This window comes from Marinobacter sp., assembly GCF_965229985.1.
GTDB lineage: Bacteria > Pseudomonadota > Gammaproteobacteria > Pseudomonadales > Oleiphilaceae > Marinobacter.
The window spans coordinates 455,816-513,486 of the sequence record NZ_OZ245935.1; the positions used below are offsets into that span (position 1 = coordinate 455,816).

Consider the following 57,671-nt stretch of genomic DNA (forward strand, 5'->3'; position numbering starts at 1 on the left):
CTGATCTGGCGCCCGCAGTCCAAGCGTGCGAAAGAGCACAAAGCCCTGATGTCCGGCCTGAACAAGGGTGATGAAGTTGTGACCTCCGGTGGCGTTGCCGGCAAAATCACCAAGGTAACCGACGACTTCATCGTTGTGGAAGTTGCCGATAACGTAGAGATCAAGGTCCAGAAAGTAGCCGTTGCTGCGGCTCTGCCGAAGGGCACGCTCAAAGACATCTGAGCGGGGCCATTTAGCCGGCCATCCCTGGTGGCCGGTCTGAATCTTCCTGGCTGAAACACCAAGGCCGGCCACCAGGCCGGCTACAAGGGATCCCATGCTGAACAAGTATCCGCTTTGGAAAAACCTGGTTATCCTGGTCGCGCTCGTGATCGGGTTTATCTACGCTTTGCCCAACCTCTTCCCCGACGATTACGCCATCCAGATCACAGGCGCCCGTAGCAGCACCGAGGTCAATGCCGGTGTGCTCGACAGGGCAGTTGATGTTCTGGAAAACCAGGGTATCGAGGTGAAAAGCAGTACTCTTCAGGATCGGGATGCTCTGATCCGTCTCACCAACTCTGAAGACCAGTTGCAGGCTCGTCCGCTGGTGCAGGCCGCTCTTGGCAATGAATACCTTGTCGCGCTGAACATGGCTGCCTCCACGCCGGGATGGCTGAAAAGCCTGGGTGCCGGCCCCATGAAGTTGGGGCTGGATCTTCGCGGCGGTGTCCACTTCCTGCTGGAAGTCGACATGGAAACCGCGGTAAGCCAGCGACTGGAGGCCATGTCCGGCCAGATCAAGCGGGAGCTGCGGGAAGAGCGGGTCCGGTATCGTGGTGGGGATGTGCAGGACAATCGGGAGATTGTTCTCAGCTTCCGGGACGAGGCCTCCCGGACTGAAGCCTTCAATATGGTCCGTGACCAGTACAACGAATTCCTTCTGGATGAGCAGACCCAGGGCGATGAGTTCCTCCTGGTGTTGACCCTGTCTGAGGCGGAAGTCACGGCGATTCAGGATTATGCCCTGGAGCAGAACCTCACCACCATTCGCAACCGGGTTAATGAGCTGGGTGTTGCCGAGCCCCTGGTTCAACAGCAGGGCGCCGACCGGATCATTGTTGAGCTCCCGGGCGTGCAGGACACCGCACAGGCCAAGCGCGTACTTGGTGCCACCGCGAACCTTGAGTTCCGCATGGAGGCCCGCCAGGATGCGCCAAGCAGCGAAACCGAAGAGTTCGGTTTCCGGGATCAGCCCCAGCGCACCGCCCGCCTTGAGCAGGAGGTGATTGCTACTGGTAACAACGTGGCCAATGCCCAGCAGGCCTTTGATGAGAATGGTCAGCCCCAGGTCAATATCACCATGGATTCCGTTGGTGGGGATCTGATGAACCGCGCCACCCGCAATGCCATTGGCCGCAGGATGGCGGTGCTGTTCATTGAGTACCGCACGGAAACCGAAACCCGCATGGTTGACGGTGAGCCTCAGGAAGTGGAAAACCGCGTTGTGGAAAAGGGCATTATCAGCCTGGCCACCGTGCAATCCGCCCTGGGTAGCAGCTTCCGGATTACCGGGCTTGATTCCATCCCGGAGGCCGCGGAATTGGCATTGCTTCTGCGTGCGGGTGCGCTGGCAGCGCCAATGTACTTCGTTCAGGAAAGGACCATCGGTCCCAGCCTCGGTCAGAAGAACATTGATGCCGGCATGATGTCGGTGGCGCTTGGCTTCGGCCTGGTACTGTTGTACATGCTTGTCTACTACCGTGGATTCGGCATTGTTGCGAACATTGCCCTGACTCTGAACCTGATGCTGCTGGTAGCATGCATGTCGATCCTGTCCGCAACACTGACCTTGCCGGGCATTGCCGGTATCGTTCTGACAGTGGGTATGGCGGTCGATGCCAACGTGCTTATTTTCGAGAGGATAAAGGAAGAGCTGAAATCCGGTGTGCCGCCTCAGACGGCGATCAACTCCGGCTATTCCCGGGCCTTTGTATCCATCTTTGACGCAAACATCACCACCTTGCTGGTTGCCGTTATTCTTTTCGCGATGGGTTCCGGCCCGGTGAAAGGGTTTGCGGTGACACTGTGCATCGGGATCCTGACGTCGATGTTCTCTGGCCTGATGGTCAGCCGCAGCATCGTTAACCTTATTTACGGCGGCCGCAGGGTCGAGAAGCTGTCGATCGGAGGAAAGCTCGCCAATGTCTGAAGATCAGAAGCAACCGTTTGATTTCATGGGGTTGCGGAAAATTGCATCCGTAATCTCTATCTCGCTGATCGTTGTGTCCATTGCGCTGCTGGCCATCCGTGGCCTGAACCTGGGTATGGACTTCACCGGCGGTACCTCTGTTGAATTTGAGTATGCAGAGGCGCCGCAACTTGACGAAATCCGGTCCAGGCTCGATGCCGCCGGCTATGAGCAGTTCTCCGTCCAGAACTTTGGCGCCGACACCACGGTGCTGGTGCGGATGGCCGAGGCTGACAACGATCAGCTCGCCCCCGAGGTAACCCGAACCCTGAAAGAGGGTGGTGCAGAGCTTGAGCTGGTAAGTTCCGAGTTCGTTGGTTCGCAGGTTGGTGAGGAGCTCAAGGAAGACAGCGGCCTGGGTTTGTTGATTGCCCTGGCGGTTGTGCTCATCTACGTGGGTATGCGCTTCCAGTTCAAGTTCGGTATTGCCTCGGTGGTGCCGCTGGCTCACGATGTGATTATCGTTCTGGGTGTTTTCGCCCTGTTTCAGTGGACTTTCGATCTCACCGTGCTGGCGGCCCTGCTCGCAGTTATCGGCTACTCGTTGAACGACACCATTGTCGTTGCTGACCGCATCCGGGAAAATTTCCGCAAGATGCGCGTGGGTGAGCCCTGGGACATTATCAACGAGTCGATTCACCAGACCATCGCGCGGACAATCAATACATCCGGCACAACTCTTGTGGTTCTGTTCGCCCTGTATTTTCTGGGTGGTGAGGCGATCAACAACTTCGCCCTGGCTTTGATTATTGGTGTGATCGTCGGTACCTACTCATCGATCTACGTGTCTGCGAACCTTCTGATGGTTATGGGCGTGTCCCGTGACGATCTGATCGTGCCGCCCAAAGAAGGCGCTGAAAATGCGGATGAGGAAGAGCAGCCACCGGAATGGCTGAACAGGATGTAATCCCATCTGTTCCGGCAATGCCGGACACAAAAAAAACCGCCAACATCTTGTGGCGGTTTTTTTGTGTCCGGAAGAACCGGAGGCCTCAGCGAGGCAGGCGGCCCCGGAACGGGTGCAGTACTTTCAGGACTTCACGGAACAGTTTCGGGTTTGCCACTACCAGCTGGCGGGCATTACCGGTCGACGGGTTACCGGAGAAGTCACCGGTCAGTGCGCCGGATTCCATGGCCAGTGTGACGCCCAGATCCAGGTCGGAGGCTTCCGGGCGGAAAATGATCGCCGCGTCCATCAGGCCCGCGGAAACCCGGGCAATGTCCAGTACCACACAGCCAGACGTGCGGAACATGCCGGAATCTCTTGCCAGTACAGCGGCCATTTCGCCCCAGAGCATCGGATCCTCGCTCTTGCGGGCCTGGTCCAGCAGGTTGGTGGCGATGGCTGCTTTCTCGGGCAGTTTGATTTCCGAAGCGCGTACCCGGCGGCTGTTCAGAGCGGCACCGTGACCACGGCTGGCGGAGTATTCTTCGCCGGTAACGGGATTCACCAGAAGCAGGTTTTCGGTGCGGTTATTCTTCTTCTGGGACAGCGCCAGAGCAAACTCCGGAATGCCCCGAAGGAAATTCTCACGGCCCAGGACTGGAAAGATATGCCAGCTTTTCTCGCTGGTTCCGGCATTCGCTTCGTTCAATGGCGCGATGCTGTGGTCCTTGTAGGCCTTTTCGAGCTGTTCGGCAAAGTTATCGTAAATAGACTGCTCAACCCGCTCCAGCTGACGACGGCGTTCTGAGTCGTCTTTGCCGGTGGGTTCCTGGCGCTCGAAATGGGCTTTCAGATAATCGGACCCCTGACGCGCGACGCGCAGGGCCATTTTAATAGCTGGTTGCATCTGAGTGTTCATTATCCGGGTGTGTGAAGGCCGGGTATCATAGCAAAAGATCACCCCGCTTGTATGTTTTTTGACTCAGCAATAGCACGGATAACCAGAGGTTACGGGTTCTCCGGAGGGGCAGGGTGCGGGTGCTTTCTGCTATCATTGCCGCCCTGATCAATAACCTTGGGCCTGCTAACAATGCACAAAAGCGCACTTCCACAGGAAGGGACGGAAACATTTCAGGATCAGATCCGGATTGTTCTGGTAGAGACATCCCATTCAGGCAACATCGGCGCTGTCGCCCGAGCCATGAAAAACATGGGACTGGGTAATCTGTGGCTGGTCAATCCATGCTCCTTTCCGGATGAAGCTTCGTATGCGCGTGCGGCGGGTGCTTCGGATGTGCTTGATAATGCCCAGGTTGTTTCTTCGCTGGATGATGCCCTGGCCGATTGCGTTCTGGTTATGGGTACCAGTGCCCGCGGGAGGAAGGTGCCCTGGCCGGTCTGTGCGCCCCCTGAGGCGGCTGCAGCTGCCGCAGGGCACGCGGAAAGCGGCCCGGTTGCCATGGTATTCGGAAGAGAGAATCATGGTCTCAGCAACGACGAGCTGCAGCGCTGCCACTATCACATTCATATTCCGTCCAACCCGGATTACAGCTCTCTGAATCTGGCCATGGCGGTACAGGTGATGTGTTATGAATTGCGGATGTATTATCTGCGAAGCCTTGAAGGCGGTGAAGGGAGCCCATACCTAAAGTCGATGACCAGGCCCGGGGATGAAGGCTGGGATGTGCCGCCGGCCAAAGTTCACGATGTCGAGGGTTTTTTCGGGCACCTGGAGCAGGTGCTGATTGATGTGGATTTCCATCGACGGGAGAACCCCAGGCAATTGATGACGCGCTTGCGGCGTCTGTTCCAGCGGGCCAGACTGGATCAGATGGAGATCAACATTCTCAGGGGTATTCTCACTGCTGTTCAGAAGGCGGCAGGCACGCGGAATAACAGCAAATCAACCGAGGCCGGCACTGCGGCGACGGAACAGGATAATGGCCATGTTTGAGCGTTTGCGGGAAGACATTAATAGCGTGTTCCACCGGGATCCCGCCGCGAGGAACACCTTTGAAGTTCTGACCAACTACCCGGGCTTGCACGCGCTGCTTTTTCATCGGTTTTCCCATTGGTTGTGGAGTCTCGGTCTGAAATGGCTTGCTCGTACCATTTCCACCATTGCCCGTTGGCTGACCGGCATCGAGATTCATCCGGGGGCGACGATTGGCCGCCGGTTTTTCATTGACCACGGCATGGGCGTGGTCATTGGCGAAACCACGGTGATCGGCGATGACGTGACCCTCTATCAGGGTGTCACCCTGGGCGGAACCAGCTGGAACAAGGGCAAGCGCCACCCCACGATCGGTAACAGTGTCGTGGTTGGTGCCGGTGCAAAGATTCTGGGCCCGTTTGAAGTGGGCGAGGGCGCCAAGATCGGCTCAAATTCAGTGGTGACAAAGGAAGTGCCCGCGGGTGCAACGGTGGTTGGTATTCCTGGCCGCGTCATCGTCAAACGCAAAGGCGAGGATGACGCGCGCCGCAAGGAGATGGAAGAACGCATGGGCTTCGATGCCTATGGTGTAACAGAGGAAATGCCAGACCCGGTTGCCCGGGCCATGCGCTCGTTGCTTGATCACATGCATGCGGTGGATGACCGCATCGAGAACATGTGCAAGGCCCTCCGCAAGGTGAACAGTGAATACCAGAATGGCGAGTTGCCACCGTTACAGGAAGAGGACTTTGATTGCGTCCGGGATGACGATGAGGTGCGCCGCTGAATACTTGACTGAAATGGTTGGTCAATTCATACTCTCAGCTGCGTTTTTGAGATTCAATCCCGTCATGGGGCTGACACTATGAAGTTGACCACCAAAGGCCGCTATGCCGTAACGGCAATGCTTGATCTGGCTCTGCATGGAGACCAGGGGCCGGTGAGTCTCGCCGATATTTCGGCCCGTCAGGAAATCTCACTGTCCTACCTGGAACAGCTTTTCTCCCGTCTCCGCCGCCAGAAGCTGGTTGTCAGTATTCGTGGCCCAGGTGGAGGCTACAGGCTCAGTCGTCCTGCGGCTGAGCTATATATTGCCGAAGTTGTCGACGCCGTCAGCGAATCGCTGGACACCACCCGGTGCGGCAACAAGGGTGATTGCCAGAACGGCGAGAAGTGTCTGACCCACCACCTCTGGTCTGATCTCAGCGATCAGATTCATCAGTTTCTCAGCGAGATCAGCCTCGGAGATCTGATGAGAAAGCATGAAATTCGCCAGGTTGCTGACCGGCAGAATCGCCGTCAGTCTGACAACGGCTCTGAAACCATCAACACCGAACGCCTGTCTGATCAGGCGCCGGCCTGACACCAACAAGTTTCCGGAATCCATGAAAAAGCCCGTTTATATGGACTACGCGGCCACCACGCCCGTTGATCCTGCTGTCGCCGATGAATTGATGAAGTACCTCACACTGGATGGCGTGTTCGGTAATCCTGCATCCCGAACGCACGCCTACGGTTGGCAGGCGGAAGCTGCTGTGGAGGCCGCACGTAAGCAGGTTGCCGGGCTGATTCACGCCGACCCCCGTGAAATCGTCTGGACGTCAGGTGCTACAGAATCGGATAACCTGGCGATCAAGGGCGCCGTTGCGGGCCGCCAAGATGCTCATGTTGTCACTTCGAAGATTGAACATAAGGCTGTTGTGGATACCTGCAAGTGGCTTGAGCACCAGGGTACTGAAGTAACCTGGCTGGATCCCAACGCCGATGGAACGATCAGTTGTGATCAGGTCCTGGGTGCGCTGAAGGAAAATACCGTGCTCGTTAGCCTGATGTTGGTGAATAACGAGCTGGGAACCATCAACGACATTGCCGCCATTGGCGCCGAATTACGTCAGCGAGGCGTTCTTTTCCATGTGGACGCGGCCCAGGCTGGCGGCAAGATGGCCATTGATGTTGGCTCCATGCCAGTAGATCTCTTGGCACTGTCAGGGCACAAGGTCTATGGCCCGAAGGGTGTCGGCGCCCTTTACGTAAGGCGTTCGCCGGATGTTCGTATCGAGGCGCAGATTCACGGCGGTGGGCATGAACGGGGAATGCGTTCCGGAACCCTGCCGACCCACCAGATTGTGGGAATGGGAAAGGCGTTCGCGCTAGCCCAATCCGGGCTTGAGGAAGAAATCGTTAAACTGGAGGCGCTCCGGAAGTCCTTCCTGGCGGGGCTTCAGTCTCTTGAGGGTGTCAGTCTCAATGGCAGCGAAAGCAGTCGCGTTCCCGGTATCGTGAACTTATCCTTTGACGGGGTTGATGCAGAGTCCCTTATGCTGGGTCTGCGGGACCTGGCGGTCTCCTCCGGTTCGGCCTGCGCTTCGGCCACAGTCGAGCCCTCATACGTCCTCCGTGGCATCGGACTGAGTGATGAGCAGGCCCATCGGGCGCTGCGTTTTTCCTTCGGCCGATTCACCACCGAAGAGGAAGTGGCCTTTGCCAGTTCGCAAATAGTTGATGTTGTTAGCCGCCTCCGTGCAGTGCGGTAGGAAGTTTGCCCCGGACTGCGTATAATCGCAGGCCAGAATTTTTACCATCCACAAACTGGAGAAAGACCATGGCAACTGAGCGTACGCTCTCGATTATCAAGCCCGACGCGGTAGCAAAGAACGTGATCGGCGAAATTTACAGCCGCTTCGAGAAAGCTGGCCTGAACATTGTTGCTGCCAAAATGATGCACCTCACCCAAGAGCAGGCAGAAGGCTTCTACGCAGAGCACAAAGAGCGTCCGTTCTTTAACGATCTGGTTGCTTTCATGACCTCCGGCCCTGTGGTTGTTCAGGTTCTGGAAGGCGAGGGCGCCATCCTGAAGAACCGTGATCTGATGGGTGCGACCAATCCGAAGGAAGCCGACGCTGGCACCATCCGTGCGGATTTTGCTTCTTCCATCGATGCGAACGCCGTTCACGGCTCTGATTCCGCGGCTTCTGCCGAGCGCGAAATCGCTTATTTCTTCAATGACAACGAGATCTGCCCGCGGGGCTGATTGCGTTGATCGGAGGCGATCGTCCGATCGCCTCCGAATTGGTTATCTGATCGAGGTTATGAAATGACAGCGGCCGCTGAAAAAACCAATCTGCTGGGGATGCCGAAAGCAAAGCTAGAAGCTTTCTTTGAATCTCTGGGAGAGAAGCGTTTTCGTGCCACCCAGGTTTTGCAGTGGATCCATCAGCGTGGCGCTGATGACTTCGATCAAATGACCAATATGAGCAAGGCGCTGCGGGAAAAGCTGAAGCAGGTCGCCGAGATCCGTGGTCCTGAGGTGGTTTACGACGAAACGTCCAAAGACGGCACCCGTAAATGGGTGATGCGCATGGACAATGGCAACAGTGTTGAGACTGTGCTGATTCCGGACGGAGAGCGCGGCACGCTCTGCGTTTCCTCGCAGATCGGTTGCAGTCTGGACTGTACCTTTTGCTCTACGGGAAAACGCGGGTTCAATCGGAATCTCACCGCCGCGGAGGTCATCGGCCAGGTGTGGGTTGCACGCAAGGCCTTCATGCCTTTTGAGCCAGGCCCGGATCGGCCCATTACCAACGTGGTCATGATGGGTATGGGCGAGCCCCTGCTTAACTTCGACAATGTCGTGGATGCTATGAACCTCATGATGGAGGATCTGGCCTACGGGATCTCCAAGCGTCGGGTTACCCTCAGCACGTCAGGTGTTGTGCCGGCTTTGGATCGCCTGTCGGAAGTTACCGATGTTTCACTGGCCATTTCCCTGCACGCGCCGAATGATGAATTGCGTAACAAGCTGGTTCCGTTGAATAAAAAGTACCCGATTGCCGAGTTGCTGGCCGCGACCAAGCGTTACTTCGCCCGCTTGCCGGACAAGCGCAAGGCGACAATCGAGTACACCGTCATTGAGGGAATGAACGATCAGCCGGAACATGCCCGTGAGCTTGCGGTGTTGCTGCGGGATTTGCCATGCAAGATCAATCTGATTCCCTTTAACCCGTTTCCGGAGAGCGATTTCCGGAGGCCGAGCATGAACGCGACACGTCGCTTCCAGGCCGTCCTGAACGAAGCAGGATATATTGCCACTATCAGGACTACCCGGGGTGATGACATCGATGCCGCTTGTGGTCAGCTGGTGGGACGGGTTGAAGACAGAACCCGTCGGAGCCAGAGGTACATTCAGGTTCAGCAGGTGAATCCCTGAACCAGGAACGCCATACAGCCCAATCGAGGAAGGGGACACCCGTGATAACAGCACCAGCAAACCGACGCTTTTCAATGTTAGCCGCTATGCTGCTGACTCTGCTGGTTACAGGTTGCGTTACCACCACCGACAGTCGGTTCTCACGGGAAGCGGATCGCCAGGAAGCCCTCGATAACTATGTGAAACTCGCTACCGCCTATATCGGCCAGGGCAACCTTGAACGTGCGCGTCATCACCTCGAAAGGGCGTTGAAGCTGGATTCAGATGACCCGGGTGCCAGGGCCGCTATGGGACTTGTCTATAACGCCGAGGGCGAGCCAGAGCTGGCCGAGCGTAATTTCAAACAGGCCATCTCCGAGGATCCGGGTTACACCAGGGCGCGGGTCTACTACGGGGCCTTCCTTTTCGGCCAGAATCGGATGGAAGACGCCCGAGACCAGTTCCGTGCGGCGTCGCGGGATACCGGTTATCAGGACCGCGGCTCTGTTTTCTTTAACCTGGGTATGACCCAGGAACGACTCGGAGAACTGGAAGCTGCAGCCACATCCTATCGCCGGGCGGTGGAGCTGACACGGGGCGATGCCCGCTCTTTGCTGGCGCTTTCACGGGTGTCTGTTGAAGCCGGCAATTACGACGATGCGGCCCGCTACTATTCACGCCTGATTTCCCTGATGCAAAGGAATCAGCGCCTGGTTCACTCACCGGAGAGCCTCTTAACTGGCATTCGTATTGCCCGCTATTACAGTGATGAAAACCAGGAAGCGAGCCTTGCGCTTCAGCTCAGAAACAAATTTCCGGAGTCAGTCGAATACCAACAATATAAGGTGCTGATTTCTAATGGCAACTGAAGAAAACTCACAGCCAGCGATGAAGGAGCCCGTAGGGCAGCAGCTTCAGAAGGCACGGGAAAAAGCCGGTCTGAGTACCGGAGATGTCGCCGCAGCGCAGCATTTGCGCCCTTCAGTCATACAGGCGATAGAGTCGGGAGAATACAGCCAGATTGACAGTGAACTCTTTCTGAAAGGGTATGTCAGGGCTTATGCAAAACAGGTTGGGCTGGATGCGGATGCGGTGATTGCCGACCTGGACCAGGAGCTGGAGCCCATCCGGCAACAGCGGGAACAGGAGCATGAAGCCAATCCCCTGGTTGATATCGAGCGTCGCAGACGCCGTAAACGTCAGTTGGCCAAAGCCCTGTTTTTTCTGGTGGTCCTGGGCATTGCCGGTTATCTGGCCTTCACCTTCCTGGTGCCTGAGCAGGATTCAGCACCCTCCGAGGCGGTAACAGAGCCTGAGGCTGCGCCAGAAGATCAGGGCGAAACCGGGGAACCGGCGGCGTCCGAAGCTGAACGCTCTGAGCCCGAAGTGGTGGCAAGTGTTGAAGAGCCGGAGCCTGCGGTCATGGAATCTGCGCCGGTGGCAACAGAGCAGCGGGAACCGTTGGTGGAGCCGGTTGAACCAGATGCTGGCGAGACTCAGGCCCCAACTGAGACGGCAGCGGTTGAAGAGAGCCGGTCGGAGACCACCGAGACGGTAACAGAACAGATTCCGGCGATTATTCAGACTACCGAGCCGGTGCTCGAAAATCCAAACGGGCTGGCTGAAGTGGCGGACACCGGCCGGCTTCAGATTCGCTTCAGCGATGATTGTTGGGTCCAGATCAGTGATGCTGCGGGTAACCGGTTGGTGAATTCGCTTCAGCGTAACGGAGACCAGATCGATGTTGCCGGGCCAGCCCCGCTGCGGGTCGTCATTGGCGCGGTTGATGCGGTCGAATCCATCCGTTTCCAGGGTGAGCCTGTGGATATCGGTGGCTACCGGGTTGTCAACAACCGGTCAGAGTTTACCCTGACAATCTGAAACTTGATCAAATTTTCTATATCGGTCAGTAAGACATGAAACAGGATTCCCCGATTACCAGACGCAAATCCCGCCAGATAATGGTGGGCAATGTTCCTGTAGGTGGCGACGCGCCAATTGCGGTGCAGAGCATGACCAACACCAACACCTGCGACGTGGAGGCCACGGTTGGCCAGATCACGGCATTGCAGGAAGCGGGTGCCGATATCGTGCGGGTTTCTGTTCCTTCCATGGACGCTGCAGAGGCGTTCGGAAAGATTCGGGAGCAGGTATCCCTGCCGCTGGTCGCCGACATCCATTTCGATTACAAGATAGCCCTCAGGGTAGCTGAGCTGGGTGTGGACTGTCTTCGTATCAACCCGGGCAACATCGGCCGGGATGATCGTGTCAGTGCTGTTATCAGTGCTGCCCGGGACGGCAACATCCCGATTCGTATCGGTGTGAACGCCGGTTCCCTGGAGAAGTCTCTTCAGCGTAAATACGGTGAGCCCACGGCAGATGCGTTGGTGGAATCAGCCATGCGCCACATTGATATCCTGGACCGCCACGATTTCCAGGATTTCAAGGTCAGCCTGAAAGCGTCCGAGGTGTTCATGACTGTGGATGCCTACCGCAAGATCGCCCAGCAGATAGAGCAGCCGCTGCATCTGGGCATTACCGAAGCCGGTGGTCTGCGCTCGGGCACGGTCAAGTCTTCCATTGGTCTTGGCATGCTACTGATGGACGGCATCGGCGACACCATTCGGGTGTCTCTTGCGGCCGACCCGGTGCAGGAGATCAAGGTTGGTTTCGACATTCTCAAGAGCCTTCGTCTGCGAAGCCGTGGGATCAATTTCATCGCTTGTCCGAGCTGTTCCCGGCAGAATTTCGATGTCATCCAGACCATGAATGATCTGGAGGCGCGGTTGGAGGATGTGAATGACTCCCTCGACGTGGCAATTATCGGGTGCATCGTGAACGGCCCGGGTGAGGCCAAAGTTGCCGATCTCGGACTTACCGGTGGCAGCCCCAAGAATCTTTTCTACATGGCGGGCAAGCCAAACCAGAAGCTGGACAACGCCACACTGACCGACGATCTGGAACGCCTGATTCGCGAGGAAGTGGCACGGCGCAAGGAACAGGAAGAATCGATCATTGCCCGTTCTGACAACTGATCGTTACCATTCCCGGGCACAACCATCCAGACAGAGTTAAGGGTTAACATTGGCAAAGATTCAGGCAATTCGCGGGATGAACGATATCCTGCCGGAGCAGGCGCCCGTGTGGCAGTTTGTGGAATCCACGGTGCGCCGGGTACTGGCCCAGTACGGCTACCAGGAAATCCGCATGCCGATTGTGGAACAGACCGACCTGTTCAAGCGTTCGATCGGTGAAGTGACCGACATTGTCGAAAAGGAAATGTACACCTTTGAGGACCGCAACGGAGACAGCCTGACGCTGCGCCCTGAGGGTACTGCGGGCTGTGTTCGGGCGGCCGAGGAACATGGCCTGTTGTTCAACCAGACCCGTAGGCTCTGGTATACCGGCCCGATGTTCCGGCATGAGCGCCCGCAAAAAGGCCGCTATCGTCAATTCCACCAGATTGGCGTGGAATGTTTCGGGATGACTGGCCCTGATATCGATGCCGAGCTGCTGATACTGACCGCACGACTCTGGAAAGAGCTCGGGCTCGCTGAGCATACCCGTCTGGAAATCAATTCCATCGGAACGTCCGAATCCCGTCGGGTTTACCGCGCTGCCCTGGTGGAATACCTGAGTCAGTTCAAGTCAGACCTGGATGCCGACAGCCAGCGTCGCCTGGAGTCTAACCCTTTACGGATTCTGGACAGCAAGGATCCTTCCACCCGCAAGATCCTGGAAAACGCGCCCAACCTCGACGACTATCTTGATGATGAATCCCGAGAGCATTTCGAGCGTCTGAAAGCGTTGCTGGATGCCGCAGGCGTGGCGTATTCAGTCAATCCGGCGTTGGTTCGAGGCCTGGATTATTACGGCAAGACCGTATTTGAATGGATAACCGACAGTCTTGGTGCCCAGGGCACAGTGTGCGCTGGTGGTCGATACGATGGCCTGGTGGAACAGCTGGGCGGCAAACCGACATTCGCAGTGGGCTTTGCAATGGGCCTGGAGCGCCTTATCCTGCTGCTGGAGACGCTTGAGCTGGTCCCGGATTACGTGAACAGTAATGCCGATATCTATGTAACGGCGATGGGTGAGGTGGCGTTGGCTCCGGCTCTTATACTGGCTGAAAAGCTGCGTGCGGCTTTGCCGGATCGGGTGATCGTTTCTCACTGTGGCGGCGGCAGTTTCAAAAGCCAGATGAAGAAGGCTGATCGGAGTGGTGCCAGGTACGCGGTCATTCTGGGCGAGAACGAGGTTGCCAATGGAACCGCCGGTCTAAAGCCCTTACGTGCTGACGAACCGCAAACCGAGGTTGCCCAGGACGAGCTGGCTGCCACCCTGGCAGCGGCGCTGGCCAACTGAATTTGACCAAATTTACTGATACAAAAGCAAAAATTCGACAACAGGAGTCCTCATGGCAGAGTTGCGCACCGAAGAAGAACAGGTCCAGGCGATCAAGGACTGGTGGAAGAAAAACGGCAGTTCTCTGCTGATCGGCATTGGTGCGGCCCTGGCCATTGTCTTTGGCTGGCAGGCCTGGCAGAACCATCAGGCGCAGCAGCGCACCGAGGCAGCCAACCAGTTTGCCAATCTCCTCAATGCCTTCAGTGATCAGGCTGATGAAACCAGCGGCGAGACCGTCGCTTTCGTCGCGCAGACCCTGCGGGAGGACTACACGGATAGCGCCTATGCGGTTTACGGTAACCTGATCCTCGCCCGTCAGCAGTTGATTCAGGAGGGTAACGCCGAAGCCGCCATTGATTCCCTGAAGTGGGCATTGGAAAAAACCGGAGAGCATGAGGCGCTGGCGCTTGTGGTCCGAAATCGTCTGGCTCGTGCCCAGTTCTCCGCAGGCCAGTATGAAGATGCTCTGGCCACCATCGAGGGCGCCGGTGATGCCGATGCGTTTGATGCCATGTACTCCGAGCTCCGTGGCGATATCCTGTTGGCGCAGGGCGACCGCGAGGGCGCACGTGAGGCCTATCTTGCTGCCCGTGAGCAGAGCCAGCAAGGTCGCAGCGGTATTCTGGAGCTGAAACTGGCAGACCTCGGTGTCGGGGAGGATGCCTGATGCCGGTTCTCCGCGACAGCATGTCAAAACGCGGACTTCTCCTGGGGCTGGCTCTTCTGGCCGCACTTTCCGGCTGTAGCGCGACCGATACGTTCGAACAACCTGTTCCGGTTCCCGAGATTGAGGCGTCTGCCGAATTCAAGAGAGTCTGGAGCATGTCCGTGGGCGACGGTCATGATGGTGATTTTCTGTACCTGGCACCTCTGAATACCGGCGATCTGATCTACGCCGCATCGGCGGATGGTGAGATTTACGCCGTGGCCTCGGATTCCGGCAAGGTTATCTGGGAATCTGAATTTGAAGAGCGCATCTTCTCGGGCCTCGGTGGCGATGGGCAGAACCTCTACCTGACCACCGAGAACGCCGATCTGGTGGCGCTTTCCCGTGAGGACGGCTCCGAGCTGTGGCGCCAGTCGCTGCCCACGGAAGTACTGTCGTCGCCCCAGTCCAACGGCTCCCTTGTGGTAGCCCACACGACGGACGGCAAGGTGTTAGGTTTCAGTGCCACTGATGGTGAGAAACTCTGGCAGTACGACGGCACGGTTCCGGTTCTGTCCATGAGGGCTGCTGCGGCGCCGCTGGTCGGTGGAGACGTTGTCATTGCCTCCTTTGCCAGTGGCAAATTGATCGCTCTGGCGGCAGCCTCGGGGCAGCCCATGTGGCAGTATGAAGTGGGCCAGCCTCAGGGGCGCACCGAGCTTGAAAGGCTGGTTGACGTGACGGGGCAACCCCTGGTCATTGAGACCGCCGTCATGGTGGTTGGCTACCAGGGCAAACTTGCCCTCGTTGATATTCGTACCGGGCAGGAGATCTGGAGCCGGAAGGCATCCAGCCTCTATTCCCCGATGATTGGTGGCGGCGAGATCTATCTGGCCTCGGCCAATGGCGACATTGTTGCTCTGAGAGGCTCTGATCGTCGGGAAGTCTGGACCCAGGATCGTCTGGCCTGGCGGCAGCTAACCCAGCCAATGGTTTATGAAGACTATCTGGTGGTGGGCGATTTTGAAGGCTACCTGCATGTCATTGACCGTGAGGATGGCAAGCTGGTTGGCCAGCTGGAGTTCGACGATGAGGGTATCCGCGTACCGGCACAGCGCCTCGCCAATGGTAACCTGCTGGTTTTTGGCAACAGCGGAAAGATGGCCGTATTCCAGGTTAAGCCGCAGGATTGATCCCCCATTATGACCCCAGTTATTGCCCTTGTCGGACGCCCTAACGTCGGCAAATCGACATTATTTAATCAGATGACCCGTTCCAGGGATGCCCTGGTTGCGGACTTTCCGGGGCTTACCCGTGACCGCAAATACGGTGAGGGCAGCTACGAAGGGCAGCGCTTCATCGTCATAGACACCGGTGGTCTTACCGGCGACGAGCAGGGCCTTGATCTCGAAATGGCCCGCCAGTCCATGCAAGCGGTAGAAGAGGCTGACATCGTACTGTTCCTGGTGGACGGTCGTGCCGGCCTGACCGCAGGCGATGAACTTATTGCAGACAGTCTTCGTCGGTCCGGCAAGCAGGCCCATCTGGTAGTGAACAAGACTGATGGCCAGGACCCGGACATTGCGGCATCGGATTTCTACAGCCTTGGCTTTGAATCCACTTTCCTGATTGCGGCTTCCCACAACCGGGGTATCCGCTCGATGCTCGAGATCCTGCTGCCCTCCGAGGAGGAGAGGGAGGAAGAGGATAGGGCTGACCGTTACCCCGGCATCCGCATCGGAGTGGTTGGCCGGCCGAATGTGGGCAAGTCCACCCTGGTCAACCGGATGCTCGGTGAAGAGCGTGTGGTGGTTTACGACATGCCGGGCACTACCCGGGATAGCGTTTATATTCCCTACGAACGCCAGGGCAGTCAGTACACGCTGATTGATACCGCTGGTGTCCGTCGCCGCAAGAACGTCAGTGAAGTGGTGGAGAAGTTCTCCATTATCAAGACGCTTCAGGCGATTGACGACGCTCATGTGGTTATTCTGGTCATTGATGCCCGGGAAGGCCTCGTGGATCAGGACCTTCACCTGATCGGGTTTGTCCTTGATGCCGGCCGTTCGCTGGTGATCGCCGTCAATAAGTGGGACGGCATGGACCCGGAAGACCGTGTTCGGGTGAAAGAGCAGGTGCAGCGTCGTCTCGACTTCCTGGATTACGCCGATAAGCACTACATCTCGGCGCTCCACGGTTCTGGCGTGGGCGTGATGTATGAGTCGGTGCAAGCGTGTTACGAGTCTGCCATGGCGAAGTGGCCGACCAACCGACTGACTGCCATCCTGCAGGATGCCATTGCCCAGCATCAGCCTCCCATGGTGCACGGGCGTCGAATCAAACTGCGTTACGCTCATCAGGGTGGGTCTAATCCGCCGGTTATTGTGGTTCACGGTAACCAGGTGGATTCACTGCCGGGCGCCTACAAGCGCTACCTGGAGAACACCTTCCGCAAGGTGCTCAAGGTAACCGGGTCACCGATCCGTTTTGAATTCAAATCGGGCGAAAATCCGTTTGCTGGCAAAGTGGATCGTCTGACACCGCGTCAGAAGGTCAAGAAGGACAACGATGAGAAACAGGGTCGTCGTCCTAAGAAAAAACGCCAGAAGAGTCTTAAGCGCTGAGTCCTGGGCCGGGTGAGGGCAGACTGCCTCAGCCCGGCCCGGCACTTTCAACCTGCTTTGCCTGAACCGCGGTCAAAGCGACGGTAAACACAATATCCTCCACCAGTGCGCCCCGGGACAGATCGTTGACCGGCTTGCGCAGACCCTGCAGCATTGGCCCGATACTGACCACGTTGGCGCTGCGCTGAACGGCCTTGTAAGTGGTGTTGCCGGTATTCAGGTCCGGGAACACGAATACCGTGGCCTTGCCCGCTACCTTGCTGTCCGGCGCCTTGCTCCTGGCCACGCTCTCGATGGCCGCAGCATCGTACTGAAGCGGCCCGTCTATCAGCAGATCCGGCCTGCGCTCACGAGCTATTCTCGTGGCTTCCCTGACCTTGTCCACGTCCTGGCCGCTGCCTGACTCACCAGTGCTGTAGCTGATCATCGCAACCAGGGGTTCGATCCCGAAGGCTTCCGCCGATTCCGCGCTCTGGATCGCAATGTCTGCCAGTTCCTCGGCATTCGGATCCGGATTAATGGCACAGTCGCCGTAGACCACCACCTGTTGCGGAAGCAGCATGAAGAACACGGAAGAGACCACTTTCGCGTGGTCATGGGTCTTGATCAGCTGAAGGGCGGGTCGCACCGTATTGGCCGTTGTGTGGATGGCACCGGACACCAGGCCGTCGGCTTCATCCAGAGCCACCATCATGGTACCGAGAACGACGTTGTCTTCGAGCATGGCCTCTGCCATGTCCGGTGTCAGCCCCTTATGCTTGCGCAACTCTACCATTGGGCCGACATAGCGCTGGCGCACCTCTGTGGGATCAATAATCTCGATATCTTCGGGCAGTTCCAGATCCTGGGAATCCGCCACTCGCTTGATCTCCAGGGCATTCCCGATCAGTGCACACCGTGCCAGTTTGCGCTGATGACAGATAATAGCCGCCTGCACGGTTCTTGGCTCGCTGCCCTCGGGCAGTACAATGCGTTTGTTCGCTGCCCGAGCCCGTTCTGACAGCTGATACCGGAAAGCCGGAGGTGAAAGTCTGTTTTGTCGCGCGACTTTGAGGTGCTGCTGCAACCAGTCGGTGTCTATGCGAGTGGCAACCGCCTCCATCGCTTTTTCAATACGATTGGGGTCATCAATTGGAATGGCGGACGACAGATTCGCCAGCATGTGGGCCGTCTCATAGGTATTGGCATCCGAGCCCAGTACCGGCAAACCGGTTTCCAGCGCTCGGTGACAGAGCTCGATCACACGCTGGTCCGGCATCAGACCCCCGGTAAGCATCAGGCCGGCCAGTGGGACCCCATTCAGAGCAGCAACCGCTGTGGTCACCACTATGTCTTCCCGGTCGCCCGGTGTCACCAGCAAGGTGCCAGGTCTCAGGGTCTCGGTCATATTGCGGATGCTGCGGGCACACACCGACACCTTCTGGACTCGCCTGGCGTGCATCTGCCCCTCATTGAGAACCGGTAACCCGAGCTCTCTGGCTATGTCGGAGACCCGAGGTGCAAGCAGCTCCGGCTGCCAGGGAATCTCCGCAATCAACCGAAAACGGCCCTCGCTGAAGACCTTGCATTGGCTCTGGTAATCAATGGTGGTTGGGGCAGGGTGGTTGCTGTTGGATCGGGGCTCAAGCCCCGCCCGCTCGGGCTCGCCGACCTTATTCAGTATGACGCCAATGACATCCGGGTCGCTGGGGTTGGCAAACAGGCGCGAGGAGAAGTCCAGTTCGTCATCCATTTGCCGGGCGTCCAGGTTTTTTGGAGTACTGACCAGGATGACTTCGGAACCGAGATTGCGGGCGACCTCTACGTTCAACCGGGCAATATAGGCTTCGCTGCGGTCTGGAACCAGGCCTTCGATGATTACCACGTCCACGTCCCGGGCAACTTTCTGGTATTCGCCGACCACTGTCTCCAGCAGGTAATCCGATTTGCCTCTGTTGAGCAGCTGCTGGGCTTCCTTGAGGGCAATCGGATCCGGCGGATTCAGATGGCTGCTTGCCCGTACGAAAGCGACGGAGGAGTCCTCACCTGCGTTATGCATGGATTCGGCGCGGTGAACGGTCTGACAGAACGGCTTGTAAAAGCCGACACTCACGCCCACCCGTTCCAGGGCGCGCAGCAGACCGAGACAGACCGAAGTGAGGCCTGAATCCATGGATGTCGGTGCAAAAAAGAGACTCTTTGCCATGATGCTAGTCCTGATGATGCGTGTGGGTCAGCCGAAAGCAGCAGAGCCGGCGAGGCGGGATGCTTCCCGTGCAATAACCAGCTCCTCGTTGGTGGGGATCACCAAAACGGGAAACCTGGAGTCGGGGCTTTCCACCCGGCGGTGGCTGAATTCGCCATGATGCTTGTTTAGGTCCGGGCTGAGTTCAAATCCTATGAGCTTGAGGTGGTTGATGGTTTCGGCTCTGATCCGGGCACTGTTTTCTCCGATGCCACCTGTGAAAACCAGTGCGTCCAGTTGGCTGAGTGATGCCATCATGGCCCCAACGTAACGGGCAAGGCGGAAGCAGAACACATCAATGGCGGTTCGGGATGGCTCATGACCATGGTCCGCGAGCGCACAGAGCGAACGCATGTCGTTGGTCTGCCCGGACAGGCCGAGGAGGCCACTTTCCTGGTTCAGGACCCGGTGCACCTCGTCCGCGGCGATGCCCTTGCTGCGGAGAAAGTCGAACAGGCCAGGGTCGACATCGCCGCTGCGGGTTCCCATCACCAGGCCTTCCAATGGTGTAAGACCCATGCTGGTATCGACACTGATCCCGTTCCGGATGGCGGTTATACTGCATCCGTTTCCGAGGTGGGCCGAGATGATCGAGGTGGTTGCGGGTGTTTTTCCCAGCAGACGGGCAGCTTCGGCGGCCATGAAGGCATGACTGGTGCCGTGGAAACCATACCGGCGAATTCCCCAATCCCGGTACCAGGCCTCCGGCAGGGCATAGAGGAACGCCCTTTTGGGCAGGGTCTGGTGAAAGGCGGTGTCGAAAACGGCAGTCTGCGGCACCTCGGGAAACTGCGCCAGGGTTGCCCGAATGCCGGACAGATTGACCGGGTTGTGCAAGGGGGCAAGCCCCGCGCAGTCTTCAATGGCATCCATGACATCGTCATCAAGAAGCACGGCTTCACGGAAGGTCTCGCCGCCGTGAACGACCCGGTGGCCAATGGCAGTCGGGGCCGACGCCATCAGTCCCTGATCCCGGAACGCTGTGACCAGCGTATTCAGCGCCTGATCGTGGCTGGCACCGGGATCCAGCGGAATGATCTCTTCCCGGCCCTCAACGCGGGCAAATGCATCGTTTTGGCCGAGGCGCTCAGCGAGCGCGGATGCCAGCTTTCTGTGTTGGTCATCGAATAAGGCGAGTTTCAGGGATGAGCTGCCGCAGTTCACGACAAGTACGGTGTCTTCCATGGGAGTCAGGTTCCAACGATTTTCGATCTATACCCGATGATTGCTGGCCAGCCAGGCTTCAAAATCCGGTGCCGGCAGGGGGCGGCTGTAGAAGTAACCCTGAGAGAAGTCGCAACCTTCCTTTTTCAGGAAGTGGGTCTGAGCCTCTTCTTCCACCCCTTCTGCGATCACTCGCAGGCCCAGGCTGTGGGCCATGTTGATGATAGCCCGCACCAGTGAGGCATCCTCGGGCTCCTTCATGACATCCTGGACAAAGGACTTGTCAATTTTCAGGGTATCAAACGGGTAGCTCTTCAGGTAACTGAGGGCAGAGTAGCCTGTCCCAAAATCGTCCACTGACAATCGGATCCCGGCCTTGTCCAACTGGCGCAGGATTTCGGCGGTTTCAATGGAGTTGTCCAGAATCAGTCGTTCGGTAATTTCAAGTTCCAGCTGCTCCGGTGCCAGACCGCTGGTAGAGAGGGCGTGCATAACGGCCTCGGTAAAGCCCGGATCCCGGAACTGACGCGGCGACACGTTCACGGAAATACCAATGTCTTTGCCGGTGGCATGCTTCCATCCCATGGCGGCCCGACAGGCCTCCTCGAGGACCCACTCGCCGATGGGGGTAATCAGACCGGTTTCCTCGGCCAGCGGAATGAACCGGTCGGGCATCACCATGCCCATGGCCGGGTTGTTCCAGCGCAGCAGGGCCTCAACCGAGCAAAGCGTGCCGGAATCGGTATTCACGATCGGCTGGAAATACAGTTCGAATTCCTTGAGCTCCAGTGCCCTGCGCATGCTGGACTCCATCTTCAGGCGCTCGTGGGAGACCTCGGTCATTTCCGGGGCGAAATGGGCGAAGGAGCTCTTGCCTTTGTGTTTGGCCTGGTACATTGCGGCATCGGCGTGTTGCAGCAGCGTGCCGCTGTTGTCTGAGTCCGTCGGGAAAATAGCGATGCCGATGCTCGTGGTTACGAACACCTCCTGCCCATTGAGTATGTAGGGGGGTGAGAAGGTTTTCAGGATACGCTCTGCAACCTGCGACGAAGCCTCCGGGCCAGTCAGCCCCGGCAGGATCACCAGGAACTCATCGCCCCCCAGCCGTGCAACGGTGCTGGTGCCACGGAGGCAGCTGGAAATTCTTCGGGCTGCCTCAATCAGCAGGTTGTCGCCGGCATCGTGGCCGAGGGTGTCGTTTATGTGCTTGAAGTTGTCGAGATCGAGGAACATCACGCCCACGAGGGTGCTTTCGCGACGTGCCTGTGCCAGTGCCAGTTTCAGACGGTCTAGGGCCAGCATCCGGTTGGGCAGCCCGGTCAGGATGTCGTAGTTGGCCTGGCGCAAGAGCTGCTGTTCATAGCGTTTGCGGATACTGATGTCTTCACCCAGGATAAGGTAACCGGTGGTGCCGCCGGACTCGTCCTTGATTGGGGTGACAATCAGTTGCTCCCAGAAGCGTTCACCATTACGGCGCACGCTGTTGACTTCACCCTGCCAGACCCCGACGCGCTGCACCTGCAGACGGATGGATTGCCACAGGTGTCTGCTTTCACGGTTTTCAATATCGTTGTCCCCGAGTGCGCCAGGGTGCTTGCCAATGATCGACGCAGCCTCATAGCCGGTTAACTGGGTGAATTTCTGGTTGGCAAATTCGATACGCCACTGGCGATCGCAGATCAGGACCGAGGAGGGGCTTTATTCAATGGCTTTGGAAAACTTCCGGATTTCCGCCGCATCCTTTTGCTGGCGCTCCATGTCTGCGTTCAGTCGCTCGCGCATCTGGTTGATGGCGTCTGTGACCCGACCCAACTCGTCGTTACGGTTCGATGGGGTGTTGGGTCTGTCCAACGTCAGTGGCTTCGAAGTGGTTTTCAGCGAAAAGTCCCGAGCGTAATTCGCCATGGTAGTCAGATGGCGTGCCACGAAATGCTGGAAGATCCAGATAATGAGGATCGAAACAAAGAACGTCTTCAGGAACTGGGTCAGCAGAATGACCCCCACCTTCCGCTTGAGTTCATCGTAGACCCGGTCCAGGTCTGCGGTCACCGTCAGCTCACCCAGTTTGAACATTTCATCGCCCTGATGAACGAGATTGAAACTGTGGGAGGTGGTTTTTGCGTCCCGCGGGATTTCTCCCATAACCAGCTCGGAATCGGGTTCGATCCTCAGCCGCAAATGAACCACATCGGGCAAACTGAGTATGCCTTCCATCTGGGTTTGCAGCAGTTTCTGGTCCAGGGCCCACAGACTGCGGGCCAGACTGGATGCATAGCCGGCTTCAACCACTTGCATGCGGTTGTCGATCTGCGAGAGATCTTTTCGATAGTCGGAATAGATCTGAAGGGCGGAGGCCACCAGTGTAAAGGCGGAGCTGAACAGAAGAATCCAGGCCAGCAGCCTGAAAGACAGGGGCGAGCCTGTGCGAAAACGTTGAAGACGCGTCGACAGTTTTGGCATGTCTTGAACTTCAGCCACCCAGACCGGTTAGGAGATCGGACACTTCCTTTGTTTCCGACTATAGCAGCAGTTTCTTTCAAATGCCTTGCAAATGCAGGAAAAATCGAAGGAAATGTGTTGTGGTTCAGTATTTATGCGTACATCTGGTCTGACAAATACGTTGACCTGGATCAATACCTTGCGGGCATGCCGGGCGTAACCTGAGTTTAATCAAGTTAATTACCGGAAGGAGAAACAACATGTATATGGACGCCGTTGTGATCGCGGGTATTGCCACTGTACTGCTGATGGTTGGCTTTTTCGTGGGTGTTGGCATCTTCGTGATGAAAGATCAGAAGGAGCACGGACGCCAGGATCGAAAAGAAGGGAAGCACGGTCAGAAGCCGGTCTGACGAGGTCATCGGAAAACTTCGGTTTTCCGAAACATCAAGGCAGAAAAATTGGCGTCCCCTAGGGGGTTCGAACCCCTGTTGCCGCCGTGAAAGGGCGGAGTCCTAGGCCACTAGACGAAGGGGACGCAACGTTTTCAACACCTTGCCTCGTCGAGGTGGCGCGTATATTAAGAAAGCTCCGGAACGGTGTCAACGCCTTTTGTGAAAAAAATCACCGGGATGATCCGAGAGCAATGCATTGAGCCAATGCCGGCTCCAGATCGGGATACCGGAATTCAAACTTTTCCCTCGTAAGTTTCTCTGGAATAGCGTTCTGTCCGGTGAGCAGAAGGCGGGCCATTTCTCCCAGGGCAACCCTCAGCACCGGCGCTGGCGCCGGAAAAAGAGTGGGGCGGTGCAAAACCTTACCCAGGCTTCGGGTGAATTCTGCGTTGGTTGCCGGGTTAGGGCTCACCACATTGAACGGGCCGGAGGCGCTTGAGTTCTCCATCATCCAGATAAGAGCGCCAACGACGTCGTCGCGGTGTACCCAGGGCATGTACTGCGTACCGCTTCCCAGGCGCCCGCCAAGCCCAAGCTTGAAGGGTAGAATCATCCGTTCAAGGAAACCTCCGCCCGGGCCTGCCACTACACCCGTGCGGGAGAAGCACACCCTCACGCCATCGTCGGCCAGAGGTTTGGCGGCGTTTTCCCAGTCGCGGCAAAGTCGATGAGTAAATTCATCGTTGGGGCGGGTGTCTTCGGTTACCTTTGCAGCCCCCTGGTCCCCGTAGAAGCCAACAGCCGAGCCTGAGACCAGTACTTCCGGTGCCCGTTCCCAACTTCGGATGACCTCAACCAGCGTTTCGGTCACACCTATCCGGCTGTCCCGTAGTTCCTGCTTGCGGGCTTCAGACCACCGTTTGTCGGCGATACCTTCACCGGCGAGATTGATCACGGCATCATAACCCGGATGGGCGCGAAGCTGTTGCAGGTCGCGGATCGCTTGAACCCGACCGCAACAGGACTTGACGGTTTCCGCCGGTTGCCGGCTGAAAACCGTGAGTTCATACTCCCTTGCCAGCAATTCACGGCACAGAACATGGCCGATAAATCCGGTACCACCGGTAATCAGAATCCTTTTCGACATAATTGTTGCTCCTGTCGCGCACCGCCCGCCGAATCGGCTTTCAGAACGCCCGGCTCAGGCTGGCGTCTGTTCCAGTTGAAGCATAACAACATCCCGGATCGCCTGTCCCAGTAAAGGGTTTTCTCCAATCGGCGGCGCAAGTTGGATGGTTGCGCCATGTGCCTTCTCGAGTTCTTCAATCATGGCGGGAACGTCCTTGCGAAGGTGGCGTCCGGCTGCAAGGAACAAGGGGATGATCGTAAACTCGGTGGCGCCTTCCGAAACACCTTCCTTTATGACCGTGTCCATGGATGGTTCTGCGAGTTCCATGTAGGCAACCCGAGCGTTGTCGATAGACGCAAGGGTTGGCGCAGCAAGCTGTTCGAAGGTTTCACACCAGCGCTTGTCACTGCTTCCATGTGCCAACAGAATAATGCGGGGGCTGTTCATTGCCTCTCCTGGAGTAGTCAATTTAATAGAGCCTGTCGTAAGTCCGGAGTGCCGGCCGCGATATAAGGACCGACCATAACTAAAGTAACAGGGTGACGGTGAATGTTCGATTGGAAAGAGATTCTGGATTTCTGGTTTGGCGAATTGGACGAACATGGGCTGCCAGACAGTGATCATCGGAACAAGTGGTTCCGGTCCGATCGCAGGTTCGACCAGGAAATCCGTCGGCGTTTTTTGTCGATGGTTCTGTTTGCATCCGAGCAGGGGCTGGACCACTGGCGCCGTGAGGCCGGCGGGATACTCGCCGAGATCATCCTGCTTGACCAGTTTTCCCGGAATATATTCCGCGGCGGCGCCATGGCATTTGACCAGGACCGTCAGGCAAGAAAGCTCTGCCGGCAAGCGATGCAGAAAGGCCAGGATATGATGCTTGATCCGGTCCACAGGGCATTCCTGTATATGCCCCTTCAGCATTCCGAGCTCAAGGAGGATCAGGATACGTCCGTGGAATGTTATGAACAGCTTGCGCGGTCTACCCAGGGGATTCTGGCCGATTTTATGAGCAGCTTCCTGCAGTCCGCCCGGGATCACCGGTCCATCATCCAGCAGTATGGCCGTTTCCCCCACCGCAACAAGGCCCTGGGCAGAACTTCAACACAGGAAGAGCAGGAGTACCTCGAGGGTGGGCGCAGGTTTGGCCAGTAAGGTAATCGCTGTTTCCTTAAAGTTTTGTATGAAAAACGTACATTCTGACGGGGTTAGCAATTTTCCCTGATAAAATGCGCAACAATGAATTATGACGGGCTCGCGATACGACTCTCGCGGCCTTCAATTATTTTATCGGGGACGTGAAATGCAAAAAACGCGGCGTTTTTCGCCCGCAGGCCTGCTTTTGGCTGTGTGTGCTGCGCTACCTCTTTCATCGTTTGGCGCCTCTCTGGATGACCAGCTTCTTGATCGCCTCAGTGCAGCCGCGCCTAAAATTGACACGGCGGTTCTCAAGACAGCGATCAACGCCTCTCGTTGTGCTGTCTCCAATGGTGTTCAGATGCCCGAGCGGCTCGCGGTTATCGATTTCTCGTTGCCGTCCAGCCAGGAAAGACTGTGGATCTTTGACCTCGAAAGGGGTGAGTTGTTGCTGCGTGATCTGGTCGCACACGGCAAGAATTCAGGGAATTTCGAATCGACCGCCTTCTCCAATGTTGAGGGCAGTTACCAGTCCAGTATCGGGCTTTTTCAGGCCAGGGAATCCTATTACGGTAAGCACGGTTACTCGCTCAGGCTCGATGGTCTTGAGCCGGGCATCAACGATCTTGCCAGGCAGCGAGCCATCGTTATTCACGGCGCCGATTATGTGAATGAGGACTGGGTCAGCAAATACGGCCGCATAGGCCGGAGCCACGGCTGCCCGGCGGTGGATAACCAGATCGTCAAGCGTGTGGTGGACAACCTGAAGGGCGGCCAGTTGGTGTTCAAGTACTACCCCGACCAGGAGTGGCTGCACAGTTCCGGTTTCCTGAAATGCGACAACAAGACGCTGGCTGGAAAAAACCTGAAAAAAAGTGGTTGACGGCTTCGTCGGGATCCGTAGAATACGCGTCCGTTGTCGGTAACAGCCGAGCAGCATTGCGGGAATAGCTCAGTTGGTAGAGCACAACCTTGCCAAGGTTGGGGTCGCGAGTTCGAATCTCGTTTCCCGCTCCAGATTCAAAAAACCCGGTCCTGAAAAGGATCGGGTTTTTTCGTTTTCGGGCACCTCCAAACTCGGCGCCGGGGTGTGTGGTCAGGTATACTCAGCAGCCTGTTGCGTATCCTGATTCTTTGGGGAGGCTGCCCGCCATGAAGGTCCATTCGCTGTTCGTGTACCCCGTCAAATCCCTGTCTGGCATTGAAGTGACCTGTTTTAGTACCGATGACTTCGGGCCAGTTGGGGACCGTCGATGGATGATCGTGGATGATGACCGCCGGTTTGTTACCCAGAGGGAGCACCCGGAACTTGCCCGGGTCGGAACCCGTCTGGAAGGTGACCGGGTCGTGATCAGCATTCCCGATGAGGGCGAGTTTGTCCTGAGTGCCGCAGAGGAAGAGGTTCGGGTTCTGGTCTGGAGAGACTGGGTCAAGGCCCGGACGGGGTTGCCCGAGGCAAACGCTGCCCTGAGCCGTTTCTGCGGTAAGCCTGTTCGCCTGGTCTTTATGCCGGACAGCTCTTTCCGCCGAGTTGATGCGGGCCGGGTCACCGACTACCGCCGGGTGGGTTTCGCCGACGGGTTTCCCTTTCTGGTTACAAATACCGCCTCCCTGGCAGAGCTGAATAGCCGGCTCGAAGTGCCCGTGGAGATGCGCAGATTCCGCCCCAACATTGTGGTTGAGGGGGCAGGGGCCTGGGATGAAGATCTGTGGCAGAGCCTGAGCATTGGCGACAACCGCCTGAGCATCGTAAAGCCCTGTTCGCGCTGTGTCATGACCACCGTGGATCCTTCCACGGGCCAGAAGGATGCCGCCTTGCAGCCCCTGAGGACGCTCTCCGGCTATCGCAGAACCCAGGAGGGCGTCATCTTCGGCCAGAACGCCATTCATGAATCACCGGGCATTATTCGGGTGGGTGATCCCGTCACTGTCAACAAATCGGAGTAGAACCAAACGTGCCACTGTTAACGCTGGACTCAGTTTCCCTGGCTTATGGAATGCACCCGCTGCTTGATCAGGCCTCATTGGTTATCGATGCCGGCGAGCGCGTGTGTTTGCTGGGACGAAACGGCGAGGGGAAATCGACCCTGCTCAAGATTGTCAGCGGGGAAGTGATACCCGACGGTGGGTTGGTGCGTCTTGACGATGGCGCTGTACTGGCGGTACTTCCACAGAACCTGCCTTCGGAAGATACCCGTACCGCCTATGAAGTTGTCGCCGGGGCCTTTCCGGAAACAGGCCAGCTGCTCGCTGAATTTCATCAGCTGTCCCAGCAGGCCGATGAGGCGAGTCTCGACCGGCTGATGAAGGTTCAGGAGCGCCTGGAGGCTCTGGATGGTTGGCGCCTGGACCAGAGAGTCACCACCATTCTCGGACAGTACGGCGTTGATCCGGACCAGACGCTGGATACTCTGTCCGGCGGTTGGCAGCGCCGCGTTTTGCTGGCCAAGGCACTGGTTGCCGATCCGGACATACTGTTGCTGGACGAGCCCACAAACCACCTGGATGTACCGGCAATTGCCTGGCTGGAAGAGGCCCTTGGCCAGTTCCGCGGCGCTATGCTGTTTGTCAGCCACGATCGTGCGTTCATACGGCGCATGGCGACCCGAATTGTGGAGCTGGATCGGGGAAAGCTGGTGAGTTTTGCCGCCACCTATGATCGCTACCTGGATCTGAAAGAGAAAGCGCTGGAAGAGGAAGAGCGGCAGAATGCGTTGTTCGATAAGCGACTGAAGCAGGAAGAGGCCTGGATTCGTCAGGGCATCAAGGCTCGCAGGACTCGCAATATGGGGCGTGTTCGGGCCCTGAAAGCCATGCGCGAGGAGCACCGGCAACGCAGGGTGCGGGGTGGAACCGCCAGCTTTGCCGTGGAAGACGCGGCGCGGTCTGGCAAGCTGGTGGTTGAAACCAGGGACGCGGGTTTTGCCTATCCGGGTGGCGCGCCGGTAATAAGAGATATGAATCTTACCATCCTTCGCGGGGACAAGATCGGGCTTGTTGGCGAGAACGGCACGGGCAAGACGACCCTTGTTCGGCTTTTATTGGGAGATCTGGAACCAACCGAGGGTTCTATTCGTCTGGGTACCAATCTGCAGGTTGCTTACTTTGATCAGTTGCGAGGTGAGCTGGATCTGACACGGAACGCACTGGATAACCTGTCCGAGGGCCGGGAGTTCATCGACATTAATGGCCAGAGCAAACACGTGCTTGGCTATTTGCAGGAATTCCTGTTTACCCCGGAGCGCGCCAGATCACCGGTAAGCGTCTTTTCTGGTGGTGAGCGTGCCAGACTGTTGTTGGCGAAGCTGTTCAGCAAGCCCGCTAATATCCTGGTGCTTGATGAGCCAACCAACGATCTGGATGTGGAAACGCTGGAGTTGCTGGAAGAACAGCTGGCGGAATTTGCCGGCACCGTGATCGTGATCAGTCACGACCGTGAGTTTCTTGATAATGTGATCACCGAAACGGTTTTCCTGGATGGATCGGGCAAAGTGCGGGAGTTCGTTGGTGGCTACACCGATTGGCGTCGACAGGGCGGCTGTTTCCCGTCAGAAGCCACCGGTAATCGACCGGACAAGCAGGATAAATCCAGTAAAACCTCTGGTGATACTGGCAAGGCCGAATCACAGAAAGCCGCGGATAGCATAAAAGCGGGAACGCAGTCTGAGAAAAGCAAACCCGCTAAACTGAGCTACAAACTCAAACTCGAGCTGGAGCAGTTGCCAGGGCAGATTGAGGCACTCGAGCAGGAAGTCGCCGGCCTGCAGGAAAGAATTTCCCAGGCTGATTTTTATTCAGGCCCACCGGATGAAGTCTCGGCCACTCTGGAAGCATTGACGGAAAAGGAAAACCGTCTGGAGCAGGTCATCGAGCGGTGGATGGAGCTGGAAGAACAGGCAAACCAATGAACGTACACTACGATTTCAGATTTCAGGACGGTCGTACCGTCGAATTCAAAGTCACGGACAAGCCGTCCCGGCCGTCGGGTTCGCTCCCGTCATGGACAAAACTGGAGCATTGCCAGTGTAGTAACTGCCCGCTAAAAGCGGCGGAATCTCCCCACTGCCCGGCGGCAACGGAAATATTGCCGGTGGTGGAGGCTTTCCGGGATGAGGATGCCTATCAGAAGGTTGAAGTAAGAGTAACCGATGACCGCCGCAGCTATGTAAAACAGACGGCCCTCGAAGAGGCGCTCCGGTCGCTGCTCGGGTTGAAAATGGCAACCAGCGGTTGCCCGGTGCTTTCGGAGCTCAAGCCGATGGCGGTCCACCACCTTCCGTTCGCAAATACCGATGAATTTATTATGCGTAGTGTTTCCCACTACCTGTTGCAGCAATATTTTGCGAAACGGAATCATCAGACCCCGGACTGGGAACTGAAGGGACTGGTGGAGAGGAATCAGAGGTTGCAGTTGGTCAACCAGGCCCTGTGGCAGCGTATTCACTCGGTCTGCAAGGGCGACAGTAACCTGAAGGCGCTACTGAATTTCTTTTCAATGGCATCCAGTGTCAGCTTCTCACTGGAAAGTCAGCTGCGCAAACTGGAGGCGAAAATGGGCGGCGAGGGGGCCTGATAGCCGCTTCCGGTCAGTGCAGGCCCGGGTCCAGGCCCGGGCCTTCTGTTCAGCAGACGTTAATGAATTCGAACGGCCAGAACATCGCATTCGGTTCCATGCAGGACCCCGTTGGCGGTTGAGCCCAGCAATAGCTGGAAACCCTTTCGCCCGTGACTGCCGACGATCACCAGATCCACCTCCTGTTCCTTGGCGAGCCTGTGAATTTCAGACTCAGGACGTCCGACTGTCACCACCTGATTGTTTTTTGCCACACCGTACTGATCGCCGTAGGTTCCCAACTGTTCGCGGGCCGCTTTATCGAGCTGGTCCTGCAGTTCCGTCAGGTCCATCGGGATATCTCCCCCATAGGCATACCCAACAGGCTCAACCACGTGGACCAGCATCAGCTCGGCACCGTGGGCCTCGCTCACGGCTTTTGCCTTGTTCAGCACCTGCGGGGCCTCTTCAGTGAGGTCAATGGCAACAAGCATCTTTTTATAGGCAGACATCGTATCGCTCCTTCGCACACGGGGTATTGTAATGAGGATAGTACCTTAAAACAGGTCGGGAAAGTGTAGAGGGAAACTGACGGGTATCAAAAACGGAGACGTAAAACTGCTTTTCTGGCAGGCAATTACGCCTGCCAGAAAAGGACGGCAGGTGTTCAGGCGTTACCCTGGAGAAGCTCAATGGTTGTGGCCAGCCCTTTGAGGATGCCCTTGGAGTACCGGTCGATCACAAAGCCTACGTTGTTTTCATTGTAGTTGATGTAGGATCCCCGAATGAACTGCCATTTGGATGAGATATCGTTAAGTGCTGCTTTCAGTTCCGGTGTTCCCTGGCCCTTGATAACCGATGCCAGCAACTGATCCAGCTCCCGGGCCTGCTCGTCCAGCGGTGTTTCGGTAGAAGAGCCCTGGAAGGTCTGGGCCACCGAGGAGTTGGTCCTGACCGAGTACTTGGCCATCATCTGTGCCATCTTCACTGCAGCAGAACGAGCAGCTTCAACCCTCGGATTGGTATCGGTCTGGGAGCTCTCCTGGGCCACCCGGTAGAGCTCGGTGGCTTTCTCGTTCATGGTCAGTGCCTGGTTGGCCATATCGGAGACCAGGCGCAGGTCCGGATAACCCTGATTGCGCACATCGTTGATGTTGTCGCGCATCAGGTTCTTGAATTTATCAAACTCCTGATTGAGCCCTTCTACTTCCTCGGCAGACAATACGCCGGAATCACTGCCAGCAATGGAATTCATCGAGTCATTGGCCGAGTTGATGCCCTGTACAATCTCGTTCAGGGTATCGGTGTCCCCGGTTCCACTGAAACGGTAGTAGGCATCCAGTGCCATGTAGTTACTGACCCGGAAATTATGAAGGTCGGAGAGAAATCCGTCGGCGCTGTCTTGGGCGCGGACACCCATGGACGTTAGTGCAAGTAGAATAAGCGCGGCTACAAGGGAACGTACCCGCAGGTTAGCGTCTTTCATCGGATGGGTCTCCGTAATGCGGTTTTATTATTGTGGACCAAAGTCGTAGATCGAAGGTAAAGTAACTGCGTCAGCCAATCAAGCAGTTTTGGCGGCGTTGTCGCCCGTAAATGTAAATAACTTTGAAATTTGCGTGACGAAGTTCCGGTTTTCCCTGAGCAGTGGCTTCCAGTTCACTGAAACATAACAATTCCGCTCGAATTTTTTCGGTTGCCCCCGGCAATTTGGGGACTTTTGCAGCCCTCCTGAAAGAAACAAATTGACAAATGCGCCGTTTTTTTTCATCGTGTGCCCTCACGATTCAAACGACTGTATGAATTTTTGGATCGGATGATCGGGCAGTGACCGAAATCTCGCTGCACAAACAGCCGCGCCGGTGAATCAAAAAGTACCGCTCGGCTGGAAGCAGTTCCAAACACAGACTGGAGATCAGTTGATGATTTACGAAGGTAAAGCCATCACGGTTAAAGAGATCGAAGGCGGGATCGCTCAGTTGAACTTCGACTTGCAGGGCGAGTCAGTAAACAAGTTCAACCGTCTTACTATCGAAGAGCTCCGCGCCGCGACTGACGCACTTAAAGCGCAGAAGAACCTGAAGGGTCTGGTAGTGACCAGCTCCAAGGACAGCTTCATTGTTGGTGCCGATATTACCGAATTCACCGAGCTGTTTGCGGGCTCGGAAGAGGATCTGGTAGCCAACAACCTCAAGGCCAACGAAGTCTTTAACGCCGTTGAAGATCTGCCGTTCCCCACAGTTACCGCGATCAACGGTATGGCGCTGGGTGGCGGTTTCGAAATGTGCCTCGCGACCGACTACCGGGTGATGGACAAGAAGGCCAAAGTCGGTCTTCCGGAAGTGAAGCTGGGCATCTTCCCTGGTTTCGGCGGTACCGTGCGTCTGTCCCGTCTGGTGGGTGTCGATAATGCCGTTGAGTGGATCAGTGGCGGCACTGAGAACCGTGCAGATGTGGCACTGAAAGTCGGTGCTGTGGATGCCGTGCTCGAGTCCGACAAACTGGTTGACGCTGCTGTTGCCATTATTAACCAGTGCAACGAAGGCAAGCTGGACCACGAAGCTCGTCGCGAAGAGAAGAAGGGCAAGATCAAGCTCAATGCCATGGAAAGCATGATGGCATTCGAGATCTCCAAGGCATTTGTTGCCGGCAAGGCTGGCAAGAACTACCCGGCGCCCGTCGAGGCCATCAAGGTCATGCAGAAGCATGCCGGTATGACCCGTGACAAGGCAATCGAAGTGGAAGCCAAAGGCTTCGCCAAGATGGCCAAGACCAATGTGGCGGCTTGCCTGGTTGGCCTGTTCCTGAACGATCAGGAATTGAAGAAGAAGGCCAAGGCCTGGGAAAAAGAAGCCAACGACGTGAACCTGGCTGCCGTTCTGGGTGCCGGTATCATGGGTGGTGGTGTTGCATTCCAGTCTGCCCTGAAAGGCACGCCGATCATCATGAAGGACATCAACCAGGACGGTATCGCCCTGGGTCTGAAAGAAGCCAAGAAGCTTCTGGCCAAGCGTGTTGAAAAGGGCAAGATGAAGCCGGATCAGATGGCCGACGTGCTCAATAGCATCACGCCGACCCTGAACTATGGCGACTTCAAGAATGTAGATCTGGTAGTCGAAGCCGTTGTTGAGAACCCGAAGGTGAAAGACGCGGTTCTTCGTGAGACCGAAGACGCGGTTCGTGAGGACACCATCCTGACCTCCAACACCTCTACTATCTCCATCGATCTGCTTGCGAAGAACCTCAAGCGTCCGGAAAACTTCTGCGGCATGCACTTCTTCAACCCGGTACACATGATGCCGCTGGTTGAGGTTATCCGTGGCGAAAAGACCAGTGATCGTGCGATCGCCACCACCGTGGCTTACGCCAAGGCCATGGGCAAGACCCCGATCGTTGTTAACGATTGTCCGGGCTTCCTGGTAAACCGCGTTCTGTTCCCGTACTTCGGCGGGTTCATCGGCCTGGTGCGTGACGGTGCTGACTTCCAGCACGTTGACAAGGTCATGGAGAAGTTCGGCTGGCCGATGGGCCCCGCCTACCTGCTGGACGTTGTCGGCATGGATACTGGCAAGCACGCCGGTGAAGTAATGGCAGACGGCTTCCCTGATCGCATGAAGCACGAAGGTACAACGGCCATTGACGTGATGTTCGATAACAACCGTTACGGACAGAAGAACGACAAGGGCTTCTATAAATACGAACTGGACCGCAAGGGCAAGCAGAAGAAGGTGGTCGATGAAGAGACCTACAAGCTGCTCGAGCCGGTTGTTCAGGGTAAGAACGAGTTCAGCGAAGAAGACATCATCGCCCGCATGATGATTCCTCTGTGCCTGGAAACCGTTCGCTGCCTGGAAGACGGCATTGTCGAAGATCCGGCAGATGCTGACATGGGCCTGATTTTCGGTATCGGCTTCCCGCCGTTCCGGGGTGGTGCCCTGCGCTATATCGACGATATGGGTGTAGACAAGTTCGTCGAACTGGCAGACAAGTTTGCAGACCTTGGTCCTCTTTATCACCCGACCGAGAAGCTGCGTGAAATGGCCAAGACTGGCAAAAAGTTCTTTGGCTAACCCTGAACGAGATTTCCGAACGGAGAAAGATCTATGAGCCTTAATCCGAGAGACGTTGTCGTCGTCGATTGCGTGCGGACTCCGATGGGTCGTGCCAAAAACGGTTGTTTCCGGAACGTGCGTGCAGAGACCCTGTCCGCCAATCTGATCGAAGCACTGTTTGAGCGCAACCCGAAGCTCGACCCGAAAGAAGTTGAAGATGTTATCTGGGGCTGTGTAAACCAGACCAAGGAGCAGGGCTTCAACGTGGCGCGTCAGATTTCCCTGCTGACCCGCATTCCCCACGAGTCTGCCGCTCAGACCGTGAACCGCCTGTGTGGCTCTGCCATGAGCGCGATTCACACTGCAGCCCAGGCCATCATGACCGGCAACGGTGATGTGTTCTTCGTGGGCGGTGTCGAGCACATGGGGCATGTACCCATGACCGAAGGTTTCGACCACAACCCGGCTGCGTCCAAGTATTCCGCAAAGGCGTCCAACATGATGGGCCTGACCGCGGAAATGCTGGCAAAAATGCACGGGATTACCCGTGAGCAGCAGGACGAGTTTGGTGCTCGCTCCCACCGTCTGGCCCATGAAGCGACCGTAGAAGGCCGTTTCAAGAACGAAATCGTGCCCATTGAAGGTCACGACGAGAACGGCTTCAAGGTGCTGATCGAGGAAGACGAGACCATTCGTCCCGAGACCACTGCCGAGTCGCTGAGCCAGCTGAAGCCAGCGTTCGATCCGAAGAACGGTACCGTTACTGCTGGTACTTCTTCCCAGCTTACCGACGGTGCGGCTGCAATGGTGCTGATGTCCGCAGAGCGTGCTGAAGCGCTTGGCCTGAAGCCGATTGCCAAGATCCGCAGCATGGCCGTTGCCGGCTGTGATCCCGCGATCATGGGCTATGGCCCGGTGCCTGCCACGAAGAAAGCCCTGAAGCGTGCAGGCCTGAAAGTCGAAGACATCGACTTCTGGGAACTGAACGAGGCTTTTGCCGGCCAGTCCCTGCCTGTCCTCAAGGACCTGAAGCTACTGGGTGTTATGGAAGAGAAAGTGAACCTGAACGGCGGCGCGATTGCCTTGGGCCATCCGCTGGGTTGCTCCGGTGCACGTATCTCCACCACCCTGCTGAATGTAATGCAGGCCAAAGGCGGTAAGCTTGGTGTTTCCACCATGTGTATCGGTCTGGGCCAGGGCATTGCGACGGTCTGGGAGCGTCTGTAATCCGTTAAGCGGTTTTCAGTACGCGGTTTCAGAAGGCCCGGCAAATGCCGGGCCTTTCTGTTTCAATCGGCGGCCTGGACAGGCTTCCCGAATGTGAAAAAAAGCAGGATTGAAACCAAAGAATGGGTTGTCTTGCTATTCTTGACCCTGTAAAACAGTGAGCCTATACAGATTGGCGGCGTATGTGTGTTTTCTAGCCGACTGATTTTACAGCGAGTTTACGGTTTGCTGATTAATTGACCGATTTATCGCCAAGGATACAGAACTCCGATATGGGTAAAAGTCTCGTAATTGTCGAGTCACCAGCGAAAGCGAAGACCATCAACAAGTACCTGGGCTCTGACTTCATCGTCAAATCGAGCGTCGGGCATATTCGTGATCTTCCCGTCAGTGGCAGTGGATCCCAGTCCGATCCCAAAGAGCGTGCCAAGCAGGCAGCTCTGACCCGGAAGATGAGCCCCGAAGAGAAGGCGGTGCACAAAAAGCGCAAGGCCCGCGAACAGCTGGTCGCCCGGATGGGTGTCGACCCTGATCAGAACTGGAGTGCACGTTACGAGATCCTTCCCGGCAAGGAAAAGGTGGTCAGCGAACTCAAACGTCTGGCCAAATCAGCAGACCATATCTATCTGGCAACGGATTTGGACCGTGAAGGGGAGGCTATCGCCTGGCACCTTCAGCAAACCATTGGAGGCGAGCCAGAGAAGTACCGACGCGTGGTGTTCAACGAAATCACCAAGCGCGCCATCCAGGAAGCCTTCAAGGATCCCGGCAATCTTGACAACAACCGGGTGAATGCACAGCAGGCTCGTCGCTTCCTCGATCGGGTTGTCGGCTATATGGTATCGCCACTGCTTTGGGCCAAGATTGCCCGAGGCCTGTCGGCCGGCCGTGTGCAATCAGTTGCCGTGCGGCTGATCGTGGAGCGGGAGCGGGAGATCCGGAAGTTTGTTCCGGAAGAATTCTGGCAACTGCATGCCGATCTCGCGTCTGCCAAGGCTGATCAGCCGGTCCGCTTTGAGGTGACCCGGCATGATGACAAGCCTTACCGACCGGTTAATGAGCAGCAGAGCAGTGAGCACGTCAACCGTCTCAAGGCTGGCACCTTCGAGGTCTCCAAACGAGAAGACAAGCCGACACGCTCGCGTCCGTCGGCCCCGTTCATTACCTCCACTCTGCAGCAGGCGGCGAGCAACCGCATGGGATTCAGTGTCAAGAAAACCATGATGCTTGCCCAGCGTCTCTATGAGGCGGGCTTTATTACTTACATGCGTACTGACTCCACCAACCTGAGTCAGGATGCGGTTAGCAGCTGCCGAACCTACATTCAGAAGCAGTTTGGCGACAAATACCTGCCTGAGAAGCCACGTGTCTATGGAAGCAAAGAGGGCGCCCAGGAGGCCCACGAGGCCATTCGACCGACCGAAGTCAGTCGCCGTCCTGCCGATATCAGTGGCCTGGAGAAAGATGCCGAGAAGCTCTACGACCTGATCTGGCGCCAATTTATTGCCTGTCAGATGTCCGATGCGGAGTTCCTGAGCACCTCGATAGTCGTTGCTAACGGCGATTACGAGCTACGTACCCGGGGCCGGATCATCAAGTTCGATGGTTTCCTGAAGGCGGCGCCTCAGGCCGCCAAGAAAGATGAAGACATTGCTCTGCCTGATATCCAGGTAGACGAAGTTCTGGATCTGAAAAAGCTCGACCCGAGTCAGCATTTTACCAAGCCGGCACCCAGGTACACTGAGGCAAGCCTGGTCAAAGAGCTCGAAAAGCAGGGCATTGGCCGGCCCTCGACCTATGCCTCGATTATCTCCACGATTCAGGATCGGGGTTATGTGCGGCTGCAGAACCGCCGTTTCTATGCCGAGAAGATGGGCGAGATTGTTACCGAGCGTCTGTCGGAATCTTTCCCGAATCTGATGGACTTCGACTTTACTGCGAAGATGGAAGATGAGCTCGACGAGATTGCCGAAGGCGATGTCGAGTGGAAGAAAGTTCTGAACGATTTTTACGGCCGTTTCCGGCAGCAACTGGAAAAGGCCGAGAGTGCGGAAGACGGTGGCATGCGCGCCAATACGCCCACCGAAACCGATATCCCATGTCCGAGCTGCGGCCGGAATATGCAGATTCGCGTGGCCAGCACCGGTGTCTTCCTGGGCTGTTCCGGCTATTCATTGCCACCGAAGGAGCGTTGCAAGACCACCATTAACCTGGTTTCCGGCGACGAGGTGGTCAGCGCTGACGATGATGTGGAGGGTGAGGGTGAAACCCGTCTGCTGCGCAAGAAACGTCGTTGTCCCAAGTGTGGCACCGCCATGGACAGTTACCTGGTTGACGAGACCCGCAAGCTGCATGTCTGCGGTAACAATCCTGATTGCTCGGGTTACGAGGTTGAAAAGGGCACGTTCCGGATCAAGGGCTACGATGGCCCGACACTCGAGTGCGATAAGTGCGGTTCCGAGATGCAACTGAAAACGGGGCGCTTCGGAAAGTATTTTGGTTGCACCAATGCCGAGTGCAAGAATACCCGTAAGCTCTTGAAAAATGGCGAGCCAGCCCCGCCCAAGATGGACCCGGTGCCTATGCCGGAGCTCCAGTGCCAGAAGGTTGATGACACTTACGTTCTTCGGGATGGTGCGTCCGGCTTGTTCCTGGCTGCCAGCAAGTTTCCGAAAAACCGGGAAACGCGGCCGCCCCTGGTGATGGAGATCAAACCCCACCGGAAGGAAGTTGATCCGAAGTACGATTACCTGATGGACGCGCCCGAGCGTGACCCCGAGGGTAATCCGACGGTGATTCGCTACAGCCGCAAGAGTAAGGAGCAGTACGTCATGTCTGAAAAAGACGGCAAGGCGACGGGCTGGTCTGCGTGGTACGTGAACGGTAAGTGGCAGCCGCAGGACAAGAAAAAGTAATTGTCATGGACCCGGGGCCAGATGAAAGCTTTCATCTGGCCTCTACTTCAAAAACTTACCGGAACTTCCTCAGTCTCTGAATAAGAGAGGATGTATCCCAGCGTTTGCCGCCCATAGACTGTACATCCGCATAGAACTGATCCACGAGTGCGGTCACCGGCAGAGACGCGTTCACTTTTCTTGCTTCTTCCAGACAAATCCCCAGGTCCTTGCGCATCCAGTCGACGGCAAAGCCGTGTTCGAATTCCCCCGCAATCATGGTTCCCGAGCGGTTTTCCATCTGCCAGGATTGGGCTGCGCCCTTGGAAATAACGTCCACCACCTTTGCCACATCCAGTCCGGCCTGCTCGGCAAAGTGCAGTGCTTCTGAAAGACCCTGTACCAGACCGGCAATGGCAATCTGGTTGACCATTTTGGTTTTCTGGCCACTGCCCACAGGGCCCATCAGGTTGAGTGCACGAGCGTAGTGCTCCATTATAGGCTCGGCTTTTTCGAACGCCTGCTTCGGGCCGCCACACATAATGGTGAGTGCACCGTTTTCGGCGCCTTGCTGGCCGCCTGATACCGGGGCATCGATAAAAGCCTGTTTACGGGTGGTGGCAGATTTGGCCAGGCGTTCTGCGATGCCTGCGGATGCCGTGGTGTGGTCAACCAGGATGGCGCCCTCGGGGGCATTCGCGATAACTCCGTCTTTACCCTCAAATACCTCAATCAGATCTTTGTCAGCGCCAACGCAGGTCATGACGAAATCCGCGCTCTTGACGGCGGAAGCAATCGTGTCACAGGCGTTTCCTGCATGCTCTGATGCCCATTGTGTTGCTTTCTCGGAAGAGCGGTTCCAGACACGGACAGAGAGTCCTGCGTTCGCCAAATGTCCGGCCATGGGGTAGCCCATTACGCCCAGGCCAATAAACGCTACCGTTGTTGTCATTGATGTACTCCAGTCGCTGAGTGTCAGTGTGCTCTGATTATGAGATTGCGCCGGGCGGATTGAAACCCTTTTCGACCATGCGTGGGGGCATCCATTGGTCTCGGCTCTCGGAAAGGACGACTTGTTCATGACGCCAATCACAGACCGGTAAACTATTTGCCTATTTCCCTCACGCATGATAGCGGTTGCTTCAAGGCATTCTTATACTTAGCAGGCTTGCTGCATGGATGCGTACAGGCCGTCGGAAAACCCTTTGGAGGTCTCTCGGTACTTCTTGTCCTTGCTGTTGAGCAAATGGGGGAGGCTGTGATGCTGCCTGTAGTTTATTCATGAGGGACGTAAATGAATCTGGTATACAAAAATGAAAAACCGTTGTTGATGTTGACTGCGGTTCTCGCTGTGGTCATCTGGCTGGCATTGATATTGGGTACGCTAGGTGTCGTATTACTGTATCTGCTGGTGGGGTATGTGTTCTTTCTTTTTGCCCACTCAGCTTTCATATCCCACCTGAAAGGGGCTGGGGTTCGAATCAGTCGCGAGCAATATCCGGACCTGTATGACCGGCTTATTCGCTGCTGCGAAAAGGTTGGTGTAGAGGAAGTGCCGGAGGCCTACCTGCTGCGGACCGATTTCTTCAATGCGCTTGCGACTAAGTTTCTCGGCCGGCATTTTGTTGTGCTGTTCACGGATGTCGTTGATGCGTTGGAGGCACGCCCCGACGCCATTGATTTCTACATCGGTCACGAATTGGGTCATATTCACCGGCGCCATCTGACCTGGGGCCCGGTGCTGGCGCCCGCAGCCTGGTTACCTGTGATTGGGCCCGCGTTGCGGCGTGCCGAAGAATACACCTGTGATCGTTACGGAGTCGCCTGCTGTAAGTCACCGGACGACATCAAGGCAGCTTTGGCAGCGATCGCCGCAGGCGATACCCGTTGGCAAACCATCAATGTGGATGCCTTTGTGGGGCAGGTGGCTGTGACCAACGGCTTCTGGATGTCCTTCAATGAAATAACGGGAGACTATCCCTGGCTCACCAAGCGAATGGCAACGGCCATTGCACTGTCGGATGGGCGTGAGGTGTCACACCCGGGGCGGAGCAAGCTGGCCTGGTTTTTCGCTATGTTCGTACCGAGGCTCGGGGTTGGGGGTGGGGCTGCATCCCTGCTCGTGGTGGTGGCCATTGTCGGTATTCTGGCCGCTGTTGCGATTCCTCAGTATCAGGAATACGTCGAGAGGGTGCGGTACCAGAATGCGTATATGGAAGGGCTTGGGGTGACCGATTCTGTCGATACCTATGTCAGCGAACACCAGGTCTGGCCCACCTCGATGGCGGAGCTTGGTTATGGTGATGTTACCTTTGGGGGCACCGGTGACGATTATACAATCGATGTCTATGATGGTGGTTTGATCGGCATTGAGATGGGTGTTGATAAAACTGGAGAGTCTGAGTACATCGTGTTGGAGCCGGAGGTAACCGATTCCGGGCTGTCCTGGAGCTGCTATGGCCAGAACGCTGTTGAAAAGCTACTGCCGGCGGACTGCCGTTAGCCTGCTAAAAGGTCGGTCAGACGATAAAAAAGCCGCAGAATTCAGCGGCTTTTTTATCGTCCGGACAAGCGAAACGTTTATTTCGTCGGATAATCCCTGGAGTCCGAGCCAGTATAGAGCTGGCGCGGGCGGCCGATGCGGTAATCGCCGCTTACCATTTCGTTCCAGTGCGAGAACCAGCCAATGGTCCGCGACAGGGCGAAGATCACCGTGAACATCGAAGTTGGGATTCCGATGGCCTTGAGGATCAGGCCGGAATAGAAATCCACGTTGGGGTAGAGCTTGCGCTTGACGAAATACTCGTCTTCCAGCGCGATCTTCTCGAGACGCTGGGCGATCTTCAGCAGCGGATCGTTCTCCAGGCCCAGTTCGGTCAGAACCTCGTGAGCGGTTTCTGCCATCACCTTGGCGCGCGGGTCGAAATTCTTGTAAACCCGGTGGCCGAAGCCCATCAGGCGGAACGGATCGTCTTTATCCTTGGCCTTGGCGATGAATTTCTCGATGTTGGACTCGTCGCCAATCTCGGCCAGCATATCCAGAACCGCTTCGTTAGCGCCACCGTGTGCGGGCCCCCACAGAGCGGCAATGCCCGAGGCGATACAGGCGTACGGGTTGGCACCGGTGGAGCCAGCCAGGCGCACGGTGGAGGTTGAAGCGTTCTGCTCATGATCCGCGTGCAGGATGAAGATCTTGTCCATGGCCTTGGCCAGGATCGGGTTTGGCTTGTACTCCTCGCAGGGTACGCCAAACATCATCTGCAGGAAGTTCTCGGAGTACGAGAGGTCATTGCGCGGGTAAATGAAGGGCTGGCCGATGGCATATTTGTAGCACCAAGCGGCAATGGTCGGCATTTTTGCAATCAGGCGATGAGCGGTAATTTCCCGCTGCTCCTGGCTGGCAACGTCCATTTCACCGTGGTAGAAGGCAGACAGAGCGCCCACCACCCCACACATGATGGCCATCGGGTGTGCGTCACGACGGAAACCCTGGAAGAAGTTCCGCATCTGGTCGTGCAGCATCGTGTGGTTTTTGATGGTGTCGTGGAACTTCTGGTTCTCCTCGGCGCTCGGAAGCTCGCCGTGAAGGAGGAGGTAACAGACTTCAAGGTAGTCGGAATGTTCGGCAAGCTGCTCAATCGGGTAGCCGCGGTGCAGGAGAACGCCATTTGCACCGTCGATGTAGGTAATGGCCGATTCGCAGGCTGCTGTGGATACGAATCCGGGATCGTATGTGAAAACGCCTTCCTGGACTAGGCCTCGTACGTCGATAACGTCAGGGCCGACGGTGCCTGAATAAACCGGTAGCTCAATGGACTTGTCCCCCACCGAGAGCGTGGCTTTCCTGTCGGTCATGGTGCTCTCCTATTTATCAGCTTTGACAGCTTTATCTACAGTTATAGATGCGCTAGAAGGCGCGTATTATCGCAAAACTGGCGGCAAAATATAGGGCGTTGGCTTTTTTTGTCAATGGAAGAGTCGGGAAAAGCCGGAATTTGACATTCGTTGTAAATGAGGGATATCCCGAATAACAATGGATTGGGGAAAGAAAAGGATTTGTCAATCATCCTTATAGCTTGCTTAACCCCCTGAAATACGCGGCCTGAGCGATGTTGCAGGTTTGTAATTGGTTAGGGTACTCCTTATAATCCCTAGCCCGGAATCGGGGATAAACCTTTTCTCGCGGCCTGTAAATAGCGGGTTGCCGGTAAGGTTTTTCTTCCTTCTAAGCCAATCGTGTGCCGGTTTCGTATCAGCACGCCGATCCTTACATACCAACCATCCGCACCCGGTTTTCCGGTCCCGCGGAACCAAGAGAGAGTGTGAGAGCGCTGTGAATAGCAAACGACCAGTAAATCTCGATCTCGGCAAGTTTCATTTTCCGCTGCCAGCCATTACGTCCATATTGCACCGTATCAGCGGCATCATCATTTTTGTTGGTGTTGCGTTCCTGCTTTACGGACTTCAGCTTTCCCTGTCCGGGGAAGAAGGCTTCAGCCGTGTGAATGAACTGCTGGACAGCTTCCTTGCCAAGCTGATTATCTGGGGCATCTTGTCTGCTCTGTTGTACCACCTGGTTGCGGGTATCAAGCACCTGTTCATGGATATGGGCATTGGTGAAGAGCTCGAGAGCGGCCGCCTCGCCTCGAAGATCACGATTGTGGTTTCCGTCATTCTCATCGTTCTGGCAGGAGTCTGGGTATGGTAAACAGCGTCACGAACCTGGGTCGCAGTGGTGTCTATGACTGGCTGATCCAGAGGGTAACCGCCTACGTACTTGCTTTGTATACAATTTTCCTGCTCGGTTTCCTGTTGACTTCTGATGTCAACTACGAGACTTGGAGTGCGCTTTTTGACCAGACCTGGTTCCGTATCTTTACCCTGATGGCGCTGCTGTCAATTGGTGCCCACGCATGGGTAGGGCTTTGGACGGTGACCACGGACTACATCAAGGCCATGGGTCCCAGGTTTATCGTGCAGGCAGCTTGTGGGCTGACCATGTTCGTCTATGTGGTTTGGGGCATTCAGATTCTTTGGGGGCTTTAATCGATGGCTAATATCAAGACCATGTCCTTTGACGCGATTGTTATCGGCGGTGGCGGATCCGGCATGCGCGCCGCGCTTCAGCTGACCGAGTCCGGCGTCAATACCGCGTGTATCACCAAAGTATTTCCTACGCGGTCTCATACGGTCTCTGCCCAGGGTGGCATCACCTGTGCGATCGCCAGTGCTGATCCGAATGATGACTGGCGCTGGCACATGTATGACACGGTAAAAGGCTCAGACTACATCGCCGACCAGGACGCCGTTGAGTATATGTGTTCCGTAGGCCCTCAGGCGGTGTTTGAGCTGGAGCACATGGGGCTTCCTTTCTCCCGTACCGAGCAGGGTCGTATCTATCAGCGTCCTTTCGGTGGCCAGTCCAAGGGTCCGGACAATCCGACCCAGGCCGCACGTACCTGTGCCGCGGCTGACCGTACCGGTCACGCGCTTCTTCACACTCTTTATCAGGCCAACATCAAGGGCGGTACCACCTTCCTGAATGAGTGGTACGCGGTAGACCTCGTCAAGAACAGCAAGGACGAAGTTGTTGGTGTAGTTGCCATCGAGGTAGAGACTGGCGAAGTTGCCTATATCAAGTCCAAGGCGACAGTTCTGGCTACCGGTGGTGCAGGCCGTATTTACGCCTCAACAACCAACGCCCTGATCAACACTGGCGACGGTATCGGCATGGCGCTGCGCGCCGGATTCCCGATGCAGGACATGGAAATGTGGCAGTTCCACCCGACCGGGATTTACGGTGCCGGTACACTGGTCACCGAAGGGTGTCGGGGTGAGGGTGGTTACCTGATCAACGCAGAAGGCGAGCGTTTCATGGAGCGCTATGCTCCGAACGCGAAAGACCTGGCGGGCCGGGACGTTGTTGCCCGGGCCATGGTTATCGAGATTCTGGAAGGTCGTGGCTGCGGTCCCGACAAGGATCACGTTCTGCTGAAGCTTGATCATCTGGGTGAAGAAACCCTGAACCTGCGTCTGCCGGGCATCTGTGAGCTGTCCCGTACCTTTGCGCACGTCGATCCGGTTAAAGAGCCGATCCCTGTAGTGCCGACCTGTCACTACATGATGGGTGGTATTCCGACCAACGTTGGTGGCCAGGCTTTGACCCAGGACGAGAATGGCAAAGACAAGCCGATCCCCGGGCTGTTCGCCTGTGGTGAGGCGGCCTGCGTATCTGTGCACGGTGCTAACCGCCTGGGTGGCAACTCGCTGCTGGATCTGGTTGTCTTCGGTCGTGCGGCTGGTCTGCACATTGAAGAGCAGCTGCGTGGCGGCTTTGAAGTTGATGGCGCCAGCGAGGATGACATCAAGCGCGCCATGGCGCGGCTCGATCGCCTGAATAATGCGTCCGAGGGCGAAAGTGTTGCAGAGGTTCGCAAGGACCTTCAGAACTGCATGCAGCTTTACTTTGGTGTTTTCCGTGACGGCAAGAGCATGGAAGAGGGCCTCAAGAAACTGGAAGCCATTGGTGAGCGTGTTCGCAACACCAAGCTGGCTGATACCAGCAACGCCTTCAACACTGCTCGAATTGAAGCGCTTGAGCTGGACAACCTTTATGAGGTGGCTCTGTCTACTGCGATCTCTGCGTTTGAGCGTAAGGAAAGCCGTGGCGCACACGCCAGGAACGACTTCACCGAGCGTGACGATGAGAACTGGCTCAAGCACTCCATGTACTTCCCGCTGGAAAAGCGCGTGGGCAAGCGTGATGTGAACTTTGCGCCGAAAACGGTGGACAAGTTCGAGCCGAAGGTCCGGACTTACTAAGGGGGACTCCGAAAATGTTAGTAAGCCTTTATCGTTATAACCCGGAGACCGACAACGCGCCCTACATGCAGGACGTGGATGTCGAGATTCCGGAAGGCAAGGATCTCATGGTTCTTGATGTGCTGAACCTGATCAAGGAACGGGATCCTTCAATGGCCTACCGTCGCTCCTGCCGCGAGGGCGTTTGTGGCTCTGACGGCATGAACATGAACGGCAAGAACGGCCTGGCTTGTATCACGCCTGTCTCCCAGGTAGTGAAAGGCGACAAGCTGGTCCTGCGCCCGCTGCCGGGTCTGCCGGTTATCCGCGATCTGGTCGTGGATATGAGCCTTTTCTACAAGCAGTACGAAAAGGTCATGCCTTATCTGATCAACGACAAGCCTGCTCCGGCGATCGAGCGGCTGCAGTCTCCGGAAGACCGCGAGAAGCTGGATGGCCTGTACGAGTGTATTCTCTGTGCCTGCTGTTCCACTTCCTGCCCGTCATTCTGGTGGAATCCGGACAAGTTTATTGGTCCGGCCGGCCTGCTGCAGGCCTACCGTTTCCTGGCGGACAGCCGGGATACAGCCCAGGACGAGCGGCTTGCCAGCCTTGATGACCCGTTCAGTGTATTCCGCTGTCGGGGTATCATGAACTGTGTCAGTGTCTGCCCGAAAGGTCTGAACCCCACAAGGGCTATCGGCCATATTCGGAATCTTCTGCTGCAGCGGGCTACTTAAGCAGCAGGATTTCACTCAGACGCTATACTGTTCTGATCAGGTTAGTACCCGGAAGGCCTCGCAAGTTTGCGGGGCCTTCAACCAAAGGCTTATAGTCAAAAGTCTTACCCGGGTGCACACTACGCAAGCCGTGGCGGGAACTTATAAAGTTTTCTCCCTGTTTTGCTGAGTATAAAAACCACCGGGGAATGGAAAACATCCATGTCGGGTGTGGTGGCCAAAGTCGATCCCGTAAAAACCCGTATTGACTGAGAAATACCCCTGGCCGACCATATCGGGCTCCCCGCACCAGCCCAAGGTGAGCTATTCAAGATGCACGAAAGCATAATGGAGCAGTTATGGCAGACTTCCCACCTGCAGGGTGGAAATCTCGCCTATGTTGAACAGCTTTTTGAAACCTACCTGACAGACCCCAATGCCGTTCCCGAAGAGTGGCGCAGCTATTTCGACAAGCTTCCCAGTGTCGATGGCTACAAGGGCCGTGACATTGTCCACTCTTCCATCCGCGAACAGTTCGAACACATCTCCCGTAATCAGCGCTTTCTTGCCAGCGGTGGCGTTCCCGCCAGTGCAACGTCTGATGCGGATAAAAAGCAGATTCGTGTTCTCCAGCTGATTAACGCCTACCGCTTCCGCGGTCATCAGGAAGCGAAGCTGGACCCACTCGGCGTATGGCAGCGTCCCAAGGTTGAAGACCTGGATCCCGAATTTCATGAGCTATCCGACTCTGATCGCGATCTGGAATTCCAGACCGGCTCCCTGAACCTCGGCTCCGAGACCATGAAGCTCGGAGATATTGTCGATGGCCTGCGCCAGACCTATTGCGAAAGCATCGGCGCTGAATACATGCATGTGGTGGATACCCGCATCAAGCGTTGGTTCCAGCAGCGCATGGAGCCGGTTCGTTCACGTCCGGCGTACGAGGCTAACACCCGCAAGCACATCCTTGAGCGCCTGACGGCCGCCGAAGGCCTCGAAAAGTACCTGGGATCCCGGTATCCGGGCGTGAAGCGGTTCGGTCTTGAGGGCGGCGAGAGTCTGATCCCGTGTCTGGACGAGCTGATCCAGCGTGCCGGCTCTTATGGCGCCAAGGAAATTGTTCTGGGCATGGCTCACCGTGGTCGCCTGAACGTTCTGGTCAACACCCTGGGCAAAAATCCGCGGGAGCTCTTTGACGAGTTCGAAGGCAAGAAGCTCGCCGATTCCGGCTCCGGTGACGTGAAATACCATCAGGGCTTCTCATCCAACGTGATGACCCCGGGTGGCGAAGTTCACCTGGCGATGGCGTTTAACCCGTCGCACCTGGAAATCGTTTCACCGGTTGTTGAGGGCTCTGTCCGGGCTCGTCAAACCCGCCGTAACGATGACGAGGGCACCAAGGTTGTTCCGATTATCATGCACGGCGACGCGGCGTTTGCCGGCCAGGGCGTGGTGATGGAAACCTTCCAGATGTCCCAGACCCGTGGTTTCGGCGTTGGTGGCACCATTCATATCGTCATTAACAACCAGGTTGGTTTCACCACCAGCAAACAGGAAGATGCACGGTCCACGGAATACTGCACCGACGTGGCCAAGATGATCCAGGCGCCGATTCTGCATGTGAATGCGGACGACCCGGAAGCGGTCATGTTCGTGACGCAGATGGCCATGGATTACCGCAACGAATTCAAGAACGACGTGGTGATCGATCTGGTCTGCTACCGTCGTCGCGGTCACAACGAGGCGGATGAGCCGGCCGCAACCCAGCCGGTCATGTACGAAAAGATCCGCAAACTGAAGACCACCCGCAACCTGTACGTGGATCAACTGGTGGAAGCCGGTGTTATCACCGAGGACGAAGCCAAGCAGATGGAGAACGACTACCGTGACGCCCTGGACAATGGCGAGCACGTGGTCAAATCCCTGGTCAAGGAGCCCAACAAAGAACTCTACGTTGACTGGACTCCGTACCTCGGTCACGAGTGGACTGCCAAGTGCAAGTCCAGTGTTGCCCTGAAGACCATCCAGAAGCTGGGCAAGAAACTGACCTCGGTCCCTGAGGGCTTTAGTATCCAGCGTCAGGTCTCCAAGATTGTTTCCGACCGCGAAAAAATGACCGCCGGGGCCCTGCCTATCAACTGGGGCTACGGTGAAGTCATGGCCTATGCGACGCTGCTCGATGAGGGGCATCCGATCCGCATTACCGGCCAGGATGTTGGTCGCGGCACCTTCTCGCACCGCCACGCCGTTTTGCACAACCAGAAGGACGGCTCGACTCATATTGCCCTCGAGCAACTGTCGGAAGATCAGCCGAAATTCGAAATCTACGACTCGCTGCTGTCGGAAGAGGCCGTAATGGCATTCGAGTACGGCTACGCCACGACCGCGCCGGATGGCCTTGTGGTCTGGGAGGCGCAGTTCGGCGATTTTGCCAACGGTGCCCAGGTCGTAATCGATCAGTTCCTGACCAGTGGCGAGCACAAATGGGGACGCTTGTGCGGTCTGACCCTGCTGCTGCCCCATGGTTACGAAGGGCAGGGGCCAGAGCACAGCTCAGCGCGCCTCGAGCGTTTTCTGCAACTCAGTGCAGAGCATAATATCCAGGTTTGCGTGCCGACCACGCCTTCCCAGGTATTCCACATGCTGCGTCGCCAGGTAAAACGCCCGTTGCGCAAACCGTTGGTTGCGATTACGCCCAAGAGCTTGCTGCGGCACAAGGAAGCGACGTCCGATCTTGATGATCTGACCAGCGGCACCTTCAAGACGGTGCTGCCCGAGAAAGAGCCGTCCGATCCGAAGAAAGTCACTCGTCTGATCCTTTGCTCAGGCAAGGTGTATTTCGATCTGCTTGAGAAGAAGAAGTCGGACGAGCGTGATGACGTGGCCATTGTCCGGATCGAACAGCTGTATCCTTTCCCCGGAGACGATCTTGACGAGCTCTTGAGCGAGTACACCAAGCTCAAGCACGTTGTCTGGTGTCAGGAAGAGCCGATGAACCAGGGGGCGTGGTACTGCAGCCAGCATCACATGCGTAATGCGCTGCATCGCAAGAACCCCAAGCTGTACCTTCAGTATGCCGGTCGTGACGCTTCGGCTGCTCCTGCCTGTGGCCATATGTCGGTCCACATTGAAGAGCAGAAGAAACTTGTTAACGACGCGTTTGAAATTTGACGAGCTACCGAACTAAGGATCTGTAATGTCAACTGAGATTAAAGCCCCCGTTTTCCCGGAGTCGGTCGCGGAAGGTACTGTCGCGACCTGGCACAAACAGCCGGGTGAAGCCTGCTCCCGTGACGAGCTGATTGTCGATATCGAGACCGACAAGGTTGTTCTTGAGGTTGTTGCGCCTGCGGACGGCGTGATTGAAGAAATCATCAAGAACGAAGGCGATACCGTTGAAAGTGGTGAGGTAGTCGGCAAGTTCAAGGAAGGCGCCAAGGGCGAATCCAAGCCTGCCGAGGGCAAGAAAGAAGAAAGCAAGGAAGAGGCTCCGCAGGAAGAAGCCAAGAGCGAGGCGTCTTCTGGCGAAGCGATCCTGAGCCCGGCGGCCCGCAAGCTGGCTGAGGAAAATAACGTTGATCCGAACAGCATCAAGGGTACCGGCAAAGATGGCCGCGTAACCAAGGAAGACGTTCAGAACCACGTGGACAGTGCCAAGTCCTCCGGTGGTGCTTCTGCACCCCAGCCTGCGGCTGGTATGCCGGAAGTCAACGTCAGCCAGGGCGAGCGTCCCGAGAAGCGTGTGCCGATGACTCGCCTGCGTGCGAGCATCGCCAAGCGCCTGGTCAATGCCCAGCAGAGCGCAGCCATGCTGACCACCTTTAACGAGGTGAACATGGCGCCGATCATGGAGCTGCGCAAGCAGTACCAGGACAGCTTTGTGAAGCGTCACGGTATCAAGCTTGGCTTCATGTCGTTCTTCACCAAGGCCGCCACCGAAGCCCTGAAGCGCTTCCCGGCGGTGAACGCGTCCATCGACGGTAACGACATGGTGTATCACGGCTACCAGGACATCGGCGTGGCGGTTTCCACCGATCGCGGCCTGGTGGTTCCGGTTCTACGTGATTCCGACGCCATGGGCCTGGCCGACATCGAGAAGAAGATCGTCGAGTACGGCACCAAGGCGAAAGAAGGCAAACTGGCCATTGAAGACATGACCGGCGGTACCTTCACAATTACCAACGGCGGTATCTTCGGTTCGCTGATTTCCACACCGATCCTGAACCCGCCTCAGACAGCCATCCTGGGCATGCACAAGATTCAGGAGCGTCCGATGGCGGTGAACGGCAAGGTGGAAATTCTGCCGATGATGTATCTGGCGCTTTCTTACGACCACAGAATGATTGATGGTAAGGAAGCGGTGCAGTTCCTCGTTGCCATCAAGGAAATGCTTGAAGACCCGGCACGTATTCTGCTGGACGTCTGAGCCGACATTTAACGAATCGGAAACGGGATAAAAGTATGTCTGATAAGTACGACGTCATTGTCATTGGTGCAGGCCCCGGGGGCTACGTAGCTGCCATCAAAGCGGCACAGCTGGGTCTCAAGACCGCGTGTGTCGAGTCCTGGACTTCAGAAGACGGTAAGGCACAGGTGCTCGGTGGTACCTGCCTGAACGTTGGTTGCATCCCCTCCAAGGCGCTGCTGGAGATTTCCCACAAGTTTGAGGAATCCAGCCACGATTTCGAGATGCAGGGCATCATCGCCAAGGATGTCAAAATGGACATCGGCAAGATGATGGAGCGCAAGAGCGGCATCGTTAAGCAGCTGACCGGCGGTATCGCAGGCCTGTTCAAGTCCAACGGCGTGACTTCCATCCATGGCCACGGCAAATTGCTGGCCAACCGTAAGGTGGAAGTAACCGACAAGGACGGCAAGTCGAAGACCTACGAAGCCGAAAACATCATTCTGGCCACCGGTTCCAAGCCGATCCAGATTCCGCCCGCGCCCTTCGACGGCGAATACATCGTGGATTCCGAGGGTGCCCTCGAATTCACCGAGGTGCCGAAGCGTCTGGGTGTGATTGGTGCCGGCGTTATCGGCCTGGAGCTCGGCAGTGTCTGGGCCCGCCTAGGCGCGGAAGTCACCGTTCTGGAAGCCCAGGACACCTTCCTGCCGGCCGTTGACCAGCAGGTAGCAAAAGATGCCCTGAAACAGTTCCAGAAGCAGGGACTGAACATCGTCATGGGTGCGCGTATGACTGGCGCGGAAGTAAAGCGCAAGCTGGTGAACGTGAACTACGAGGATTCCAAGGGCAAGCACGAAGCGAAGTTCGACAAGCTGATCGTGGCTGTTGGTCGTCGACCCTACACCGACAACCTGTTGTCGGAAGATTCCGGCGTCCAGATGGATGAGCGTGGCTTCATCTTTGTTGATGACAATTGTAAAACCGAAGCCCCGGGTGTCTGGGCGATCGGTGACGTGGTTCGTGGACCCATGCTGGCCCACAAGGCGTCTGAAGAAGGCATCATGGTTGCGGAGCGTATCGCCGGGCACAAGCCTCAGGTCAACTACGACTGCATCCCGAACGTTGTCTACACCTTCCCGGAAGTTGCCTGGGTTGGCAAAACCGAAGAGCAGATGAAGGCAGAAGGTGAAGAGTACAACGTAGGTACCTTCCCGTTTGCGGCCAACGGTCGTGCAATGGCTGCAAACTCGGCGTCCGGTCTGGTCAAGATCATTGCTGACGCGAAAACTGACCGCATTGTTGGTTTCCATGTAGTTGGTCCCCAGGCCTCTGAAATCGTTGCCCAGGGCGTAATCGCCATGGAATTCGGTTCCAGCGCCGAAGATCTGGCCCTGACCTGCTTTGCACATCCGACTCTGTCCGAGTCCGTGCACGAAGCAGCTCTGGCCGTCGGTGGTGGCGCGATTCATATCGCCAACCGCCGCAAGAAGAAGTAACGCAAACCAGGAATTTTTTAATTCGGGACATTAACTATGAATTTGCATGAATATCAGGGCAAACAGCTTTTCGCTGAATATGGCCTGCCAGTATCCAAGGGCATTGCCTGTGATACTCCGAAGGAAGCTGTAGACGCAGCTGGTGAGATCGGCGGTGATGCATGGGTTGTGAAAGCCCAGGTTCACGCAGGTGGCCGTGGTAAGGCTGGCGGTGTAAAGCTGGTCAAGAGCAAAGACGAGATCCGTGAGTTTGCTGAGAAGTGGCTGGGTCAGAACCTGGTAACCTATCAGACAGATGAGAATGGCCAGCCGGTCAGCAAGATTCTGGTTGAATCCCTCACCGACATCGACCAGGAGCTGTACCTGGGCGCGGTTGTCGACCGTGGTACACGTCGTATCGTATTCATGGCCTCCACCGAAGGCGGTGTTGAGATCGAGAAGGTTGCCGAAGAAACGCCCGAGAAGATCCTGAAAGCTGAAATCGACCCGCTGGTCGGCGCTCAGCCTTACCAGGGCCGTGAGCTCGCGTTCAAGCTCGGCCTGGAAGGCAAGCAAATCGGTCAGTTCACCAAGATCTTCATTGGTCTGGCCAAGCTGTTCGAAGAGTGCGATCTGGCGCTGGTAGAAATCAACCCGCTGGTTATTACCCCGGCTGGTGATCTGCATTGCCTGGACGCCAAAGTGGGTGTTGATGGCAACGCGCTGTACCGTCAGAAGAAGATCCACGAGATGCACGATCCCTCCCAGGAAGATTCCCGGGAAGCGGAAGCAGCCAAGTGGGAGCTCAACTACGTAGCTCTGGAAGGCAACATTGGCTGCATGGTTAATGGTGCCGGCCTGGCCATGGGTACCATGGACATCATCAAGCTGTCCGGCGGCCAGCCTGCCAACTTCCTGGACGTTGGCGGCGGTGCAACCAAGGAACGTGTTTCCGAGGCATTCAAGATCATCCTGTCTGACTCCAATGTGAAGGCGGTTCTGGTCAACATCTTCGGTGGTATCGTTCGCTGCGACATGATTGCAGAGGGTATCATCGGTGCCGTGAAGGAAGTCGGCGTGAAGGTTCCTGTTGTGGTTCGCCTTGAAGGCAACAACGCGGAGAAGGGTACTCAGGTACTCGCCGAGAGCGGTCTGAACATTATTGCCGCTACCAGTCTGTCGAATGCGGCAGAGCAAGTTGTTAAAGCCGCAGGGGGTAAATAATGAGCATCCTGATTAACAAAGACACCAAGGTTATCTGTCAGGGCTTTACCGGCGCACAGGGCACCTTCCACTCAGAGCAGGCGATTGCCTACGGCACCAAGATGGTTGGTGGCGTTAGCCCCGGCAAGGGCGGCACCGAGCATCTGGGTCTGCCGGTGTTCAACACCGTGCGTGACGCCGTTGAAGCAACCGGCGCAGAAGCGACCGTTATCTACGTACCGGCGCCGTTCTGTAAAGACGCCATCATCGAAGCGGCGGATGCCGGCATTCAGCTGATCGTCTGTATCACTGAAGGTATCCCGACTATCGATATGCTGTACGCCAAGGAATACGTGGATCGCAAGGGCGTTCGCATGATCGGCCCCAACTGCCCGGGTGTTATCACTCCGGACGAGTGCAAGATCGGCATCATGCCTGGCCACATCCACAAGAAGGGCAAGGTTGGCATCGTGTCCCGTTCAGGCACCCTGACTTACGAAGCGGTCAAGCAGACCACCGACTTCGGCTACGGTCAGTCCACCTGTATCGGTATCGGTGGTGACCCGATCCCGGGCTCCAACTTCATCGACATTCTGGCTCTGCTTCAGGAAGATCCTGAGACCGAAGCCATTGTGATGATCGGTGAGATCGGCGGTACCGCCGAGGAAGAAGCTGCGGCCTACATCAAGCAGAACGTAACCAAGCCGGTGGTTTCCTATATCGCTGGTGTTACAGCGCCTCCGGGCAAGCGTATGGGCCACGCTGGCGCCATCATCTCCGGTGGTAAGGGTACAGCAGACGAAAAGTTTGCCGCTCTGGAAGACGCTGGTGTTCGCACTGTTCGCAGTCTGGCCGAGATTGGCCAGGCCCTGAAGGAAGTTACTGGCTGGTAAGCTGGCCTTCTTTCAGTAAAAACCCCCGTTTCTGCCCTGCAGAGCGGGGGTTTTTTATTTATAATGCCGGGTCGCCTGAACTATGATGGCGGTTCCAATACCAAATAAGGAGTTCGTGCTTTGAGTTCTGTAGATTCCCAGCAAAGGGTTTTGTCCGGCATGCGTCCGACCGGCAAGCTTCACCTTGGCCACTACCACGGTGTGCTGAAAAACTGGGTTAAACTCCAGCATGAATTCGAATGCTTTTTCTTTGTGGCCGACTGGCACGCGCTCACCACCAATTACGACGATCCCTCCGGCATTGAACAGAGCGTCTGGGATATGGTCATTGATTGGCTCGCGGCCGGCGTAAACCCGGGCTCGTCCACGATGTTCATCCAGTCACAGGTGCCGGAGCACGCCGAATTGCATCTCCTGCTCTCGATGATTACGCCCCTCGGGTGGCTGGAACGTGTGCCTACGTTCAAGGATCAGCAGGAAAAGCTGCGGGAGAAGGATCTTGCGACCTACGGGTTCCTGGGTTACCCGCTGCTTCAGAGCGCAGACATCCTGGTCTACCGGGCGGGAAAGGTGCCGGTTGGTGCCGATCAGGTTTCCCATGTCGAAATCACCCGGGAGATCGCCCGCCGCTTCAACCATATCTACGGCCGTGAGCCAGGGTTCGAGGAGCAGGCGGAAGGCGCCATCGTCAAGATGGGCAAGAAAAACGCCAAGCTCTATCGCAATCTCAAGAGGCGTTATCAGGAAGAGGGCGACATGGACGCTCTGGAGACCGCCCGTGCTCTGCTGAAAGAGCAGCAGAATATCTCCCTGGGCGATCGTGAGCGTCTGTATGGCTACATTGAGGGCGGCGGCAAGGTAATTTTGCCGGAACCTCAGCCGTTGCTCACCCCGGAATCCAAACTGCCGGGGCTGGATGGCCAGAAGATGTCCAAATCCTACAACAACTATATCGGTCTGCGGGAAGAACCGGACAGCGTTGCCCAGAAGGTTCGTACCATGCAGACCGATCCCCAGCGGGTTCGTCGCACGGATCCGGGTGAACCCGAGAAGTGCCCGGTGTGGGGAATGCACAAGATCTATTCCGATGCCGACACCCAGGAGTGGGTGCAGACCGGTTGTCGCAGTGCCGGCATCGGTTGCCTGGATTGCAAGAAGCCGTTGATTGACGCGATTGTCGAGGAGCAGCGTCCGCTCCACGAGCGCGCCCGGGAGTATGAGGGCAATCCGGATCTGGTTCATTCCATTCTCCAGGAAGGCCGTGAACACGCCCGGGATGCCGCTCGAGATACCCTTGAGGAAGTTCGGGCAGCCATGGGGCTTCATTACCGCTGAATCCACAGGGTCGCGCGTCGGGCCCTGATGGTCCCGGCAACGGTCCGGAGGGAAAGGTTATGACGGAAGAATCCACCGATCAGGCAGCGCCCGAGAGTCAGGATGCCACTCCTGAGCAGTCACCTTTGGCGCTCGTTTCCGGCAAGCCGGTAGTGGATCTTCCCAAGGACCTGTACATTCCGCCGGATGCCCTCGCGGTTTTCCTCGAAGCCTTTGAGGGGCCGCTGGATCTCCTGCTGTATCTTATCCGTCGCCAGAATATGAACATTCTGGATATCGACGTGAGCGAAATTACCCGGCAATACATGGATTACATCGGTGCCGTGGAGGCCATGCGCTTCGAGTTGGCCGCCGAATACCTGGTGATGGCAGCCACACTGGCCGAAATCAAATCCAGAATGCTGTTGCCGCGGCAGGAGACCGACGACGAGGAAGAAGTTGATCCGCGGGCCGAATTGATTCGCCGGCTTCAGCAATACGAGCGGTTCAAGCAGGCAGCGGAAGATATCGACGAAATGCCGCGCCTGGAGCGGGATACTTTCGCCGCCTCCGCAGCGCTGCCGAAGATGCCTTCGAGTCATCCTCATCCGGATGTGGACCTGCGCGAAATGCTGCTGGCCCTGCAGGGCGTGTTGCAGCGAGCGGACCTGTTTACCAGCCACCACGTAGAACGGGAAAGGCTGTCGACCCGCGAGCGTATGTCCGCGATTCTGTCGGTGCTTCAGGATGATCATTTTGTGACCTTCGAGAGCCTGTTTACGGTGGAAGAGGGCCGTCTCGGGGTTGTGGTGACTTTCCTGGCAACACTTGAGCTGGTCAAAGAGCAACTGATCGAGGTTGTTCAGGCGGAAGTTCTCGGGCCGATTCATGTTCGGGCCAGGGCAGCAAGTTAGAGCCTGCGAAAGCCCAAAGCACGGAAATACGGATTAAAGACCATGAACGAAGAGCACCTGTTGAGAATCCAGGCTATTGCAGAGGCAGCCCTGCTGGCGGCTGGCAAACCGCTGTCTCTCGACCAGCTTCGGGAATTGTTCAGTGAAGAGGAGCGGCCCGCGCGCCAGGTTATGGAGCACGTCATGGTGCTCCTTGAGACGGCCTGCGAGGGGCGGGGTTTCGAGCTGAAAAAGGTCGCCAGCGGCTATCGACTTCAGGTGCGTGAGGAATTCGCGCCCTGGGTGGGGCGGCTGTTTGAGGAAAAGCCCCAGCGTTATTCCCGGGCGTTGCTGGAAACCCTGGCACTGATTGCCTACCGGCAACCCATTACCCGGGGTGAAATCGAGGACATCCGGGGTGTTACGGTAAGCAGCAATATCATTCGGACACTGCTTGAGCGAGAGTGGGTGCGCGTTGTCGGACATCGCGATGTTCCCGGTCGCCCGGCCATGTATGCGACCACGAAACAGTTCCTGGACTACTTTAACCTCACGGGCCTGGACCAGATGCCACCCCTGAACGAAGTCCGGGACCTTGAAGAGATCGGCCGGGAAATTGAAAAGAACATGCAGGGCGAGATCGAGTTCGAATCAACCACTGCCGAGAACGACGACGAATCTTCGAGCCAGACACTTCATTGATGCCATTCGGGCGTCAGTCAGAAACTAAGGATTGATTGCATGGCGGCAGAACGCCCCAACAAACCAGCCAGACCAGCCCTGGACAAAGTCAGCCAGGATGGCCCTGAGCGTATTCAGAAATTGCTCGCCCGGGCGGGTATCGGTTCGCGCCGGGAAATCGAGGGCTGGATGGAAGCCGGCCGCCTTATGGTCAATGGTCAGCCAGTAGCACCGGGCCAGAAAGCCACCGTGGAAGACCGCTTCGAGCTCGACGGCAAGCGCCTGGAAGTATCCGGGGCGGCGGAAGTGATGCGCCGTGTGCTGATCTACAACAAGCCAGAGGGCGAAGTCACCACCCGAAAGGATCCCGAGGGCCGGCCGACGGTGTTTGATCGTTTGCCACGTCTCAAGGAGCACCGGTGGATTTCCATCGGACGGCTGGATATCAATACGACGGGTCTGGTGCTCTTCACTACAGACGGCGAGTTGGCGAATCGCCTGATGCACCCGTCCAACCAGATTGATCGGGAATACGCGGTACGGATCTTCGGGGAAGTGGACGACGCCATGATCGAGCGCCTGCTTCAGGGCGTTCTCCTGGAAGATGGCATGGCCAAGTTCACCGATATCTCTCCTGCCGGTGGTAGCGGTATGAATCGCTGGTTCCACGTTACCCTTCTGGAGGGTCGAAACAGAGAAGTGCGGCGCCTGTGGGAATCCCAGGGTGTTCGTGTGAGCCGGCTGAAACGCGTGCGCTACGGGCCGATCTTCCTGCCGAGCAGACTGACGGTGGGTAAATGGGAAGAGTTGGACCAAAGGGCGGTAGATACCCTCAGTCGGACGGTTGGTCTGGAGGCGGTCGAAATTCCCCAGAAAACGCCGAATGAGAAAGCGGCTCACGACCGCCAGAGGCGGAAAAGCCCTGGCCGTTCTGGCAAAAAAACACCCGGAAACAAATGGGCCGTCAGTGACAGCAGGCCCCAGAAACCGGTTGGCCGAACCCCCAGGCCGGAGCGGTCCCGGAGCAAAACACCCCGGAGCTGATCGTCAGGAAATGGTGGCAAACACCCGGGTGCAGTTCCGGCCCTGGTGTTTGGCTCGATACAGCGCCTCGTCGGCCCTGGCAAGCCACGCCTGGGATGATTCCTTGGGCAAGAACGTT

49 protein-coding genes, 2 tRNA genes and 1 pseudogene (2 of these 52 running past the window's edge) are annotated in these 57,671 nt (G+C 56.7%); 40 read left to right on the forward strand and 12 right to left on the reverse strand.

The window, feature by feature from the left end; genetic code table 11:
- The 3 genes from yajC to secF all read left to right on the forward strand — a co-directional run.
- Positions 1-222, forward strand: the 3' portion of a protein-coding gene (gene yajC / locus ACO06L_RS02130; RefSeq protein WP_228739403.1) for a preprotein translocase subunit YajC. The gene continues 84 nt to the left of window position 1, outside the view; 222 of the gene's 306 nt are visible here — the last part of the coding sequence; the start codon falls outside the window, past its left edge; the stop codon is at positions 220-222.
- A gap of 94 nt (positions 223-316) precedes the next feature.
- The gene (gene secD, locus ACO06L_RS02135) at positions 317-2,191 is read left to right on the forward strand and encodes a protein translocase subunit SecD (protein ID WP_202346716.1); all 1,875 of its coding nucleotides are present in this window, start codon (positions 317-319) and stop codon (positions 2,189-2,191) included.
- Positions 2,184-3,137 carry a protein translocase subunit SecF gene (secF, locus tag ACO06L_RS02140; RefSeq protein ID WP_202346715.1) on the forward strand — a complete coding sequence of 318 codons (954 nt, stop codon included), beginning with the start codon at positions 2,184-2,186 and terminating at the stop codon, positions 3,135-3,137. Before secD ends, secF begins: the two co-directional genes overlap by 8 nt.
- Before the next feature lie 85 nt (positions 3,138-3,222).
- Here the strand turns inward: secF and ACO06L_RS02145 are convergent, their stop codons facing one another.
- Positions 3,223-4,023 carry an inositol monophosphatase family protein gene (locus ACO06L_RS02145; protein ID WP_064228066.1) on the reverse strand — a complete coding sequence of 267 codons (801 nt, stop codon included), beginning with the start codon at positions 4,021-4,023 and terminating at the stop codon, positions 3,223-3,225.
- Between the two features lie 183 nt (positions 4,024-4,206).
- Here ACO06L_RS02145 and trmJ point away from each other — a divergent pair, with 183 nt between their 5' ends.
- The 13 genes from trmJ to der all read left to right on the forward strand — a co-directional run bounded on the left by trmJ (position 4,207) and on the right by der (position 16,912).
- Positions 4,207-5,070 (forward strand): tRNA (cytosine(32)/uridine(32)-2'-O)-methyltransferase TrmJ, encoded by an 864-nt coding sequence (trmJ, locus tag ACO06L_RS02150; protein WP_064228067.1) that lies wholly within the window; start codon positions 4,207-4,209, stop codon positions 5,068-5,070.
- Positions 5,063-5,836, forward strand: coding sequence for a serine O-acetyltransferase (cysE, locus tag ACO06L_RS02155; RefSeq protein WP_064228158.1), 774 nt, complete (start codon positions 5,063-5,065; stop codon positions 5,834-5,836). Before trmJ ends, cysE begins: the two co-directional genes overlap by 8 nt.
- A 78-nt stretch (positions 5,837-5,914) precedes the next feature.
- Positions 5,915-6,412, forward strand: coding sequence for a Fe-S cluster assembly transcriptional regulator IscR (gene iscR / locus ACO06L_RS02160; protein ID WP_064228068.1), 498 nt, complete (start codon positions 5,915-5,917; stop codon positions 6,410-6,412).
- 22 nt (positions 6,413-6,434) lie between these two features.
- A complete protein-coding gene (locus ACO06L_RS02165) occupies positions 6,435-7,583 on the forward strand; it encodes an IscS subfamily cysteine desulfurase (RefSeq protein WP_202346714.1) in 1,149 nt (382 codons plus the stop codon).
- A 68-nt stretch (positions 7,584-7,651) separates the two neighbouring features.
- A complete protein-coding gene (gene ndk, locus ACO06L_RS02170; RefSeq protein WP_069184985.1) occupies positions 7,652-8,080 on the forward strand; it encodes a nucleoside-diphosphate kinase in 429 nt (142 codons plus the stop codon).
- Positions 8,081-8,143: 63 nt separating this feature from the next.
- Entirely contained in the window at positions 8,144-9,256 is a 1,113-nt protein-coding gene (rlmN, locus tag ACO06L_RS02175; protein ID WP_064228071.1) for a 23S rRNA (adenine(2503)-C(2))-methyltransferase RlmN, read from the forward strand.
- A gap of 74 nt (positions 9,257-9,330) precedes the next feature.
- A complete protein-coding gene (gene pilW / locus ACO06L_RS02180; RefSeq protein ID WP_064228072.1) occupies positions 9,331-10,104 on the forward strand; it encodes a type IV pilus biogenesis/stability protein PilW in 774 nt (257 codons plus the stop codon).
- A complete protein-coding gene (locus ACO06L_RS02185; RefSeq protein WP_202346713.1) occupies positions 10,094-11,116 on the forward strand; it encodes a RodZ domain-containing protein in 1,023 nt (340 codons plus the stop codon). The genes pilW and ACO06L_RS02185 overlap by 11 nt, the downstream gene beginning before the upstream one ends.
- 35 nt (positions 11,117-11,151) lie before the next feature.
- Positions 11,152-12,270, forward strand: coding sequence for a flavodoxin-dependent (E)-4-hydroxy-3-methylbut-2-enyl-diphosphate synthase (ispG, locus tag ACO06L_RS02190; protein WP_104320624.1), 1,119 nt, complete (start codon positions 11,152-11,154; stop codon positions 12,268-12,270).
- 49 nt (positions 12,271-12,319) lie between these two features.
- Positions 12,320-13,600 carry a histidine--tRNA ligase gene (gene hisS / locus ACO06L_RS02195; RefSeq protein WP_202346712.1) on the forward strand — a complete coding sequence of 427 codons (1,281 nt, stop codon included), beginning with the start codon at positions 12,320-12,322 and terminating at the stop codon, positions 13,598-13,600.
- A gap of 52 nt (positions 13,601-13,652) precedes the next feature.
- Positions 13,653-14,309, forward strand: coding sequence for a YfgM family protein (locus ACO06L_RS02200; RefSeq protein ID WP_202346711.1), 657 nt, complete (start codon positions 13,653-13,655; stop codon positions 14,307-14,309).
- Positions 14,309-15,481 carry an outer membrane protein assembly factor BamB gene (gene bamB / locus ACO06L_RS02205; RefSeq protein WP_064228077.1) on the forward strand — a complete coding sequence of 391 codons (1,173 nt, stop codon included), beginning with the start codon at positions 14,309-14,311 and terminating at the stop codon, positions 15,479-15,481. Before ACO06L_RS02200 ends, bamB begins: the two co-directional genes overlap by 1 nt.
- Before the next feature lie 9 nt (positions 15,482-15,490).
- Positions 15,491-16,912: a ribosome biogenesis GTPase Der gene (gene der, locus ACO06L_RS02210; RefSeq protein WP_064228078.1), complete on the forward strand. Its 1,422-nt coding sequence runs from the start codon at positions 15,491-15,493 to the stop codon at positions 16,910-16,912.
- Positions 16,913-16,940: 28 nt separating this feature from the next.
- Here the strand turns inward: der and pta are convergent, their stop codons facing one another.
- The 3 genes and pseudogenes from pta to ACO06L_RS02225 form a co-directional block, all read right to left on the reverse strand.
- Positions 16,941-19,097, reverse strand: coding sequence for a phosphate acetyltransferase (gene pta, locus ACO06L_RS02215; protein WP_202346710.1), 2,157 nt, complete (start codon positions 19,095-19,097; stop codon positions 16,941-16,943).
- A gap of 27 nt (positions 19,098-19,124) precedes the next feature.
- Positions 19,125-20,321, reverse strand: a complete 1,197-nt coding sequence (locus ACO06L_RS02220; protein WP_202346709.1) for an acetate/propionate family kinase — start codon at positions 20,319-20,321, stop codon at positions 19,125-19,127.
- A 27-nt stretch (positions 20,322-20,348) separates the two neighbouring features.
- Positions 20,349-22,760 (reverse strand): annotated as a pseudogene (locus ACO06L_RS02225) (EAL domain-containing protein).
- A 239-nt stretch (positions 22,761-22,999) separates the two neighbouring features.
- Here ACO06L_RS02225 and ccoM point away from each other — a divergent pair.
- Positions 23,000-23,152 carry a cytochrome c oxidase subunit CcoM gene (gene ccoM, locus ACO06L_RS02230; protein ID WP_202346708.1) on the forward strand — a complete coding sequence of 51 codons (153 nt, stop codon included), beginning with the start codon at positions 23,000-23,002 and terminating at the stop codon, positions 23,150-23,152.
- Between the two features lie 49 nt (positions 23,153-23,201).
- Here ccoM and ACO06L_RS02235 read toward each other — a convergent pair.
- The 3 genes from ACO06L_RS02235 to ACO06L_RS02245 form a co-directional block, all read right to left on the reverse strand.
- A tRNA-Glu gene (locus tag ACO06L_RS02235) sits at positions 23,202-23,277 on the reverse strand.
- Positions 23,278-23,363: 86 nt separating this feature from the next.
- Entirely contained in the window at positions 23,364-24,281 is a 918-nt protein-coding gene (locus tag ACO06L_RS02240; protein WP_064228081.1) for a TIGR01777 family oxidoreductase, read from the reverse strand.
- Positions 24,282-24,335: 54 nt separating this feature from the next.
- Positions 24,336-24,710, reverse strand: coding sequence for a sirohydrochlorin chelatase (locus ACO06L_RS02245; protein WP_064228082.1), 375 nt, complete (start codon positions 24,708-24,710; stop codon positions 24,336-24,338).
- A gap of 102 nt (positions 24,711-24,812) precedes the next feature.
- On the opposite strand from ACO06L_RS02245, the gene ACO06L_RS02250 reads away from it, so the two are divergent.
- The 6 genes from ACO06L_RS02250 (at position 24,813) to ACO06L_RS02275 (ending at position 29,970) form a co-directional block, all read left to right on the forward strand.
- Complete coding sequence (locus ACO06L_RS02250; protein ID WP_202346707.1) at positions 24,813-25,415, forward strand: DUF924 family protein; 603 nt, start codon at positions 24,813-24,815, stop codon at positions 25,413-25,415.
- Positions 25,416-25,563: 148 nt separating this feature from the next.
- The gene (locus ACO06L_RS02255; RefSeq protein WP_064228084.1) at positions 25,564-26,280 is read left to right on the forward strand and encodes a murein L,D-transpeptidase catalytic domain family protein; all 717 of its coding nucleotides are present in this window, start codon (positions 25,564-25,566) and stop codon (positions 26,278-26,280) included.
- A gap of 58 nt (positions 26,281-26,338) precedes the next feature.
- Positions 26,339-26,414: transfer RNA gene (locus ACO06L_RS02260), tRNA-Gly, on the forward strand.
- Between the two features lie 135 nt (positions 26,415-26,549).
- Positions 26,550-27,344: an MOSC domain-containing protein gene (locus tag ACO06L_RS02265; RefSeq protein ID WP_064228085.1), complete on the forward strand. Its 795-nt coding sequence runs from the start codon at positions 26,550-26,552 to the stop codon at positions 27,342-27,344.
- An 8-nt stretch (positions 27,345-27,352) separates the two neighbouring features.
- On the forward strand, positions 27,353-29,305 hold the full coding sequence (locus tag ACO06L_RS02270) for an ATP-binding cassette domain-containing protein (protein WP_064228086.1): 1,953 nt from the start codon (positions 27,353-27,355) through the stop codon (positions 29,303-29,305).
- Entirely contained in the window at positions 29,302-29,970 is a 669-nt protein-coding gene (locus ACO06L_RS02275) for a DUF6901 family protein (protein ID WP_064228087.1), read from the forward strand. Before ACO06L_RS02270 ends, ACO06L_RS02275 begins: the two co-directional genes overlap by 4 nt.
- Before the next feature lie 59 nt (positions 29,971-30,029).
- Here ACO06L_RS02275 and ACO06L_RS02280 read toward each other — a convergent pair whose 3' ends face one another.
- Together ACO06L_RS02280 and ACO06L_RS02285 are read right to left on the reverse strand one after the other, a co-directional pair.
- On the reverse strand, positions 30,030-30,461 hold the full coding sequence (locus ACO06L_RS02280; RefSeq protein WP_064228088.1) for a universal stress protein: 432 nt from the start codon (positions 30,459-30,461) through the stop codon (positions 30,030-30,032).
- A 155-nt stretch (positions 30,462-30,616) separates the two neighbouring features.
- Positions 30,617-31,435, reverse strand: coding sequence for a hypothetical protein (locus ACO06L_RS02285; protein ID WP_202346706.1), 819 nt, complete (start codon positions 31,433-31,435; stop codon positions 30,617-30,619).
- A gap of 436 nt (positions 31,436-31,871) precedes the next feature.
- Between ACO06L_RS02285 and fadB the strand changes: the two genes are divergently transcribed.
- From fadB to topA, 3 genes are all read left to right on the forward strand, one after another.
- Positions 31,872-34,019, forward strand: a complete 2,148-nt coding sequence (fadB, locus tag ACO06L_RS02290) for a fatty acid oxidation complex subunit alpha FadB (RefSeq protein WP_202346705.1) — start codon at positions 31,872-31,874, stop codon at positions 34,017-34,019.
- 33 nt (positions 34,020-34,052) lie between these two features.
- Complete coding sequence (gene fadA, locus ACO06L_RS02295) at positions 34,053-35,228, forward strand: acetyl-CoA C-acyltransferase FadA (protein ID WP_062784509.1); 1,176 nt, start codon at positions 34,053-34,055, stop codon at positions 35,226-35,228.
- Between the two features lie 272 nt (positions 35,229-35,500).
- Positions 35,501-38,143, forward strand: a complete 2,643-nt coding sequence (gene topA, locus ACO06L_RS02300) for a type I DNA topoisomerase (protein ID WP_202346704.1) — start codon at positions 35,501-35,503, stop codon at positions 38,141-38,143.
- 55 nt (positions 38,144-38,198) lie between these two features.
- Here the strand turns inward: topA and ACO06L_RS02305 are convergent, their stop codons facing one another.
- A complete protein-coding gene (locus ACO06L_RS02305) occupies positions 38,199-39,074 on the reverse strand; it encodes an NAD(P)-dependent oxidoreductase (RefSeq protein WP_202346703.1) in 876 nt (291 codons plus the stop codon).
- 342 nt (positions 39,075-39,416) lie between these two features.
- On the opposite strand from ACO06L_RS02305, the gene ACO06L_RS02310 reads away from it, so the two are divergent.
- Positions 39,417-40,625, forward strand: coding sequence for a M48 family metalloprotease (locus tag ACO06L_RS02310; RefSeq protein WP_202346702.1), 1,209 nt, complete (start codon positions 39,417-39,419; stop codon positions 40,623-40,625).
- Between the two features lie 77 nt (positions 40,626-40,702).
- On the opposite strand, the gene gltA is transcribed toward ACO06L_RS02310, so the two are convergent.
- On the reverse strand, positions 40,703-41,977 hold the full coding sequence (gene gltA, locus ACO06L_RS02315) for a citrate synthase (RefSeq protein WP_202346701.1): 1,275 nt from the start codon (positions 41,975-41,977) through the stop codon (positions 40,703-40,705).
- Between the two features lie 478 nt (positions 41,978-42,455).
- Here gltA and sdhC point away from each other — a divergent pair, with 478 nt between their 5' ends.
- The 13 genes from sdhC to rluB all read left to right on the forward strand — a co-directional run bounded on the left by sdhC (position 42,456) and on the right by rluB (position 57,553).
- Positions 42,456-42,830, forward strand: a complete 375-nt coding sequence (gene sdhC, locus ACO06L_RS02320; protein ID WP_064228094.1) for a succinate dehydrogenase, cytochrome b556 subunit — start codon at positions 42,456-42,458, stop codon at positions 42,828-42,830.
- Positions 42,824-43,168, forward strand: coding sequence for a succinate dehydrogenase, hydrophobic membrane anchor protein (gene sdhD, locus ACO06L_RS02325; protein ID WP_064228095.1), 345 nt, complete (start codon positions 42,824-42,826; stop codon positions 43,166-43,168). The genes sdhC and sdhD overlap by 7 nt, the downstream gene beginning before the upstream one ends.
- A gap of 3 nt (positions 43,169-43,171) precedes the next feature.
- Positions 43,172-44,944: a succinate dehydrogenase flavoprotein subunit gene (gene sdhA / locus ACO06L_RS02330; protein WP_008174382.1), complete on the forward strand. Its 1,773-nt coding sequence runs from the start codon at positions 43,172-43,174 to the stop codon at positions 44,942-44,944.
- 14 nt (positions 44,945-44,958) lie between these two features.
- On the forward strand, positions 44,959-45,663 hold the full coding sequence (locus tag ACO06L_RS02335) for a succinate dehydrogenase iron-sulfur subunit (RefSeq protein ID WP_202346700.1): 705 nt from the start codon (positions 44,959-44,961) through the stop codon (positions 45,661-45,663).
- A gap of 312 nt (positions 45,664-45,975) precedes the next feature.
- On the forward strand, positions 45,976-48,813 hold the full coding sequence (locus tag ACO06L_RS02340) for a 2-oxoglutarate dehydrogenase E1 component (protein WP_202346699.1): 2,838 nt from the start codon (positions 45,976-45,978) through the stop codon (positions 48,811-48,813).
- A gap of 25 nt (positions 48,814-48,838) precedes the next feature.
- Entirely contained in the window at positions 48,839-50,068 is a 1,230-nt protein-coding gene (gene odhB / locus ACO06L_RS02345) for a 2-oxoglutarate dehydrogenase complex dihydrolipoyllysine-residue succinyltransferase (RefSeq protein WP_202346698.1), read from the forward strand.
- A 35-nt stretch (positions 50,069-50,103) separates the two neighbouring features.
- The gene (gene lpdA / locus ACO06L_RS02350) at positions 50,104-51,546 is read left to right on the forward strand and encodes a dihydrolipoyl dehydrogenase (protein ID WP_008174390.1); all 1,443 of its coding nucleotides are present in this window, start codon (positions 50,104-50,106) and stop codon (positions 51,544-51,546) included.
- Between the two features lie 36 nt (positions 51,547-51,582).
- Positions 51,583-52,749, forward strand: a complete 1,167-nt coding sequence (sucC, locus tag ACO06L_RS02355; RefSeq protein WP_202346697.1) for an ADP-forming succinate--CoA ligase subunit beta — start codon at positions 51,583-51,585, stop codon at positions 52,747-52,749.
- On the forward strand, positions 52,749-53,621 hold the full coding sequence (gene sucD / locus ACO06L_RS02360; RefSeq protein ID WP_064228102.1) for a succinate--CoA ligase subunit alpha: 873 nt from the start codon (positions 52,749-52,751) through the stop codon (positions 53,619-53,621). The genes sucC and sucD overlap by 1 nt, the downstream gene beginning before the upstream one ends.
- A 120-nt stretch (positions 53,622-53,741) precedes the next feature.
- Positions 53,742-54,956: a tryptophan--tRNA ligase gene (locus tag ACO06L_RS02365; protein WP_202346696.1), complete on the forward strand. Its 1,215-nt coding sequence runs from the start codon at positions 53,742-53,744 to the stop codon at positions 54,954-54,956.
- Positions 54,957-55,015: 59 nt separating this feature from the next.
- A complete protein-coding gene (locus ACO06L_RS02370) occupies positions 55,016-55,849 on the forward strand; it encodes a segregation and condensation protein A (protein WP_202346695.1) in 834 nt (277 codons plus the stop codon).
- Positions 55,850-55,891: 42 nt separating this feature from the next.
- Positions 55,892-56,530 carry an SMC-Scp complex subunit ScpB gene (gene scpB / locus ACO06L_RS02375; protein ID WP_202346694.1) on the forward strand — a complete coding sequence of 213 codons (639 nt, stop codon included), beginning with the start codon at positions 55,892-55,894 and terminating at the stop codon, positions 56,528-56,530.
- A gap of 39 nt (positions 56,531-56,569) precedes the next feature.
- Positions 56,570-57,553 carry a 23S rRNA pseudouridine(2605) synthase RluB gene (gene rluB, locus ACO06L_RS02380; RefSeq protein ID WP_202346693.1) on the forward strand — a complete coding sequence of 328 codons (984 nt, stop codon included), beginning with the start codon at positions 56,570-56,572 and terminating at the stop codon, positions 57,551-57,553.
- Positions 57,554-57,556: 3 nt separating this feature from the next.
- Here rluB and ACO06L_RS02385 read toward each other — a convergent pair whose 3' ends face one another.
- Positions 57,557-57,671 carry the 3' portion of a GGDEF domain-containing protein gene (locus ACO06L_RS02385; RefSeq protein ID WP_202346692.1) on the reverse strand. It continues 812 nt past the right edge of the window, so only the last 115 of its 927 coding nucleotides appear in the window; its start codon lies beyond the right edge, outside the window; it ends in the stop codon at positions 57,557-57,559.

Bases quoted from the DNA above. Each gene is read 5' to 3' on its own strand.
- secD (WP_202346716.1), top strand. From the start codon at position 317: ATGCTGAACAAGTATCCGCTTTGGAAAAACCTGGTTATCCTGGTCGCG.
- secF (WP_202346715.1), top strand. From the start codon at position 2,184: ATGTCTGAAGATCAGAAGCAACCGTTTGATTTCATGGGGTTGCGGAAA.
- ACO06L_RS02145 (WP_064228066.1), bottom strand. From the start codon at position 4,023: ATGCAACCAGCTATTAAAATGGCCCTGCGCGTCGCGCGTCAGGGGTCC.
- trmJ (WP_064228067.1), top strand. From the start codon at position 4,207: ATGCACAAAAGCGCACTTCCACAGGAAGGGACGGAAACATTTCAGGAT.
- cysE (WP_064228158.1), top strand. From the start codon at position 5,063: ATGTTTGAGCGTTTGCGGGAAGACATTAATAGCGTGTTCCACCGGGAT.
- iscR (WP_064228068.1), top strand. From the start codon at position 5,915: ATGAAGTTGACCACCAAAGGCCGCTATGCCGTAACGGCAATGCTTGAT.
- ACO06L_RS02165 (WP_202346714.1), top strand. From the start codon at position 6,435: ATGAAAAAGCCCGTTTATATGGACTACGCGGCCACCACGCCCGTTGAT.
- ndk (WP_069184985.1), top strand. From the start codon at position 7,652: ATGGCAACTGAGCGTACGCTCTCGATTATCAAGCCCGACGCGGTAGCA.
- rlmN (WP_064228071.1), top strand. From the start codon at position 8,144: ATGACAGCGGCCGCTGAAAAAACCAATCTGCTGGGGATGCCGAAAGCA.
- pilW (WP_064228072.1), top strand. From the start codon at position 9,331: ATGTTAGCCGCTATGCTGCTGACTCTGCTGGTTACAGGTTGCGTTACC.
- ACO06L_RS02185 (WP_202346713.1), top strand. From the start codon at position 10,094: ATGGCAACTGAAGAAAACTCACAGCCAGCGATGAAGGAGCCCGTAGGG.
- ispG (WP_104320624.1), top strand. From the start codon at position 11,152: ATGAAACAGGATTCCCCGATTACCAGACGCAAATCCCGCCAGATAATG.
- ACO06L_RS02200 (WP_202346711.1), top strand. From the start codon at position 13,653: ATGGCAGAGTTGCGCACCGAAGAAGAACAGGTCCAGGCGATCAAGGAC.
- bamB (WP_064228077.1), top strand. From the start codon at position 14,309: ATGCCGGTTCTCCGCGACAGCATGTCAAAACGCGGACTTCTCCTGGGG.
- der (WP_064228078.1), top strand. From the start codon at position 15,491: ATGACCCCAGTTATTGCCCTTGTCGGACGCCCTAACGTCGGCAAATCG.
- pta (WP_202346710.1), bottom strand. From the start codon at position 19,097: ATGGCAAAGAGTCTCTTTTTTGCACCGACATCCATGGATTCAGGCCTC.
- ACO06L_RS02220 (WP_202346709.1), bottom strand. From the start codon at position 20,321: ATGGAAGACACCGTACTTGTCGTGAACTGCGGCAGCTCATCCCTGAAA.
- ccoM (WP_202346708.1), top strand. From the start codon at position 23,000: ATGTATATGGACGCCGTTGTGATCGCGGGTATTGCCACTGTACTGCTG.
- ACO06L_RS02240 (WP_064228081.1), bottom strand. From the start codon at position 24,281: ATGTCGAAAAGGATTCTGATTACCGGTGGTACCGGATTTATCGGCCAT.
- ACO06L_RS02245 (WP_064228082.1), bottom strand. From the start codon at position 24,710: ATGAACAGCCCCCGCATTATTCTGTTGGCACATGGAAGCAGTGACAAG.
- ACO06L_RS02250 (WP_202346707.1), top strand. From the start codon at position 24,813: ATGTTCGATTGGAAAGAGATTCTGGATTTCTGGTTTGGCGAATTGGAC.
- ACO06L_RS02255 (WP_064228084.1), top strand. From the start codon at position 25,564: ATGCAAAAAACGCGGCGTTTTTCGCCCGCAGGCCTGCTTTTGGCTGTG.
- ACO06L_RS02265 (WP_064228085.1), top strand. From the start codon at position 26,550: ATGAAGGTCCATTCGCTGTTCGTGTACCCCGTCAAATCCCTGTCTGGC.
- ACO06L_RS02275 (WP_064228087.1), top strand. From the start codon at position 29,302: ATGAACGTACACTACGATTTCAGATTTCAGGACGGTCGTACCGTCGAA.
- ACO06L_RS02280 (WP_064228088.1), bottom strand. From the start codon at position 30,461: ATGTCTGCCTATAAAAAGATGCTTGTTGCCATTGACCTCACTGAAGAG.
- ACO06L_RS02285 (WP_202346706.1), bottom strand. From the start codon at position 31,435: ATGAAAGACGCTAACCTGCGGGTACGTTCCCTTGTAGCCGCGCTTATT.
- fadB (WP_202346705.1), top strand. From the start codon at position 31,872: ATGATTTACGAAGGTAAAGCCATCACGGTTAAAGAGATCGAAGGCGGG.
- fadA (WP_062784509.1), top strand. From the start codon at position 34,053: ATGAGCCTTAATCCGAGAGACGTTGTCGTCGTCGATTGCGTGCGGACT.
- topA (WP_202346704.1), top strand. From the start codon at position 35,501: ATGGGTAAAAGTCTCGTAATTGTCGAGTCACCAGCGAAAGCGAAGACC.
- ACO06L_RS02305 (WP_202346703.1), bottom strand. From the start codon at position 39,074: ATGACAACAACGGTAGCGTTTATTGGCCTGGGCGTAATGGGCTACCCC.
- ACO06L_RS02310 (WP_202346702.1), top strand. From the start codon at position 39,417: ATGAATCTGGTATACAAAAATGAAAAACCGTTGTTGATGTTGACTGCG.
- gltA (WP_202346701.1), bottom strand. From the start codon at position 41,977: ATGACCGACAGGAAAGCCACGCTCTCGGTGGGGGACAAGTCCATTGAG.
- sdhD (WP_064228095.1), top strand. From the start codon at position 42,824: ATGGTAAACAGCGTCACGAACCTGGGTCGCAGTGGTGTCTATGACTGG.
- sdhA (WP_008174382.1), top strand. From the start codon at position 43,172: ATGGCTAATATCAAGACCATGTCCTTTGACGCGATTGTTATCGGCGGT.
- ACO06L_RS02335 (WP_202346700.1), top strand. From the start codon at position 44,959: ATGTTAGTAAGCCTTTATCGTTATAACCCGGAGACCGACAACGCGCCC.
- ACO06L_RS02340 (WP_202346699.1), top strand. From the start codon at position 45,976: ATGCACGAAAGCATAATGGAGCAGTTATGGCAGACTTCCCACCTGCAG.
- odhB (WP_202346698.1), top strand. From the start codon at position 48,839: ATGTCAACTGAGATTAAAGCCCCCGTTTTCCCGGAGTCGGTCGCGGAA.
- lpdA (WP_008174390.1), top strand. From the start codon at position 50,104: ATGTCTGATAAGTACGACGTCATTGTCATTGGTGCAGGCCCCGGGGGC.
- sucC (WP_202346697.1), top strand. From the start codon at position 51,583: ATGAATTTGCATGAATATCAGGGCAAACAGCTTTTCGCTGAATATGGC.
- sucD (WP_064228102.1), top strand. From the start codon at position 52,749: ATGAGCATCCTGATTAACAAAGACACCAAGGTTATCTGTCAGGGCTTT.
- ACO06L_RS02370 (WP_202346695.1), top strand. From the start codon at position 55,016: ATGACGGAAGAATCCACCGATCAGGCAGCGCCCGAGAGTCAGGATGCC.
- scpB (WP_202346694.1), top strand. From the start codon at position 55,892: ATGAACGAAGAGCACCTGTTGAGAATCCAGGCTATTGCAGAGGCAGCC.
- rluB (WP_202346693.1), top strand. From the start codon at position 56,570: ATGGCGGCAGAACGCCCCAACAAACCAGCCAGACCAGCCCTGGACAAA.